Origin of the sequence: Burkholderia sp. Se-20373 (assembly GCF_017104705.1) — a bacterium.
Lineage (GTDB): Bacteria > Pseudomonadota > Gammaproteobacteria > Burkholderiales > Burkholderiaceae > Burkholderia.
Map to the genome: position 1 here is coordinate 1 of NZ_JAAGPH010000059.1, position 44,534 is coordinate 44,534.

45 protein-coding genes are annotated in these 44,534 nt (G+C 68.5%); 16 read left to right on the forward strand and 29 right to left on the reverse strand.

The features are described 5' to 3' along the window. The 6 genes from potA to G3N96_RS39265 form a co-directional block, all read right to left on the reverse strand. Positions 1–1,114: polyamine ABC transporter ATP-binding protein (potA, locus tag G3N96_RS20025; RefSeq protein ID WP_206138221.1), on the reverse strand; the 1,114-nt coding region annotated here is incomplete at its 3' end. A 188-nt stretch (positions 1,115–1,302) separates the two neighbouring features. Further along, complete coding sequence (locus G3N96_RS20030; protein ID WP_124473104.1) at positions 1,303–2,421, reverse strand: polyamine ABC transporter substrate-binding protein; 1,119 nt, start codon at positions 2,419–2,421, stop codon at positions 1,303–1,305. Positions 2,422–2,482: 61 nt separating this feature from the next. After that, complete coding sequence (locus G3N96_RS20035; protein ID WP_206138222.1) at positions 2,483–3,925, reverse strand: aspartate aminotransferase family protein; 1,443 nt, start codon at positions 3,923–3,925, stop codon at positions 2,483–2,485. Between the two features lie 37 nt (positions 3,926–3,962). After that, positions 3,963–5,300: a glutamine synthetase family protein gene (locus tag G3N96_RS20040; protein ID WP_089441191.1), complete on the reverse strand. Its 1,338-nt coding sequence runs from the start codon at positions 5,298–5,300 to the stop codon at positions 3,963–3,965. A gap of 29 nt (positions 5,301–5,329) precedes the next feature. Continuing rightward, positions 5,330–6,118: a gamma-glutamyl-gamma-aminobutyrate hydrolase family protein gene (locus tag G3N96_RS20045; protein ID WP_206138223.1), complete on the reverse strand. Its 789-nt coding sequence runs from the start codon at positions 6,116–6,118 to the stop codon at positions 5,330–5,332. Between the two features lie 283 nt (positions 6,119–6,401). Next, complete coding sequence (locus G3N96_RS39265) at positions 6,402–6,587, reverse strand: hypothetical protein (RefSeq protein WP_043184603.1); 186 nt, start codon at positions 6,585–6,587, stop codon at positions 6,402–6,404. Between the two features lie 455 nt (positions 6,588–7,042). Between G3N96_RS39265 and G3N96_RS20050 the strand changes: the two genes are divergently transcribed. Both G3N96_RS20050 and G3N96_RS20055 read left to right on the forward strand, forming a co-directional pair. Further along, positions 7,043–7,594: a cupin domain-containing protein gene (locus tag G3N96_RS20050; RefSeq protein ID WP_069249383.1), complete on the forward strand. Its 552-nt coding sequence runs from the start codon at positions 7,043–7,045 to the stop codon at positions 7,592–7,594. A gap of 95 nt (positions 7,595–7,689) precedes the next feature. Beyond that, positions 7,690–9,180, forward strand: a complete 1,491-nt coding sequence (locus G3N96_RS20055; protein WP_206138224.1) for an aldehyde dehydrogenase — start codon at positions 7,690–7,692, stop codon at positions 9,178–9,180. A 64-nt stretch (positions 9,181–9,244) separates the two neighbouring features. Here G3N96_RS20055 and G3N96_RS20060 read toward each other — a convergent pair whose 3' ends face one another. After that, positions 9,245–9,445: a heavy-metal-associated domain-containing protein gene (locus G3N96_RS20060; RefSeq protein WP_011353438.1), complete on the reverse strand. Its 201-nt coding sequence runs from the start codon at positions 9,443–9,445 to the stop codon at positions 9,245–9,247. Positions 9,446–9,794: 349 nt separating this feature from the next. On the opposite strand from G3N96_RS20060, the gene G3N96_RS20065 reads away from it, so the two are divergent. After that, positions 9,795–10,127, forward strand: coding sequence for a cupredoxin domain-containing protein (locus G3N96_RS20065; RefSeq protein WP_011353437.1), 333 nt, complete (start codon positions 9,795–9,797; stop codon positions 10,125–10,127). A gap of 12 nt (positions 10,128–10,139) precedes the next feature. Continuing rightward, complete coding sequence (locus G3N96_RS20070; protein WP_206138225.1) at positions 10,140–10,976, forward strand: FTR1 family protein; 837 nt, start codon at positions 10,140–10,142, stop codon at positions 10,974–10,976. A 117-nt stretch (positions 10,977–11,093) separates the two neighbouring features. Here G3N96_RS20070 and G3N96_RS20075 read toward each other — a convergent pair whose 3' ends face one another. The 7 genes from G3N96_RS20075 to G3N96_RS20105 form a co-directional block, all read right to left on the reverse strand. After that, complete coding sequence (locus G3N96_RS20075) at positions 11,094–11,312, reverse strand: hypothetical protein (RefSeq protein WP_011353435.1); 219 nt, start codon at positions 11,310–11,312, stop codon at positions 11,094–11,096. Continuing rightward, positions 11,312–11,788 carry a hypothetical protein gene (locus tag G3N96_RS20080; RefSeq protein ID WP_206138226.1) on the reverse strand — a complete coding sequence of 159 codons (477 nt, stop codon included), beginning with the start codon at positions 11,786–11,788 and terminating at the stop codon, positions 11,312–11,314. The genes G3N96_RS20075 and G3N96_RS20080 overlap by 1 nt, the downstream gene beginning before the upstream one ends. A 59-nt stretch (positions 11,789–11,847) precedes the next feature. After that, positions 11,848–13,665: a glutamine--fructose-6-phosphate transaminase (isomerizing) gene (gene glmS / locus G3N96_RS20085; protein WP_206138227.1), complete on the reverse strand. Its 1,818-nt coding sequence runs from the start codon at positions 13,663–13,665 to the stop codon at positions 11,848–11,850. A gap of 50 nt (positions 13,666–13,715) precedes the next feature. After that, positions 13,716–15,077, reverse strand: a complete 1,362-nt coding sequence (gene glmU, locus G3N96_RS20090; protein ID WP_089473671.1) for a bifunctional UDP-N-acetylglucosamine diphosphorylase/glucosamine-1-phosphate N-acetyltransferase GlmU — start codon at positions 15,075–15,077, stop codon at positions 13,716–13,718. 136 nt (positions 15,078–15,213) lie between these two features. Continuing rightward, a complete protein-coding gene (gene ttcA / locus G3N96_RS20095; protein WP_206138228.1) occupies positions 15,214–16,209 on the reverse strand; it encodes a tRNA 2-thiocytidine(32) synthetase TtcA in 996 nt (331 codons plus the stop codon). Further along, positions 16,206–16,610, reverse strand: a complete 405-nt coding sequence (locus G3N96_RS20100; protein ID WP_124585073.1) for a dihydroneopterin aldolase — start codon at positions 16,608–16,610, stop codon at positions 16,206–16,208. The genes ttcA and G3N96_RS20100 overlap by 4 nt, the downstream gene beginning before the upstream one ends. A gap of 79 nt (positions 16,611–16,689) precedes the next feature. Further along, on the reverse strand, positions 16,690–17,433 hold the full coding sequence (locus tag G3N96_RS20105) for an SDR family oxidoreductase (RefSeq protein ID WP_206138229.1): 744 nt from the start codon (positions 17,431–17,433) through the stop codon (positions 16,690–16,692). 13 nt (positions 17,434–17,446) lie between these two features. Here G3N96_RS20105 and G3N96_RS20110 point away from each other — a divergent pair, with 13 nt between their 5' ends. Next, positions 17,447–18,640 carry an SAM-dependent methyltransferase gene (locus G3N96_RS20110; RefSeq protein WP_206138230.1) on the forward strand — a complete coding sequence of 398 codons (1,194 nt, stop codon included), beginning with the start codon at positions 17,447–17,449 and terminating at the stop codon, positions 18,638–18,640. Between the two features lie 11 nt (positions 18,641–18,651). Then, a complete protein-coding gene (locus tag G3N96_RS20115; RefSeq protein WP_039355363.1) occupies positions 18,652–18,846 on the forward strand; it encodes a DUF2905 domain-containing protein in 195 nt (64 codons plus the stop codon). A 22-nt stretch (positions 18,847–18,868) separates the two neighbouring features. Here G3N96_RS20115 and G3N96_RS20120 read toward each other — a convergent pair whose 3' ends face one another. The 6 genes from G3N96_RS20120 to G3N96_RS20145 form a co-directional block, all read right to left on the reverse strand. Next, positions 18,869–19,090: a hypothetical protein gene (locus G3N96_RS20120; protein WP_011353424.1), complete on the reverse strand. Its 222-nt coding sequence runs from the start codon at positions 19,088–19,090 to the stop codon at positions 18,869–18,871. Positions 19,091–19,191: 101 nt separating this feature from the next. Next, positions 19,192–20,100 (reverse strand): carbohydrate kinase, encoded by a 909-nt coding sequence (locus G3N96_RS20125; RefSeq protein ID WP_206138231.1) that lies wholly within the window; start codon positions 20,098–20,100, stop codon positions 19,192–19,194. Next, on the reverse strand, positions 20,097–21,377 hold the full coding sequence (locus G3N96_RS20130; protein WP_206138232.1) for an AGE family epimerase/isomerase: 1,281 nt from the start codon (positions 21,375–21,377) through the stop codon (positions 20,097–20,099). Before G3N96_RS20130 ends, G3N96_RS20125 begins: the two co-directional genes overlap by 4 nt. Continuing rightward, positions 21,374–22,396 carry a LacI family DNA-binding transcriptional regulator gene (locus G3N96_RS20135; RefSeq protein ID WP_124585045.1) on the reverse strand — a complete coding sequence of 341 codons (1,023 nt, stop codon included), beginning with the start codon at positions 22,394–22,396 and terminating at the stop codon, positions 21,374–21,376. Before G3N96_RS20135 ends, G3N96_RS20130 begins: the two co-directional genes overlap by 4 nt. Positions 22,397–22,760: 364 nt before the next feature. Beyond that, a complete protein-coding gene (locus G3N96_RS20140) occupies positions 22,761–24,599 on the reverse strand; it encodes a phosphodiesterase (RefSeq protein ID WP_206138233.1) in 1,839 nt (612 codons plus the stop codon). Between the two features lie 283 nt (positions 24,600–24,882). Beyond that, positions 24,883–25,914 carry a bile acid:sodium symporter family protein gene (locus G3N96_RS20145; RefSeq protein ID WP_206138234.1) on the reverse strand — a complete coding sequence of 344 codons (1,032 nt, stop codon included), beginning with the start codon at positions 25,912–25,914 and terminating at the stop codon, positions 24,883–24,885. A 346-nt stretch (positions 25,915–26,260) separates the two neighbouring features. Here G3N96_RS20145 and G3N96_RS20150 point away from each other — a divergent pair, with 346 nt between their 5' ends. The 3 genes from G3N96_RS20150 (at position 26,261) to G3N96_RS20160 (ending at position 29,309) form a co-directional block, all read left to right on the forward strand. Next, entirely contained in the window at positions 26,261–26,743 is a 483-nt protein-coding gene (locus G3N96_RS20150; protein ID WP_206138235.1) for a peptide-binding protein, read from the forward strand. 345 nt (positions 26,744–27,088) lie between these two features. Then, the gene (locus G3N96_RS20155) at positions 27,089–28,165 is read left to right on the forward strand and encodes a porin (protein WP_124585037.1); all 1,077 of its coding nucleotides are present in this window, start codon (positions 27,089–27,091) and stop codon (positions 28,163–28,165) included. 181 nt (positions 28,166–28,346) lie between these two features. Next, on the forward strand, positions 28,347–29,309 hold the full coding sequence (locus tag G3N96_RS20160) for a LysR family transcriptional regulator (RefSeq protein ID WP_206138236.1): 963 nt from the start codon (positions 28,347–28,349) through the stop codon (positions 29,307–29,309). A 119-nt stretch (positions 29,310–29,428) separates the two neighbouring features. Here G3N96_RS20160 and G3N96_RS20165 read toward each other — a convergent pair whose 3' ends face one another. Next, on the reverse strand, positions 29,429–30,388 hold the full coding sequence (locus tag G3N96_RS20165) for a nitronate monooxygenase family protein (protein WP_124585032.1): 960 nt from the start codon (positions 30,386–30,388) through the stop codon (positions 29,429–29,431). Between the two features lie 266 nt (positions 30,389–30,654). On the opposite strand from G3N96_RS20165, the gene G3N96_RS20170 reads away from it, so the two are divergent. Beyond that, positions 30,655–31,551, forward strand: coding sequence for an alpha/beta hydrolase (locus G3N96_RS20170; protein ID WP_124585030.1), 897 nt, complete (start codon positions 30,655–30,657; stop codon positions 31,549–31,551). An 86-nt stretch (positions 31,552–31,637) separates the two neighbouring features. Here G3N96_RS20170 and G3N96_RS20175 read toward each other — a convergent pair whose 3' ends face one another. Then, on the reverse strand, positions 31,638–32,129 hold the full coding sequence (locus tag G3N96_RS20175) for an Lrp/AsnC family transcriptional regulator (protein WP_011353413.1): 492 nt from the start codon (positions 32,127–32,129) through the stop codon (positions 31,638–31,640). A 112-nt stretch (positions 32,130–32,241) separates the two neighbouring features. On the opposite strand from G3N96_RS20175, the gene G3N96_RS20180 reads away from it, so the two are divergent. Further along, the gene (locus G3N96_RS20180; RefSeq protein ID WP_089495760.1) at positions 32,242–33,144 is read left to right on the forward strand and encodes a DMT family transporter; all 903 of its coding nucleotides are present in this window, start codon (positions 32,242–32,244) and stop codon (positions 33,142–33,144) included. 266 nt (positions 33,145–33,410) lie between these two features. Here the strand turns inward: G3N96_RS20180 and G3N96_RS20185 are convergent, their stop codons facing one another. The 4 genes from G3N96_RS20185 to G3N96_RS20200 are packed head-to-tail and all read right to left on the reverse strand — an operon-like array spanning position 33,411 to position 36,056. Further along, positions 33,411–33,623 carry a DUF1289 domain-containing protein gene (locus G3N96_RS20185; RefSeq protein WP_124585028.1) on the reverse strand — a complete coding sequence of 71 codons (213 nt, stop codon included), beginning with the start codon at positions 33,621–33,623 and terminating at the stop codon, positions 33,411–33,413. Then, entirely contained in the window at positions 33,620–34,126 is a 507-nt protein-coding gene (locus G3N96_RS20190) for a YbaK/EbsC family protein (protein WP_039346541.1), read from the reverse strand. Before G3N96_RS20190 ends, G3N96_RS20185 begins: the two co-directional genes overlap by 4 nt. Positions 34,127–34,152: 26 nt before the next feature. Continuing rightward, positions 34,153–35,085 (reverse strand): hydroxymethylglutaryl-CoA lyase, encoded by a 933-nt coding sequence (locus G3N96_RS20195; protein ID WP_089426474.1) that lies wholly within the window; start codon positions 35,083–35,085, stop codon positions 34,153–34,155. 29 nt (positions 35,086–35,114) lie between these two features. Next, positions 35,115–36,056, reverse strand: coding sequence for a glyoxylate/hydroxypyruvate reductase A (locus tag G3N96_RS20200; RefSeq protein ID WP_206138237.1), 942 nt, complete (start codon positions 36,054–36,056; stop codon positions 35,115–35,117). 349 nt (positions 36,057–36,405) lie between these two features. On the opposite strand from G3N96_RS20200, the gene G3N96_RS20205 reads away from it, so the two are divergent. Further along, positions 36,406–37,029 carry an alpha/beta hydrolase gene (locus G3N96_RS20205; RefSeq protein ID WP_089441169.1) on the forward strand — a complete coding sequence of 208 codons (624 nt, stop codon included), beginning with the start codon at positions 36,406–36,408 and terminating at the stop codon, positions 37,027–37,029. Between the two features lie 251 nt (positions 37,030–37,280). On the opposite strand, the gene G3N96_RS20210 is transcribed toward G3N96_RS20205, so the two are convergent. Beyond that, entirely contained in the window at positions 37,281–37,568 is a 288-nt protein-coding gene (locus G3N96_RS20210) for a hypothetical protein (protein ID WP_206138238.1), read from the reverse strand. A gap of 554 nt (positions 37,569–38,122) precedes the next feature. Here G3N96_RS20210 and G3N96_RS20215 point away from each other — a divergent pair. From G3N96_RS20215 to G3N96_RS20225, 3 genes are read left to right on the forward strand one after another with little or no spacing between them, the layout of a single operon-like run. Next, positions 38,123–38,878 (forward strand): 2Fe-2S iron-sulfur cluster-binding protein, encoded by a 756-nt coding sequence (locus G3N96_RS20215; protein ID WP_206138239.1) that lies wholly within the window; start codon positions 38,123–38,125, stop codon positions 38,876–38,878. 17 nt (positions 38,879–38,895) lie between these two features. After that, on the forward strand, positions 38,896–39,897 hold the full coding sequence (locus G3N96_RS20220; RefSeq protein WP_206138240.1) for a xanthine dehydrogenase family protein subunit M: 1,002 nt from the start codon (positions 38,896–38,898) through the stop codon (positions 39,895–39,897). Continuing rightward, complete coding sequence (locus G3N96_RS20225) at positions 39,894–42,119, forward strand: xanthine dehydrogenase family protein molybdopterin-binding subunit (protein WP_206138241.1); 2,226 nt, start codon at positions 39,894–39,896, stop codon at positions 42,117–42,119. The genes G3N96_RS20220 and G3N96_RS20225 overlap by 4 nt, the downstream gene beginning before the upstream one ends. Positions 42,120–42,128: 9 nt before the next feature. Here the strand turns inward: G3N96_RS20225 and G3N96_RS20230 are convergent, their stop codons facing one another. After that, positions 42,129–43,049, reverse strand: a complete 921-nt coding sequence (locus G3N96_RS20230; RefSeq protein WP_124585018.1) for a LysR substrate-binding domain-containing protein — start codon at positions 43,047–43,049, stop codon at positions 42,129–42,131. 111 nt (positions 43,050–43,160) lie between these two features. Between G3N96_RS20230 and G3N96_RS20235 the strand changes: the two genes are divergently transcribed. After that, positions 43,161–43,799, forward strand: coding sequence for a glutathione S-transferase N-terminal domain-containing protein (locus G3N96_RS20235; RefSeq protein WP_206138242.1), 639 nt, complete (start codon positions 43,161–43,163; stop codon positions 43,797–43,799). Between the two features lie 55 nt (positions 43,800–43,854). Here G3N96_RS20235 and G3N96_RS20240 read toward each other — a convergent pair. Further along, the coding region (locus G3N96_RS20240) for an MFS transporter (protein ID WP_206138243.1) at positions 43,855–44,534 on the reverse strand (680 nt) is incomplete at its 5' end.

The following is a 44,534-nucleotide window of genomic DNA, read 5'->3' on the forward strand; positions in this document are numbered from 1 at the left end:
CGAACACGTCGTCGTTCCACGCCGGTGCGTTGTCGTTCATCAGGTGCGAGCTCGACAGGTTCGACACGACCGTCTTCCCGCTCGGCAGGCGCACGTGGTACAGCGAGTAGCTGCCCATGTACGCGATATCGGTCACCACGCCGCGCGCCCAGTTGTGTTTCGAGCCGGGTTTTTCGCGCGACACGTGAATGCGTTCGGGGCGCACCGAGATGCCCACCGGCATGCCGAGCGGGCCCGTGATGCCGTGGCTCACGTACATGCGCGCCTCGAGGTCATCGCTCTCGACGAAGATGTGGTCGGGTTCGTCCTCGACGACGCGCCCTTCGAACAGGTTGGTCGAGCCGATGAATTCGGCCGAGAAGCGGCTGTTCGGAAACTCGTACACCTCGCCCGGCGCGCCGATCTGCACGATCTTGCCTTCGCTCATCACTGCGAGGCGGCTGGCCATCGTCATCGCCTCTTCCTGGTCGTGCGTGACCATCACGCAGGTCACGTCGACCTTCTCGATGATGTTCACGAGTTCGAGCTGGGTCTTCTGGCGGATCTTCTTGTCGAGCGCGGACATCGGCTCGTCGAGCAGCAGCAGCTTCGGGCGCTTGACCAGCGAACGCGCGAGCGCGACGCGCTGCTGCTGGCCGCCGGAGAGCTGGTGAGGCTTGCGCTGCGCGTACTTGCTCATCTGCACGAGCGCGAGCGCATCGGCCACGCGCTCCTTGATCTCGTGCTTTGGCGTGCCTTCCTGCTTGAGGCCGAACGCGACGTTCGATTCGACCGTCATGTGCGGGAACAGCGCGTACGACTGGAACATCATGTTCACCGGGCGGCGGTACGGCGGCAGCGAAGCAAGATCCTCGCCGTCGACGAAGATCTTGCCGGAGGTGGCCGTCTCGAGCCCGGCGAGCATGCGCAGCAACGTCGACTTGCCGCAGCCCGAGCTGCCGAGCAGCGCGAACAGCTCGTTCTTCGCGATCGTCAGGTTCACGTTGTCGACGGCGGTGCTGTCGCCGAATTTCTTCACGACGTTTTCGATGCGGACGAAGGCGTCGTTTTGCGTACGGGCCGCGGGAGCCGGTTGGGTCTGTCGTGCAGCAGCGGAAGAGGGTATCGATTGCATGGGATTCACCATTCGTTCTTCACGGATTGCAGGCGTGAGCGTCCCCGCGCGAGGCGCAACACGCGACTCACGGGCGACGGCTCGTGCCGGATGGAACAGTGCGCGCGGCGCGCGCGGGCGGACGGAGGTCCGCGGATCTCAGGCGGGCAGGCGTGAAGCGCCGCCTGCGCCGCCGGCATTCAGGTCGATCAGTGGCCGGTCTTCAGTTGGGCCCACAGACGGTTCTCGAGGCGCAGGATGTCGGCCGGCATCGGCTTCATCAGCACCATCTTCTTCAGCACGTCTTCAGGCGGGTAGACGGTCGGATCCTGCGCGACGGCCGGCGTGACGAACTGGTGCGCGGCCTTGTTCGCGGTCGGGTAGAACACCGTGTTGGTGATCGCCGCGTTGACCTTCGGATCGGACACGTAGTTGATCCACTTCAGTGCGGCTTCCGGGTGCGGCGCATCCTTCGGGATCACCATCACGTCGAACCACAGCAGGCCGCCTTCCTTCGGGTTCGAGAACTTGATGTCGTACGAACGCTTCGCTTCCGACGAACGGCGGTGCGCGATGCCGACGTCGCCCGACCAGCCGAGCGCGACGCACACGTCGTTGTTCGCGAGGTCGTTGATGTAGCCGGACGAGTTGAACTGGGTGATGTACGGGCGGACTTTCTTCAGGACTTCGAACGCAGCCTGGTAGTCGCCGGGATTCTTGCTGTTCGGGTCCTTGCCCATGTATTGCAGCGTGGCGGCGAACACGTCGACGGCCTGGTCGAGGAACGACACGCCGCAGCCCTTGAGCTTTTCCATGTTGGCCGGGTCGAACACCAGCGCCCAGCTGTCGACCGGCGCCTTGTCGCCGAGGGCCTTCTTCACCGCTTGCGCGTTGTAGCCGATGCCGTCCGTGCCGTAGGCCCAGGGCACACCGTACTGGTTGCCCGGATCGGCATCCGAGATCATCTTCATCAGCAGCGGGTCGAGGTTCGCGAGGTTCGGCAGCTTCGACTTGTCGAGCTTCTGGTACACGCCGGCCTGGATCTGCTTGGCCATGTAGTTCGACGTCGGCACGACGATGTCGTAGCCCGAACTGCCGGCCAGCAGCTTCGCCTGAAGCGTGTCGTCGCTGTCATAGTTGTCGTACTTGACGTGGATGCCCGTCTGTTTCTGGAAGTTCGGGATCGTGTCGGGTGCGATGTAGTCGGACCAGTTGTAGACGTTCAGCTCGTCGGCCGCGTGTGCCGTCGGGCTGGCGACCGACGTGAACGCGGCCGCGGCGGCAAGGGCGGCAACGGAACAGGCTTGGCGAAGAAAGCAGGCACGCATGGTGGAATTCCCCTGGTTATGGCGGCGTGCGGCGCCCGCCGCACGCCTGTAGGCAAAACCGTTACGAAATACCCAGTTGCTGGGCGGTTGCATCGACTGCTTTTTTCGCCTTCGATACGAGTTCATCGATTTCCGGACGCGAGATCACGAGCGGCGGCGACAGCAGCATCCGGTCGCCGGTCGCGCGCATGATCAGGTTGCCGTTGAAGCAGAAGTCGCGGCAGATCGTGCCGACGTCGCCGCCGTTCGCGAAGCGGCGGCGTTCGGCCGGCGCTTCGGCGAGCTGCAGGCTTGCGACAAGACCGTGGCCATGCACTTCGCCGACGATCGGGTGACGCGCGAAGGTTTCGCGCATCAGCGCCTGGAAGTACGGGCCCGTGTCGTTCTTCACGCGCTCGACGATCCCTTCGTCGCGCAGCAGCTTCAGGTTCGCGACCGCGACGGCCGCCGCGACCGGGTGGCCCGAGTACGTGAGGCCGTGATTGAATTCGCCGTTGTCGATGATCGGCCGCGCCACGCGTTCGTGAATGCCGACCGCCCCCATCGGCACGTAGCCCGACGTGAGGCCCTTGGCCATCGTGATGAGATCGGGTTCGAAACCGAAGTGCTGGTGGGCGAACCATTCGCCGGTGCGGCCGAAGCCGCCGATCACTTCGTCGGCCACCAGCAGGATGTCGTACTTGCGGCAGATCCGCTGGATTTCCGGCCAGTACGTCGACGGCGGGAAGATCACGCCGCCCGCGCCCTGGAACGGCTCGCCGATGAAGGCCGCGACGTTCTCCGCGCCGAGTTCGAGGATCTTCGCTTCGAGCTGCTGCGCGCGCGCCAGGCCGAACGCTTCCGGCGTTTCGCCGGCCGCTGCTTCGCCGAAGAAATACGGCTGGTCGATGTGCACGATGTTTTCGACTTTCGACGGCATCTGCTCGTGCATGTAGCCCATCCCGCCGAGCGTGCCGCCGGCGATCGTCGAGCCGTGATAGCCGTTCTTGCGCGAGATCACGTACTTCTTCTGCGGTTGGCCCTGCACGCGCCAGTACTGGTGCACGAGGCGCAGCACGGTGTCGTTGCCTTCCGAGCCGCTGTTGCAGTAGAAGAAGTGGTTGAAGCCGGCCGGCGTGACTTCCGCGAGCATCGCGGAGAGTTCGATCACCGGCGGGTGCGTGGTCTTGAAGAACGTGTTGTAGAACGGCAGTTCCTGGATCTGGCGATAGGCTGCGTCGGCGAGTTCCTTGCGGCCGTAGCCGACGTTCACGCACCAGAGGCCGGCCATCCCGTCGATCACCTTGTTGCCGTCCGAGTCCCACAGGTAGACGCCGTCGGCCTTCACGATCACGCGGCTGCCGGCACGGTTCAGCGCGCCCATGTCCGAGAACGGGTGGATGTGGTGCGCGGCGTCGAGCGCGCGGTATTCGGCGGTCGTGCGCGCCTGCGCCGCGCGCGGTGCGGCGGCCGTGGCGCTCGGCGCGGCCGGCTGGACCCAGGCTGATTCGTTGCGATACGTCATGTTTCCTCCGTGATTCCGTATTCGGTCGGGTGCACGCTCAGACGTGCAGCAGCAGATGGCGGCGTTCCCACGAGCTGATCACGCGGAAGAACGCTTCGTATTCGGTTTCCTTCAGCGCGAAATACGCCTTCAGGAACTTGTGGCCGAGGATCTCGCCGAGCGGCTCGCAGGCGGCCATCAGCGTCAGCCCTTCCTCGAGGTTGCGCGGCAGCTGGTACGGCAGCTCGTAGCCGTCGCTGACGAGCGGCTCGGTCGGCTCCAGGCGCTGCGTCATGCCGAGATAGCCGGCCGCGAGCGTCGCGGCGAGCGCGAGGTACGGGTTGCAGTCGACGCCCGGAATGCGGTTCTCGATGCGGCGTGCCGACGGGCCCGAGTGCGGAATGCGGAAGCCGACCGTGCGGTTGTCGTAGCCCCACTGCACGTTGATCGGCGCGGCCATGAAGCGCGACAGGCGGCGATACGAGTTGATGTACGGCGCGAAGATCGGCATCAGCGCCGGCGTGTATTTCTGCAGCCCGGCGAGGTAGTTGTAGAACATCGACGTCGCGCCGCCGGTTTCCGGCGACGTGAACAGGTTCTGCCCGGTTTCCTCGTCGACGATGCTCTGGTGCACGTGCATCGCCGAGCCCGGTTCGTCTTCCATCGGCTTGGCCATGAAGGTCGCGTACATGTTGTGACGCAGCGCGGCCTCGCGCACCGTGCGCTTGAACAGGAACACCTGGTCGGCCAGCGACAGCGCGTCGCCGTGCATGAAGTTGATCTCCATCTGCGCGGCGCCGACTTCGTGGATCAGCGTGTCGATGTCGAGGTTCTGCGCTTCGCAGTACTCGTAGATGTCCTCGAACAGCGGGTCGAACTCGTTCACGGCCTCGATCGAATACGACTGGCGGCCCGTTTCGGGGCGGCCCGTGCGGCCGACCGGCGGGCGCAGCGGCAGGTCGGGGTCCTTGTTCATGTCGACCAGGTAGAACTCGAGTTCCGGCGCGACGACGGGCTTCCAGCCCTTCGCCTTGTACAGGTCGAGCACGCGTCGCAGCACGTAGCGCGGCGAGATCTCGACCGGCGAGCCGTCGAAGTGCACGCAGTCGTGGATCACCTGCGCGGTCGGGTCGACGGCCCACGGAATCAGGCGGATCGTCGACGTGTCGGGCACGCACACCATGTCGGGGTCGGTCACGCCGGTCAGTGAGCCGTCTTCCGGATATTCGCCGGTGACGGTCTGCACCATCACGGCTTGCGGCAGGCGCATCGATTCACCGGACGTGAACTTGTTGCGCGGCGTGATCTTGCCGCGCGCGATGCCGGCCATGTCGGGGATGATCGCTTCGACTTCAGTAATCCGGTGCTGTTTCAGAAAGTCTTCGATGTCTTGCATGTCTGTTCTCGTTGGTTGGGTCGGCGCGCTCAGGCGAGCGCGGCGGCAGCCATGGCGCGCGCGCGGGCAGCGCGGCGGGCGCGGCAGGCGTCGCCGAAGGCGCGGAAGATCGCGCTCGACAGCGGGTCCTGCGCATGGCGCCATTCCGGATGCCACTGCACGGCAAGGGCGAAGGCCGGTGCATCGGCGACGCTCACGGCTTCGATCAGCCCGTCCGGCGCGACGGCTTCGACGGCGAGGCCGGCGCCGAGCTGGGCGATGCCCTGCTTGTGCAGCGAGTTCACGTGCACTTCGTCGCGGCCGCCGGCGAGCGCGTGCAGCGTGCCGCCGGGCGTCAGGCGCACGACGTGCGCGGGGCCGTACTGCGTCTCCATCGGCGCGTCGTCGTCCTCGCGGTGATCGGCGAGGCCCGGCACTTCGTGCACGCGCTGGTGCAGCGTGCCGCCGCAGACGACGTTCAGCTCCTGGAAGCCGCGGCAGACGGCCAGCACGGGCACGCCCGCGGCGATCGCCGCGCGCAGCAGCGGCAGCGTGGTCGCGTCGCGGGCCGGGTCGTGCTTCGTGCCCGGCGCGCTCGGTTCGCCGCCGTACCGATGCGGCTCGACGTTCGAGTAGCTGCCGGTAAACAGCAGGCCGTCGACCGTGTCGAGTACGTCGTCGACCGACTGGCGCTCGCCGAGCGCGGGCAGCACCATCGCGAACGCTTGCGCGCCGTCGACGATCGCGGCGACGTATTTGTCGCCGACCGTATGCGACGGATGCGCGCCGATTTGCGTGTGGTCGGCGGTGATGCCGACGAGGGGTTTCCTTCTATCCATGACGTCAATCAGTTATCCGGAGGGTCGTTGCGTCTTGCTTGCCGGATGTGGCGAAACGCCGGCGTGCAACAGCCCCGCAGCCTTGCGCAACATGCAAGGCCGCTGGTGAATGGGCGCAACGGGATGGCGTGGCGATCCGCGCTGCGCGCGACGATCAGGCCGTCGTTCGTTTCATTGCGACACGCGACGCGGCAATGCATGCGCGAACGCGTTCCGTCACCGCACGGAAGATGCGGTTGGCGAATCAGCAGATGAAACGAACGACGTAAAGAAAGGAGAGGCGCTACGGCAGCAGCGACGCCACTTCGTCGGTGTCGACGGCGACGAATGCGCGTGCGGAAACGGCGTTGTGACGCCGAACGGAACGACGGGACAGGATGGTGTAGATCGACAGGTGAAGCAGGCGAGGACTATGCCAGCCGCAACTGCCGTCGTCGGAAGCGGACGCCGCGCTGCGCAAACTTCGCACATCGCCTCGATCCCACCTCACCAGAGGGCCACGGACTCTCACGATTACACTCGACTGGGTTGTTGAAAGTATTGAACACCTGACCGTTTCGACGCGCTGGGCGTTTAAAATAATCAAGGCGCCGGTTACGCGTTATTTACATTGATGGGCATCAATTTTTGCGTCGCAATAACGTTTTTTGCTGCCGATGAATGCTTGATGACGCTAACCTGAGAGCCAGCATATACGAGCCAAAAACGGCGTCAAATGTTTTTTAACGGTGTTGCATCAGGGCTTTCCCGAGCAGTGCGAACAAAAGATTCGTAAAAGGAATAATCGGCGCGGCGTTCATTATTTCGAACGCCTTTCAGGGTTTTCCCCGCTGATGCGCGGCATAAAGTGATTAGAATATTCAACGGCTGTCCACCGCGTCGTTTCACTTTGTCATCGCACTTATCGTGTCCGAAACCGAATCGATGTCCACCGAAGTCGCCGAGCGCCTGCGTTTCGTGCGCAACAAGCAGGGCCTGTCGCAGCGCGAACTCGCGAAGCGGGCCGGCGTGACCAACGGCACGATCTCGCTGATCGAACAGGGCCGCGTGAGCCCGTCGGTCGGCTCGTTGAAGAAGCTGCTCGAATGCATCCCGATGAGTCTCGCGGAGTTCTTCACGTTCGAGCTCGTGGAATCGCGCTCGGTCGTGTCGCGTCGCGACGAGATGCCGAACCTCGGCAACGACACGCTCGCGTTTCATCTGGTCGGCGCGAGCATGAAGGATCGCAACATGTGCATCCTGCGCGAGATCTACCAGCCGCAGGCCGACACGGGGCCCGAGATGCTCGTGCACGCGGGGCACGAGGGCGGGGTCGTCGTGTCGGGCCGGCTCGAGCTGACCGTCGACGGCGCGACGTGGCTGCTCGACCCCGGAGACGGCTACTACTTCGAAAGCCGTTTGCCGCACCGTTTTCGCAATCCCAGCGCGGACCTGATCTGCGAGGTCGTCTCGGCCAATTCGCCGGCGACCTTCTGAGCTCCCCCGCGCGTCACTGCATTCGCTGCCGGCCGGCTGCGCGTCATGCGCAGCGGCGTGCCGCATCGCGAATGCCAAAAAACTGAGGCATCCTGATGAACAAGTTGACTTTGGCTGACTGGCAGGACAAGGCGGCGTCGCTCCAGATCGAAGGGCGCGCATTCATCGACGGCGCGTCGCGCGACGCGCATGGCGGCAAGACGTTCGACTGCGTGAGCCCGATCGACGGCCGCGTGCTCGTGAAGGTCGCCGATTGCGGCGAAGCCGACGTGAACGCGGCTGTTGCCGCCGCGCGCCGCGCGTTCGACGCGGGCGTGTGGGCCGGGCTGAACCCGCGTGCGCGCAAGGCCGTGCTGCTGCGCTGGGCCGCGCTGATGCGCGAGCATCTCGACGAGCTGTCGCTGCTCGAAACGCTCGACGCCGGCAAGCCGATCGGCGACACGACGACGGTCGACGTGCCGGGTGCCGCGTACTGCGTCGAATGGTTTGCGGAGGCGATCGACAAGGTGGGCGGCGAAGTCGCGCCGGCCGATCATCATCTCGTCGGTCTCGTCACGCGCGAGCCGGTCGGCGTGGTGGCCGCCGTCGTGCCGTGGAACTTCCCGATCCTGATGGCCGCGTGGAAATTCGGTCCCGCGCTCGCGGCCGGCAACAGCGTCGTGCTGAAACCGTCGGAGAAATCGCCGCTGACCGCGATCCGTGTCGCGCAGCTCGCGTATGAGGCCGGCATTCCGGCCGGCGTGTTCAACGTCGTGCCGGGCGCGGGCGAGCCGGGCAAGCTGCTCGCGCTGCATCGCGACGTCGACTGCATCGCGTTCACGGGCTCGACGGCGGTCGGCAAGCTGATCATGCAGTACGCCGCGCAGTCGAACCTGAAGCGCGCGTGGCTCGAACTCGGCGGCAAGTCGCCGAACATCGTGCTGCCCGATTGTCCCGATCTCGACCGCGCGGCGCAGGCGGCTGCCGGCGCGATCTTCTACAACATGGGCGAGATGTGCACGGCAGGCTCACGCCTCCTCGTGCATCGCGACATCAAGGACGCATTCATCGAGAAGCTCGTCGCGGCCGCGCGCGCGTACGTGCCCGGCAATCCGCTCGATCCGTCGGTGTCGATGGGCGCGATCGTCGACGGCATCCAGCTCGAGCGCGTGCTCGGCTATATCGAGGCCGGGCGCAGCGAAGGCAGGCTCGTCACGGGCGGTGCGCGCGTGAAGGCGGAAACGGGCGGCTTCTACGTGGAGCCGACGGTGTTCGAGGTGAAGCCCGACGCGAAGATCGCGCGCGAGGAGATCTTCGGGCCCGTGCTGTCGGTGATCGTGTTCGACGACGTCGACGAAGCGGTGCGGATCGCGAACGACACCGAATACGGGCTGGCGGCGGCCGTGTGGACGTCGAACCTGACGACCGCGCACGACGTGTCGCGCCGGCTGCGTGCGGGCACCGTCTGGGTGAACTGCTACGACGAGGGCGGCGACATGAACTTCCCGTTCGGCGGCTACAAGCAGTCGGGCAACGGCCGCGACAAGTCGCTGCATGCGCTCGAGAAATACACCGAGCTGAAGTCGACGCTGATCCGGCTGCGCTGACGCGCAATCGGGCGCGGGCGCAGCGCCGGTCGGCGGTGTGCCCGCGGGTCGCGGCGCGCGTGCGTTATGCGGCGCGCAGCGCGGGGTGGAAGCCGGCGGCTTCGATGATCGACTGCACGCGCTCGGCGCCTTGCGCCGATTCGACCTTGACGATCTTCGCCGCGACGTCGATGTCGAGCTTCGCGGCGGGATCGGCGGCCGTCACCGCGCGCGTGATGGCGTTGGCGCAGCCGCCGCAGGTCATGTCCTGGACTTCGAATTCCATCGTGTTCTCCTGAGTTGACGATTGACAAGCATCGACAGCATGAAGCTTGCCACGGTGGGAAGGTCAAGCGTACGCGTGTTGCCGGAAATCCGTGTCGCGGCCTCGCTGCAGCGACAGGCTGTTGTAAACATGAGGTCTGATGAATTTCGATCGCGCCTTTGACGTCATTCGGAATTTATCCCGATTGACGGCGGCGCGTTCCGGGCGCGACGGGGCGGATGCCTTGCCGGGCCGCGCGCGACGGCGATCCGTGAAGCGTGATCACCATGCCGCCAGTAAGGGTACGCGAGTTGAAAATGCGAATCGATCTTAGTATCGGTTCCCTTCGATATTTCAATTCGTTACCCTCATGAACCGTTTTGCTTTCGGCTTCGCGCTGGCCCTGCTGGGCGCATCGGCCACGTCCGCATTCGCGGCCGACGATGTCGTCAACCTGACCCTGAAGGACCACAAGTTTTCGCCCGATGGCGTGACGATCCCGGCCGGCAAGAAGGTGAAGTTCGTCGTGAAGAATCTCGACGCGACGCCCGCCGAATTCGAGAGCGACGACTTCAAGGCGGAGAAGGTCGTGCCCGCCGGCAAGTCGGTGGAAATCCTGGTCGGGCCGCTGAAGGCCGGCACGTACGAATTCCACGACGAGTATCACGAAGCGCAATCGAAGACGCATCTGACCGTCAAGTAAGCCCCTATCGCCATGTTGTCTACTGCCCTGATCGTCTTTCGTGAAGTGCTCGAGGCCGCGCTGGTGGTGTCGATCGTGATGGCCGCCACCAAGGGCGTGCCGCGGCGCGGCTGGTGGGTCGGCGGCGGGCTGGTGGGCGGCGTGATCGGCGCGGGCCTGATCGCCGCGTTCGCCGACGTGATCTCCCAGTGGGCGTCCGGCATGGGACAGGAGGTCTTCAACGCGGGTGTGATGTTCGTCGCGACGCTGATGCTCGCGTGGCACAGCATCTGGATGAGCCGGCACGGCCGCGAGATGGCGATGCAGATGACCGAGGTCGGACGTGCCGTCGCGGCCGGCAGCAAGCCGCTGACGGGGCTGGCGATCGTGGTCGGCGTCGCGGTGCTGCGCGAAGGCTCCGAGGCGGTGCTGTTCCTGTACGGCATCGCGGCGGGCGATCCGGGGCAGACGCCGCAGATGATCGTCGGCGGGCTGCTGGGTGTGCTGGGCGGCGCCGGGCTCGGCTACGGGATGTATGCGGGCCTGCTGCAGATTCCGCTGAAGCGCCTGTTCTCCGTCACCAACTGGCTGATCGTGCTGCTCGCGGCGGGGATGGCCAGCCAGTGCGTCGGCTTCCTGCTCGCGGCGGGCCTCGTGCCTTCGTGGGGCGACGTGATCTGGGATACGTCGTGGCTGCTCAAGGAAACCAGCATCGTCGGCAAGGCGCTGCATACGCTGATCGGCTATACCGCGCGACCGGCGGGCATCCAGATCGTCGCGTACCTCGCGACACTGGCCACGATCGTCGGGCTGGCACGGCTCGTCGGCCGGCCGCAGACGGCCATGCGGCCGCCACGGCCTGCAGCCTGAATTGTTCGGGTTCGAATAGGAAAGGGGCGTCCATGACGCCCCTTTTTCATTTGCGGTGTGCGGCCGGCCGATGCGCGGCGTCGGCGGCAGCGTGCCGGTTGCGCACGCCGCGGCGGCTCAGCGGTGGCTGTCGATCCAGGCGCGAGCCCACTCGAGCCCCGCGTCGCGCGCGTCGTCCTCGGTGTCGAACACGCCGAGCACGCCGGACGCCTCGACCAGCTTGTTGTTCTGCGTGATCGTGCCGCTCGCCGCGAAGCGCTCGGGTTGCAGGATCTCGTCCTGCTGCAGGATCGCGTGGCCCCAGATCTGGTAGCCGTGGTAGGTTTGCGCTTCCATTATCGAGTCACCTCCGCGGAGCGGCCGTGCGTGCCGACCTGCAGCACGTTGCCGTCCGGCGTGTACTGACGCGGGATGTTGGAGTAATTCAGTGCGTGCGGCGCATCGGGCGCAGCCGGCTGCATCACCGTCAGGCGTCCCGCTGCGGGCTGCGCAACGGGGCGCGGAGCGGCCGGCGCCCCGGCCGCGGGCGGACGATGCGGATCGGCTTTCACGGCCTGCGCGACGCGGCGCTTGTGCGGCTTCGCCGCGGCTTTGGGGGTGGCGTTCGCGTGCTTCTCGGCGCTCTTGCCGGCGCGCGCGTCAGCGCCCGCGTGCGCGGCCGGGGTACGGGCATCCGGCGTACGGGCTTCCGGCGCATGGGCTGCCGGCTTCCGCGCCTCGGGCGGGTTCCAGACCTCGACGTAATGCTCGGCGGCCCAGCCCGTCGACGCGAACGTCAGCGCCAGCACACCGCATCCAATCAGTCTTACCATTGTCTCTCCGTCTGTCTCGGCGGCGCACACGTTGCTGGTGCGCCGACCGGTGCCCTGCCTTACTCCACCGTCACCGACTTCGCGAGGTTCCGCGGCTTGTCGACGTCGGTGCCGCGCGCGCACGCGGTGTGATACGCGAGCAATTGCAGCGGCACGACGTGCAGGATCGGCGACAGTTGCCCGTAGTGCTCCGGCATCCGGATCACGTGCAGGCCGTCGTCGTTGACGATCTGCGTGTCGGCATCGGCGAACACGTACAGCTCGCCGCCGCGCGCACGCACTTCCTGCATGTTCGACTTCAGCTTCTCGAGCAGCGTGTCGTTCGGCGCGACCGTGACGACCGGCATCGCTTCCGTGACGAGCGCGAGCGGCCCGTGCTTCAGTTCGCCGGCCGGATAGGCCTCGGCGTGGATGTACGAGATTTCCTTCAGCTTCAGCGCGCCTTCGAGCGCGATCGGGTAGTGCAGCCCGCGGCCGAGGAACAGCGCGTTTTCCTTGCGCGCGAATTCCTCCGACCACGCGATGATCTGCGGCTCCAGCGCGAGCACGCTGTTCAGCGCGGCCGGCAGGTGGCGCAGCTCCTTCAGGAATTGCGCTTCCTGCGCGGCATCAACGTGCCCGCGCAGCTTGCCGAGCGTGGCCGCCAGCACGAACAGCGCGACGAGCTGCGTCGTGAACGCCTTCGTCGACGCGACGCCGATCTCGGTGCCCGCGTGCGTCAGGAACTGCATTTCGGTGAGGCGCACCATCGCGCTCGTCGCGACGTTGCAGACGGCGAGCGTATGCGTATGGCCGAGCGACTGCGCATGCTTGAGCGCGGCGAGCGTGTCGGCCGTCTCGCCGGACTGCGAGATCACCAGCACGAGCTGGCGCGGGTTCGGCACCGATTCGCGGTAGCGGTATTCGCTCGCGATCTCGACCTGGGTCGGGATCTTCGCGATCGATTCGAGCCAGTACTTCGCGGTCAGGCCCGAGTAGTAGCTCGTGCCGCACGCGAGGATCAGCAGGCTGTCGATGTCCGCGAACGCGGCGGGCGCGGCATCGCCGAACAGCGTCGCGTCGAATGCGTCCGTTTGCGGCACGGTATCGCTGATCGCGCGCGGCTGCTCGAAGATTTCCTTCTGCATGAAGTGGCGATACGGCCCGAGTTCGACCGCGCCGCCGTAGGCGCTGACCACGCGGATCTCGCGCTGCACGGTGGCGCCGTTGCGGTCGACGATCTTCACGCCGTCGAGCGACAGCTCGCACACGTCGCCTTCCTCGAGGAACGTGAAGTGGTCGGTGCTGCCCGCGAGCGCGAGCGCGTCGGACGCGAGGAAGTTCTCGCCGTCGCCGTGGCCGACCACGAGCGGCGAACCCTGGCGCGCGCCGACGACGGTGTGCGGCTGGTCCTTGTGGATCACGGCGATCGCATACGCGCCGTGCAGCTGGCCCACCGCCTCGCGCACCGCGTCGAACAGGTTGCCGCGATACAGGCTGTGCACGAGGTGGGCGATCACTTCGGTGTCGGTCTGCGACACGAATTCGTAGCCCTTCGCCCGCAGCGCTTCGCGCAGCGATTCGAAGTTCTCGATGATGCCGTTGTGGACGAGCGCGAGCGCGTTCGACGAGAAGATCGGGTGTGCGTTGTGCGTGACGGGCGCGCCGTGCGTCGCCCAGCGGGTGTGCGCGACGCCGGTGGTGCCTTCGAGGTGCGACTCGCACACCTGCGCGTCGAGATCGGCGACGCGTGCGACGCTGCGCGCGCGCTTCGGTGCGTCCGGCTCGAGCACGGCGACGCCGCACGAGTCGTAGCCACGGTATTCGAGGCGCCGCAAACCTTCGATCAGCACCGGAACGATATTACGCTGCGCAACTGCGCCGACAATGCCGCACATGAAATCTACCTTCCATAGGGAAGCGGGCGCCGTCCGGCACCCGCGTGATGTTAACTTTTCTTCTTGACCGGGCGGACGTAGCCGCTCTTCGCGGTCTGGGTCTTCTCGTTCAACGCGAGCAGGCCGTCGGCCACGTCCTTCCAGATCGTCGTGCCGGCGGCGATCGTCACGCCGCGGCCGACGCGCACGGGCGCGACGAGCTGCGTATCGGAGCCGACGAACACGTCGTCCTCGATCACGGTGCGGAACTTGTTCGCGCCGTCGTAGTTGCAGGTGATCGTGCCCGCGCCGATGTTCACGCGCGCGCCGATGTCGGCGTCGCCGATGTACGTGAGGTGGTTCGCCTTCGAGCCGTGGCCGATCACCGCGTTCTTCACCTCGACGAAGTTGCCGACGTGCGCTTCGTCCGCGAGCTGCGCGCCGGGGCGCAGCCGCGCGTACGGGCCGATCACGGTGTGCGCGCCGAGCTCGGCGCCGTCGATGTGCGTGAACGCGTCGATGCGCGTACCCGCGCCGACCGATGCGTTGCGGATCACGCAGTTCGCGCCGATCGTCACGTTGTCGGCGAGCGTCACGTTGCCTTCGAACACGCAGTTCACGTCGATCGATACGTCGCGGCCGCAGCGCAGCGTGCCGCGCACGTCGACGCGCGCCGGATCGGCGAGCGTGACGCCCGCGACGAGCAGTGCATCGGCGATATTGCGCTGGTGGATGCGCTCGAGCTCGGCGAGCTGCGCCTTGCTGTTCACGCCGAGCGTTTCCCATTCCTCGTCGGGCTGCGCGGTGACGACCTCGAAACCGGCCTCGATCGCCAGTTCGACGACGTCGGTCAGGTAGTACTCGCCCTGCGCGTTCTCGTTCTTCAGCGCGCCGAGCCACATCGACAGCTGGGCCGTGGGCGTGACGATGATGCCGGTGTTGATCTCGGCGATCTTCAGCTGTTCGGGCGATGCGTCCTTCTGTTCGACGATGCGCGTGACGAAGCCGGCCGCGTCGCGCACGATGCGGCCGTAGCCGGTCGGATCGTCGAGCGTGACCGTCAGAATCCCGTAGCGGCCCTCGCGCGCGGCATCGACGAGGCGCTGCAAGGTCGACGCGCGCGTGAGCGGCACGTCGCCGTACAGCACGAGCGTCGGTTGCGCGGGATCGAGGAGCGGCAGCGCCTGGCGCACCGCGTGGCCGGTGCCGAGCTGCTCGGCCTGCACCGCGAACTGGACGTCGGGCGCGGCGACGGCGGCCTGGACCTGCTCGGCACCATGACCGACGACGACGACGAGCCGGGACGGCTGCAGCGTGCGCGCGGTGTCGATGACGTGGGAGAGGAGCGGCCTGCCGGCCAGGGGATGAAGCACTTTCGGCAGCGCGGAACGCATGCGCTTGCCGGTGCCTGCCGCCAAAATCACGATATTCATGGCGCCAGCTTGTCAGAAGAGTTCGAAGCCGTCCATTTTAGCATGCGGCCCCTGTCGTTCCGGGCCTGTCGCGGCGGGGCGACAGCGCCGGAAAGCGGCCTTGCGGCCCCCGTTCCGGCGGGTGTTCCGGCCCTGCTTACAGGTCGTCGAACTGGACGATCGAGATCGGCTGGGCGCCGCCCGGCGCCGCGCTGTCGTCGCCCGACGCGCACGGTTCCTCGTCGAACGCGATGTCGCCCTGCGGATCGGCAACGCCGGTCGCGCGCAGCGACTGGAACGGGTACAGCGTCGTGTCCATCAGGTGCGATGGCACGACCTTCGCGAGCGCGTTGAACATGTTCTCGACGCGGCCCGGGAAGCGCTTGTCCCACTCGCGGATCAGCGCCTTCATTTCCGCGCGCTTCAGGTTCGGCTGGCTGCCGCACAGGTTGCACGGGATGATCGGGAATTCGCGCAGCTCCGCGTATTTCTCCAGATCGGTTTCCTTCACGTACGCGAGCGGGCGGATCACGATGTTCTTGCCGTCGTCCGACTGAAGCTTCGGCGGCATCCCCTTCAGCTTGCCGCCGTAGAACATGTTGAGCAGCAGCGTCTGCACGATGTCGTCGCGGTGGTGGCCGAGCGCGATCTTGGTCGCGCCGAGCTCGCCGGCCACGCGGTACAGGATCCCGCGGCGCAGCCGCGAGCACAGCGAGCAGGTCGTCTTGCCCTCGGGCACGAGCCGCTTGACGATGCTGTAGGTGTCCTGGTTCTCGATGTGGAACGGCACGCCGACCTGCTTCAGGTATTCCGGCAGCACGTGCTCCGGGAAGCCCGGCTGCTTCTGGTCGAGGTTCACCGCGACGATGTCGAAATCGATCGGCGCGCGCTCGCGCAGGCGCAGCAGCACGTCGAGCATCGCGTAGCTGTCCTTGCCGCCCGACAGGCACACCATCACCTTGTCGCCTTGCTCGATCATGTTGAAGTCGCCGATCGCCTGGCCGACCTGGCGCACGATCCGCTTGAACAGCTTGTTGTTCTCGTACGCGTCCTTCTGTTCGCGGCGCGTCAGCGCCGGGCGGCCGGCCGGGGCGGCGGGCGCGTCGAGGGTGGCGGCATCGGTCGCCGTGTCATTCATGTGGGGGGCGTTCATGTGCGCTCCTCGTCCTTGATGCGAAAGACTTCGACGCCGACGGCGTCGCAGTCCGGATAAGCGTCCGGTTTCTCGGTACGGACGCGTACCGCGCGCACGGCATCGTGCGCCAGCAGGCGCGCGGCGATCGCGTCGCACAGCGTTTCCTGCAGGTGGATGTGGCCGCGCGCCAGGCATTGCGTGACGCTCTGCTTCATCAGGTCGTAGTCGACGATTTCATGCAGCCGGTCGTCGACGGGGGTGGACAGCGCGAGCGGCACGAACAGGTCGATGTTGATGACGACGCGCTGCTCGCCGCGCTTCTCGTGTTCGAAGGCACCGATGTTGATGTGCACTTCGTAGTCGCGCAGGTAGAGCCTGCGGCAGTCCGCGAGGCGGGGGTGCAGGAGAGCGGAAAACATGGTCGTCCCAGTCAAATTGGCGTGCGCGCACGCAAAGCGGCGCGGGCGGCGGCGCTCAGGCCGCGCGTTTCCGCGCAGTTCATTCATTCGGGCCGGCGGCGGGCGGCACGAGGTGCTCGCCGCCGTCGACGGTCAGCGTCGCGCCGGTGACGCCCGGCGCGCTCGCGAGATAGCAGGCGGCCGCCGCGATGTCGTCCGCGTGCGGCGCGTGGCCGCGCACGAGCGCCGCGACCCGCACCTTCGGCGCGAGCGCCAGTGCGAGCGCCGACGTCGCGCGATTCAGCGCGGCCTGCATCAGCGCGTGCGACATCTGCGCCGGTGCAGGGTGAAACAGGGCCTGATCCAGCACGTGGATCGCGCAGGCGCGCAGCGCTTCTTGCTCGCGCGCGGCGTCGGGCGTCGCATCGGCGAGCGCGCGGGCCCGCGCGAGGGGCGCCGTCACGTTGCGCGCGAGGGCGCGTGCGAGCGATGCGCCGTCCACCGTGTGCGCGTCGTCGGCGCCGGCGCTGGCACTCACGAACACAGCGCACGCGGGCCGGCCGAGCGCCGCGCCGCACGCGGCGACGAGTCCGGCGGCGTCGGCTTCCAGGGCCAGATCGGCGTCGAGCACGACCGCGCGGCGGCCGAGCGCCGCGACTTCGGCGACGAGTGCGTCGGCTGCCGCATGCGGCGCGCCGTGGCTGCGCTGCAGCGCGACGTCCCAGCCGCGGCGGGCGAATCCGGTGGCGAGCGCACGGCCGATCGACGCGGCGTCGGCCGCGCTGCCCAGGGCGCCCGTGACGAGCGCCACGCGCTGGGTCGACGTATCGGCTGAAACGGTCATTTACAATGCCGGGATGAACCCGAAAGCTCACGAACCCGCTAGTTTACCTGCTCCCGGCCCTGACGCGCTCGCGCAGTCCGAAACCCTCGCCGCGCAACTGCGCGACGAGATCGCGGCGGCCGGCGGCTGGCTGCCGTTCGACCGCTTCATGGAGCGCGCGTTGTATGCGCCCGGCCTCGGTTATTACAGCGGCGGCGCGCGCAAGTTCGGGCGCCGCGCCGACGACGGCAGCGACTTCGTCACCGCGCCCGAGCTGTCGCCGCTGTTCGCACAGACGCTCGCGCAGCCGGTCGCGGAAGCGCTTGCGGCGAGCGGCACGCGCAGCGTGATGGAATTCGGCGCCGGCACGGGCAAGCTCGCGGCCGGGCTGCTCGCTGCGCTCGACGCGCTGGGCGTCGAACTCGACGCCTACCTGATCGTCGATCTCTCGGGCGAGCTGCGCGAGCGGCAGCGCGACACGATCACGGCCGCCGCCCCGGCGCTCGCCGCGAAGGTGCGCTGGCTCGACGCGCTGCCCGAGCGGTTCGACGGCGTCGTGGTCGGCAACGAGGTGCTCGATGCGATGCCGGTGCGCCTGTTCGCGAAGGCGGGCGGCGCATGGCGGGAGCGCGGCGTCGCGCTCGACGCGCGGCAGGCGTTCGTGTTCGAGGACCGTCCGGCCGCACCGGCCGGCCTGCCGCCGGTGCTCGCGGGTCTTGACGACGCGGCGGACGGCTACGTGACCGAGACGCACGAGGCCGCGCTGGCGTTCACGCGCACCGTCTGCACGATGCTCGGGCGCGGCGCGGTGCTGCTGGTCGACTACGGCTTTCCCGCGCACGAGTACTACCACCCGCAGCGCGACCGCGGCACGCTGATGTGCCACTACCGTCACCATGCGCACGACGATCCGTTCCTGTACCCGGGGCTGCAGGACATCACCGCGCACGTCGAATTCACCGGCATCTACGACGCGGCCGTCGCGACCGGCGCCGATTTGCTCGGTTACACGTCGCAGGCGCGCTTCCTGCTGAACGCGGGCATCACCGACGCGTTGTCAGCGATCGATCCGTCGGACATCCACGCGTTCCTGCCGGCCGCGAACGCGGTGCAGAAGCTGATCTCCGAAGCCGAGATGGGCGAGCTGTTCAAGGTGATCGCGTTTTCGCGCGGCATCGACGGCACGCTCGACGCGTTCGCGCGCGGCGACCGCTCTCACGCACTCTGACGGGAGCCGCCATGCTGCGCTGGCTGATGACGTCGTTCGTCGCGGTGATGATCCTGACGCGCTGCTGGCCGTGGCTCGGCAAGCTCGGCATCGGGCGGATGCCGGGCGACGTCACGCTGACGCTCGGCGGGCGGCGCTACCCGTTCCCGTTCATGTCGACGCTGGTGCTGACGATGCTGCTGTCGATGGTGGCGCGGCTGCTCTGAGCCGCGCCTGAATGGTGGCGCGCTACAGCTCGATTTCGCCGAGGATCCGGTGCGCGAGCGCCTTCGCCTCGTCGAAGGCTTCCTCCTCGCTGGGGCTCGTCGAGTGGACGTCGTAGCGCGTGTTCTCGGTGTCGTCCCCGTCGTCCCGCGCGAGGATCACGTAACCCTGGAACTGCCCGTTGCCCGCATGCTGGGTATGCGCCTTGGCCGTGTAGATGCCCTTGGTGAACGTGTTGGTGTCCATGGTGCTCTCCCGCAAAAGGACACTTCATCGTAGCACTGCGGCGCAGCATGTACAGCGCGGCTTATGGGTGACCGAACGGGGTCCGGCCGCCATCCTTCCCGTCATCGTTCGATCAGTGCGACGACCTCGTCGAGCGTCGGCGCGTGCGCGCCCGTATGCCGGCAGGCCGCGGCGCCCGCCGCCAGCGCGAACACGAGGTGTTCGCGCCAGGTTCGCTGCGGCGCGGCCATCAGGCTGAACAGCATGCCGCCGATCGACGCGTCGCCCGCGCCGACGGTGTCGGCCACCTCGACGCGCGGCGGGCTTGCTTCATGCACGTCGCCGTCCGCGTAGAGCGTCGCCGCCTGCGCGCCACGCGTGACGAGCACGGCCGCGCGCGGATTCAGCGCGCGCACCGCGCCAACCGCGTCGGGGCCGTCGCCGCCGAACAGGTGCCGCAGGTCCTCGTCGGACACCTTGATCAGGTCGGCGAGCGCGGCCATCTTTTCCAGCGTCGGCCGGAATGCGGCCGTCATCAGGTTGCGGACGTTCGGGTCGAAGCTGATCTTCACGCCGCGCGCGTGCAGGTCGGCCGCGAGCGCGGCCAGCGTGCCCGCGAGCGGTTCGCGCACGAGGCTGATGCAGCCGAAGTGCGCCCATTTCACGTGGTCGGTCCAGCCGGCCGGCAGCCGCGCCGGATCGAACGCGAGGTCGGCACTCGCTTCGCCGATGAAGAAGTACGCGGGCGGGCGCGTCTCGTGGACGATCGAGAGCAGCGGCGGCCGCGCGACGCGCTGCAGGAAGCGCAGGTCGAGCCCGGCCGCTTCGCTCGTGCGCCACAGCACGTCGGAGAAGCAGTCTTCGCCGATCGAGCCCGCGAGCGCGCTCGGCACGCCGAGCCGCGCAACCGCGCGCGCGACGTTCCAGCCGGCGCCGCCCGGCACCGAGGTCCATTGCGCGTCGCCCGCGCGCACCATGTCGGTCAGGATGTCGCCTGCCGACACGAAAGCCGGAAACGTGCCGCCGCTCATTGCGTCGGCTCGCTGCGCTGCGCACGCGCGAGGGTCGCGAGCACGTCGTAGCACGCGCCCATCGTGTGATAGTCGGTCTTGCCGGCCGGGCTCTTCTCGTCGCTGTACTTGCGGTTGTCGCAGGTGAGGATGCGGTACCACGCGCCGTAGCGGTGATCGACGAAGTGGGCCCAGCTGTAGCGCCAGATCTCGTCGTACCAGTCCCAGAAGCGCTCGCTGCCGGTGCGCGCGCCGAGCATCGCGGCGGCCGCGAAGGTTTCCGCCTGCACCCAGAAATACTTGTTGTGGTCGCAGATCGTGAAGTCGGGGCCGAAGCCGTAGCACAGGCCGCCGTGGTCGGTGTCCCACGCGTGCGTGAGCGCCGCGTCGAACAGCTCGGCCGCGCGCGGCACGAGCCAGTCGAGCGGGCGGTGCCGCTCGAGGATCAGCAGCAGCTTCGCCCATTCGGTCTGGTGCCCGGGCTGGAAGCCCCACGGGCGGAAGATGTTCGAGCTGTCTTCCTTGTTGTAATCCCAGTCGACCGACCAGTCCGCATGGTAGTGCTCCCACACGAGCCCGCCCGACAGCGCGGCCTGGCGCTGCGTGATGTGGGACGCGAGCTTTTCCGCGCGATCGAGGTACGTGAGGTGGCCGGTCGCCTCGTACGCCGCGAGCAGCGCCTCCGTCATGTGCATGTTCGCGTTCTGGCCGCGATACGACGACACGATCCAGTTCGGCGTCGCGTCGTCCGCATAGAGGCCTGCGGCCGCATCCCAGAAACGGTGCTCGGCGAGCTCGAAGGTGGCCGCGATCAGCGGGCGGGCCTCGTCGAGGCCGGCCATCGTCGCGTGCGCGGCCGCGAGCAGCACGAACGCGAGCCCGTAGCAGTGGCGCGTGCCGTCGAGCGTCGCGCGCTTCGCGCCGTCGCGCCAGTCGAGCTCCCAGTCGTAGCCCTGCAGTGCGTCGTCCCAGTGCGCGTCGCGCAGGAAGCGCAGCCCGTGGCGCGCATATTCCAGGTGGCGCGGATCGCCGAAATGCCGGTACGCCATCGCGTAGTTGAAGACGAACCGGCAACTGCTGACGAGGTGGCGCGACGTGCGGTTGTAGATGCTGCCGTCGTCGCGGAAGTAGTGGTAGAAGCCGCCCGTCGGGTCGAACGCGTTCGTCGCGTAGAAACGCAGCGTGTCCTCGATGTGCGACAGCAGGAACGACGGATCGCGGAAACTCGCGACGAACGGCGCGGCTTGCGTGTGGGCGGCCGGCGCGGCCGTGCAGGGTTGGACCGGGGGCATGTTCATGATGATTCGGTGGCCGTGGCGGTATCGAGTGCCGGGGAGCCGGCGGGCTGGCTGCTGGCCCGCACGATCAGCTCGACGGGCAGGGAAATCTCGGTGCGCTCGGGCGCTTCCGCGAGCAGCAGCTCGACGCCGCGGCGGCCGAGCGCCTCCTTGTCGACCGCGAGCGTCGTGAGCGGCGGGCTCGCGTGCGCGGCGGCCGGGATGTTGTCGAAGCCGACGATCGCGATGTCGTCGGGAATGCGCAGCCCGCGCGCGGTGCAGACGCGCTGCGCGGCGAGCGCGGCCGCGTCGTTGTACGCGAACACGGCTTCCGGGCGCGGGCCCGGCGCGTCGAGCAGCTGCTCCATCGCCCGCGCGGCGCCGGTGTCGGGATCGAGCCCCGCATCGATCGTCACTTCGTACGCGGGATCGAACAGCCGCCCGGCCTCGAAGAACGCACGCCGGTAGCCGATTGCCCGCTGCGCGATGCTGTAGTGCGCGGGCGAGCCGCCGATGAATGCGATCCGCGTGCGGCCGCTGGCGAGCAGGTGGCGCATCGCCAGCGCCGCGCCCGTTGCGTTGTCGATGTTCACCGAGCGCAGCCCGGGCGCCCACAGGTCGATCAGCACGAGCGGGCGGCCGGTCGCGGCGAGCGCCTCGATCGTCTCCGGCTCGATGAAGCCGGCCACCGCGATCGCGTCGGGCGCGTGCGGGCGCATCTGGCGCAGCACGTCGTCGTTCGGCCCGACCGTGAGCAGCGTCGGCACGATGCCGCGCTCGCGGCACGCATCCTCGACGCCGTGCAGCACGTGCGAGAAGAACGGGCTGGCCGGAAAGCGGTTGTGCTGGCGATGCAGCAGGAAGGTGAGCCGGCGGATGCGCGGCCGCAGTTGCGCGGGATCGTAGCCGAGCCGCTGCGCGATCTCGACGATGCGCGCACGCGTCGCTTCGGAGAGGCCCGGCTGGTTTTTCAGCGCGCGGGAGACGGTGCCGATCGAGACCTCTGCCGCCCGCGCCACATCGCGAATGGTCGTACCCATCGTTCGGGGTCCGGTTTGTTTAGGGTGGAAGCGATTGTATAGTAAAACGTATTGCGGAATTCGGGCCGGATAGCCGGGGAATACCCGCAAATTCCCGGGTTTTAAGCGCTAATCTGCGAAAACACCGTTACTAAAAATACTAAACAAAACGCGAAAAAGGCAAGGTGAACGTGCGGGTGCGTGGCGAGCGGGAAACGGGCGGCAAGCGGGCTGGCTTCATACGTTCACGGGAGCGGTGCCCGATCACCTTCGCGTGCCACCGCGAAGTCAGTGGCGCAACTAACGGTCTGGCTGCATGGCGGGTGAGCGTGCGCCGTCACCGCACCGGGCGCCGCCGTGTCCGCGAACGGCGGTCGCCCGCCGTTCAGCGGATTGCCACGGCCGGCGGTTCGCCGCGATGGCGCAGCGCGGCGCGCCCCGCATCGAGGTCGACCACCGCGAGCCCATCCGGCTGCTGTTTCGCGCGCCGTTTCGCGAGCGCGGCGACCGACGCGATCTCGTCGCTGCCGTAGCGTTTCGCGCCGTGCGCGCCGGCCGCCACGCCGACCGCGCCGATCGCCATCGTCACGAAGCCGAAGAACGCCGGGTTGCCGTGGCGGTCCTCGCCGTGCAGCCCGCCCGCCTGCCGGTCGGCCTGCGTGTAGAAGAGCCGCGCGCCTTCGTTGAAGCGGGCGATCGCGTCGGCGGCGCGTTCGCGCCAGTCGGCGCGCTGGAACAGCACGAGGAAATCGTCGCCGCCGACGTGCCCGAGAAAGTCGCGCTGCGGGTCGCACACGCCGGCCAGCACCGTCGCCGCGAACTTCAGCACCTCGTCGCCCTGCCAGTAGCCGTACTGGTCGTTGAACGGCTTGAACTGGTTCAGGTCGACGTAGCACGCATGAAAGCCGGCGTCGCGCTGCAGCAGGCGGTCGATGTGCGCGCTGATCGGGATGTTGCCGGGCAGGAACGTCAGCGGATTCGCGTAGCGCGCGGCCTCGATGCGCATCTCGGTCACCGCGCGCACCAGGCTCTCGCCGGTGCCGAGCCCGACGTAGCGGCCGTGTTCGGTGATCACGAAGCCGTCCGCGAGATAGCGCTGGTCGTGGCTCGCGAGCAGCATCGCGAGCTGCTCGAAGGTCGTCGCGTTGTCGATCATCAGCGGCGCGTCGTTCGCGAACTGCAGGCACGGCTTCTTCCCGAACACCTCGCGGTGATACGGCAGCGCGAAGCGGTCGATGAAGCCGCGGCGATTCACGAGCGCGACGGGCCGCCCGCGTTCGACGAGCGCGACCGCATGCAGGTCGGGCATCCGGTTGAACAGGTCGAGCACGTCGTTGCTGGTCGCGTCGCGCGGCAGCGCCGGCGCCGGCACCAGCATCTTCCCGGCGATCGTGCCGGCCGGCCGCACCGAGCGCGTCGCGCCGGGAAACACCGCGATATGCGGCGCGCGGATCGCATCGCGTGCGGCCGGCGCGACGACCCGCGACGGCTGCGCGTTCGGCCGGCCGAGCAGGAAGCCCTGCACGCAGCAGATGCCCATGTCGCGCACGACGATCAGGTCGCTTTCGTTCTCGATGCCTTCCGCGATCAGTTGCGCGCCGCTCGCCTGCGCGAAGTGCTGCATTGCCTTCACGGCTTCGAACTTGAGCGGGTCGCGGGCGATGTCGTGGATGAAGAAGCGGTCGATCTTCACGACATCCGGATGCAGTCGCAGCCACAGGTTCATGCTCGCGTTCGCGGTGCCGTAGTCGTCGAGCGCGAACTGGATGCCGGCGTCGCGCAGCGACGCGACGGCCGGGCCGATCTGGGCGACATCGGGAATCGCATTCTGCTCGGTCAGCTCGATCACGATGCGCTCGGCGCCGATCCGCGCGCGGACGAGGAGCTGGCGTGCACGCTCGCGTTCGCTGGCGAGCTTCAGGATCGTCCCGGCGCTGAAGTTGAGGAACAGCTTGCCGTCGCAGCCGAGTGCCGCGAATGCGTCGAGACAGGTGCGTGCGGCGGCCTGTTCGAGCGCGATCGTTTCGCCTTCGCGCGCGGCCTGCGCGAACAGCGCGGCGGGCGGTTCGAGGTCGGTGCCGCGCGGGCCGCGTATCAGGCCCTCGTAGCCGACGACCGTCCCCGACCCGAGATCGACGATCGGCTGGAAGACGGCGGCGAGCGCGCGATCCGCGATCAGGCGCGGGATGCTGGCGGCAGCGGAGTCGGAGTGGGGCGCGGGCATGGGCGAGGGCAGCCGAATCGACAGGACGCCCGACTTAACGGCATCGCCCGCGGAGAATTGAATGAAGATTTCGTGACGCGATGGGCGCTGGTGGTGCATCGCGCCTGGGGCGCTTCCGTGCGCATTGCGAAAGGTGCGCCGTTGGCGGAAAGGCGGAAAGGCGGAAAGGCGGAAAGGCGGAAAGGCGGAAAGGCGGAAAGGCGGAAAGGCGGAAAGCGGAAAGCGGAAAGCGGAAAGCGAGAACGTTGGGACGGCACCACTCGAGGGCCGCCCCGCCTGCCCGTCAGCGCTTGCCCGGGCTCAGCGCGCCGGACGCCGATGCCGCGTCGCCCTCGTCGTGCTCGCCGGTCATGTCGCGCGCGCCCCAGCGCTGCGCGAGCGCCGCGCACGCCATCAGCTGGATCTGGTGGAACAGCATCAACGGCAGCACGATCGCGCCGACCGCGTTCGCCGAGAAGATCACCTTCGCCATCGGCACGCCGGCCGCGAGGCTCTTCTTCGACCCGCAGAAGATGATCGTGATCTGGTCGGCGCGGTTGAAGCCGAGCCGCTTGCTGACGAACGCGGTCAGCAACAGCGCGATCGCGAGCAGCACGAGGTTGACGACGAGCAGGCCGCCGAGCGCGCGCGGCGGGATCTGGTGCCACAGGCCTTCGTTGACGGCCTCGCTGAAGGCGACGTAGACGACGAGCAGGATCGAGCCCTGGTCGACGAAGCGCAGCACGCCGCGGTTGCGGTCGATCCAGCCGCCGATCACGGGCCGCAGCAACTGGCCGGCGAGGAACGGCACGAGCAGCTGCATCACGATGCTGCCGACGGTGCTCCACGGCGACGCGGCGGCCGCCGACTGCGACGTGATCATCAGCCCGACGAGCGCCGGCGTGACGAAGATCCCGAGCAGGCTCGACGCGGATGCCGCGCACACGGCGGCCGGCACGTTGCCCTTCGCGATCGACGTGAACGCGATCGACGACTGGACCGTCGACGGCAGCGTGCACAGGAACAGCACGCCCGCGTACAGCGTCGGCGTGACGAGCGGCTGCAGCACGGGTTTCAGCGCGAGGCCGAGCAGCGGGAACAGCGCGAACGTGCTGAGCAGCACGACCGCGTGCAGCCGCCAGTGGGTCGCGCCCGCGACGACGGCCTCGCGCGACAGCTTCGCGCCGTGCAGGAAGAACAGCAGGCCGACGGCGATGTTGGTCGCCCAGTTGAACGCATGGGCGGCCGGGCCGCGGCACGGCAGGAGGCTCGCGAGCACGACGGTGCCGACGAGCGCGAGCGTGAAGTTGTCGGGGAGAAAACGGGGACGGGCCATCGGGAACTCGATTCGGAAACGACCAGGGCGCGCGTCGCGCGCGCGGATGGCGCCATTGTCCCGGTCGGCGATTCACTACACAAATGCATTGTGGGAATCGATTGATGAGTCAATCGCATGCGGGAGCGCCCGCGGCACCGGTCCGGCCGTGCGCAAAAGGGCAGAAGAATGTTCTGTCGCGGTCGCGCCCGGAAGTGAAAAAACCTAGCAGTAACATGGTGTTACACCGATGCCGGCGACATAACACTTTTTGGCTCGACACGCTTTCGGCCCGCTCATAAATTACTGCTGAAAGCCTTGGGTCGGCCGAAAGGAGCCGGCGGCGGGCGTGGACAGGCACTGAACGATGACGGAACGGGTGAAACGGAAGATCGGACGATGGGTGGCAGGCGTGCTCGGCGCGCTGCTGTTGCCGCTCGCGCTCGCGCAACCGCCTCACGGCGGTCATGCGTTCGGCGGCCACGGCTTCGGTGGCGGCGACATGCGCGCGTACGGTCAGCCGGCTGGTAGTGGGCCCGTCTGGCGCCGCGTGGCGCCCCCGGCCGGGGCACGCGCCGGCGGCGTGAACGGCTACGGCTCCCGCTGGGGGCTGCGGCCGACGCCGTCGTATGGCCATTACGCCGCGCAAAGCCCGTATCGCCCGATCAGCGCCGACGTGCGCCAGGTGCCGCGCCCGCCGGGCGGCGGCAACGTGCCGCTGCGTGCCGGTTCGATCCGCGCCGATGTCGCGCGCTACAACGAGGAGCGCGGCGGACGTCCGATGCCGCCGCCCCGCTCGCAGGAAGAGCCTGCGCATTCGCCGTCTTTCTCCCCGTTCTACCGAAACTGAGCGCCCGCGCGCGCGTCCCTCCGCCGGCTGATGCGAATTCGCCACAGTCGCGCACAGATTTCCGCTGATTTTCCCGTCGCATTGCGCTATCTTTCGCGCCCGGCTCGCGCGTGCCCCGCTGCCGTCCCGCCGCGCGACCGCGTTCGTGCGGGGCCGCCGGCAGGTGCCCGGCCATGTATCCATTCCGCGAAGTTAATGCTGGCGCTATACCAGCAATAAGTGTGCGCAATTTTGGCCGGACGAATGATCCGTAAAGATGGCTGCGCCCCATACGACGCAAGCACTCGGCTCCAAAAAACAACGCTCGCGCCACTTATCGACCATTCGACAAAATCTGGAGATCCAATGAAAGCATTCGCTCGCCGTGCGTCGCGCACGTCCGTCAAGCTGATCGCCGCGGCCGCCTGCGTGGCGGCTACCGCACCCGTCCATGCACAGTCGAGCGTGTCGCTCTACGGTCAGGTCGACGAATGGGTCGGCGCAACCAAGTTCCCGGGCGGCAACCGTGCGTGGAACGTGAGCGGCGGCGGGATGTCGACGTCGTACTGGGGCCTGCACGGCGCCGAGGATCTCGGTAACGGCTACAAGGCGATCTTCACGCTGGAAAGTTTCTTCCGCGCGCAGAATGGCCAGTTCGGCCGCTTCCAGGGCGACACGTTCTTCGCACGCAACGCCTACGTCGGCATCGATTCGCCGTACGGCACGGTCACGGCCGGCCGCCTCACGACGCACCTGTTCCTGTCGACGATCCTGTTCAACCCGTTCTACGACTCGTACACCTTCTCGCCGATGGTGTACCACGTGTTCCTCGGCCTCGGCACGTTCCCGACCTACCCGAGCGACCAGGGTGCCGTCGGCGATTCGGGCTGGAACAATGCGCTGTCGTACACGTCGCCTTCGTTCGGTGGCCTGAATTTCGGCGCGATGTACGCACTCGGCAACCAGGCCGGCGACAACGGTTCGAAGAAGTGGAGCGCGCAGTTCAACTACGCGAACGGCCCGTTCGCGGCGACCGCGGTCTACCAGTACGTAAACTTCAACAACGGCCCGCGTGACCTGAGCGCGCTGGTGGCCGGCATGAAGAGCCAGGGCATCGCGCAAGTCGGCGCCACCTACGACCTGAAGTTCGTGAAGCTGTTCGGCCAGTACATGTATACGAAGAACGACCAGGTCGCGGGCAGCTGGCACGTGAACACCGCGCAGGGCGGCGTGTCGGTGCCGCTCGGCGTGGGCAACGCGATGGCGTCGTACGCGTACTCGCGCGATTCGGGCGGCCTCGACCAGACGCGCCAGACCTGGGCCGTCGGCTACGACTATCCGCTGTCCAAGCGCACGGACGTCTACGCCGCGTACATGAACGACCACATCAGCGGCCTGTCGACCGGCAACACGTTCGGCGCCGGCATCCGCGCGAAGTTCTGACGCGCACGCGCGGCCGGTGCGCCGGACGCGTGTGAAAAACGCGTCCGGACTGCATGTTTTCCCGCCAAAACGGCGCTTCGACCCCGCGGCGCCGTTTTGCCTTTCTTGACCTTTCTGTTTCCCCGCCTTTGTTACCCTATCTCGTAATTGGACCATTCCCCCGTCATTACGAGCTAGTTCGATGGATACCCTCGTCAGCATGAATGTGTTTCGCTACGTCGTCGAAGTGGGCAGCTTCGTCGGCGCGGCCGAGCGCATGCAGATGTCGGCTGCGATGGCGAGCAAGCACGTGATGCATCTCGAGCAGCAGCTCGGCGCACGGCTGCTGCATCGCACGACACGACGCGTCGCCCCTACCGAGGCGGGACGCGAATACTATGAGCGCCTCGTGCAGGCGCTGTCCGAACTCGACGAAGCCGGGCAGGCCGTCGGCGCCGCGAGCGTGGTGCCGCAAGGCCGGCTGCGCGTGACGTCGCTATCGGCGTTCGGGCTGCGGCACGTGATGCAGGCCGTCACCGATTATGCGGGCCGGTTTCCGGACGTGACCGTCGACATGACGCTGTCCGATCGCGTGGTCGACCTGATCGAGGAAGGCTACGACGTCGCGGTGCGCGCGGCGCCGAACGGATTGAAATCGTCGTCGCTGGTCGCGCGGCAGATCGCGACCGCGCACATCCTGCTGGTCGCGTCGCCCGAGTATCTCGAGAAGCACGGCACGCCCGCGACGATCGGCGATCTCGCGCACCACAACTACCTGCGGCGCGACTCGAATTCGACGATGCTCGACTCGCTGGTGATCGACGCGGCCGCCGCGTCGCGCGTGAACCTCAACGGCAACCTGATCGTGAACCATCTCGAAGGGCTGCGTGCGGCCGTGCTCGCGGGCGCCGGCATCGCGCTGCTCGGCACCGAGGTGGTCGGCGACGACATCGAGTCCGGCCGGCTCGTGCCGGTGCTGCTCGATGCGGTGCCGCCGCACGAGGCGCCGATCTACGCGGTCTACGCGAGCCGTCGTCACGTATCCGCGAAGGTGCGTTCGTTCGTCGACTTCCTGGCGGCGCGTTTCGAAGGGCAGTCGCTGTGCCCGTCGATCGAATCGCGCCTGCGCGTGCTGCCGATCACGCGGATGAAGCGCGTGGTCTGAACCGCCGTGTGTCCCGCCACAGCGGGGCGATGAAAAAAGCGCGAACCGCTGCGGTTCGCGCTTTTTGTTTTGTCCGACGGCATGCGCGCCGGTGGCGGCCGCGAGGGCCGCCGCATCCGTCAACGCGGAATGCCGAGCCGCGCCTTCGCGTCGTCGTATTCGCGCTTCAGGCGCTCGACGAGCGCGCCCACGCTCGGCAGGTCGTCCATCAGGCCGACGCCCTGGCCGGCGCCCCAGATGTCCTTCCACGCCTTCGTCTTGTCGCTGCCGAAATTCATCTTGGTCTTGTCGGATTCCGGCAGCGCCTCCGGATCGAGGCCGGCCTTCTCGATGCTCTCCCGAATGTAGTTGCCGTGTACGCCCGTGAACAGGTTCGTGTAGATGATGTCCGACGATTTCGCGTTCACGATCGCGTGCTTGTAGTCGTCGATCGCGTGAGCTTCCTGCGTCGCGATGAAGCGCGTGCCCATGTACGCGAAGTCGGCGCCCATCGCCTGCGCCGCGAGGATCGAGCCGCCGTTCGCGATCGCGCCGGACAGCACGATCGGGCCGTCGAAGATCTTGCGGACTTCGCCGACGAGCGCGAACGGCGACGTCGTGCCCGCATGGCCGCCTGCGCCGGCCGCGACGAGGATCAGCCCGTCGACACCGGCTTCGAGCGCCTTCTGCGCGTGGCGCAGGTTGATCACGTCGTGCAGCACGATGCCGCCGTAGCTGTGCACCGCGTCGACGATCTCGCGCGCCGGTGCGCGCAGGCTCGTGATGAAGATCGGCACCTTGTGCTCGACGCACACGCGCACGTCGTGCTCGAGCCGCGCATTCGACTGGTGGACGATCTGGTTGACCGCGATCGGGCCGATCACCGCGCCGGGATGCTTCGCCTGGTGGTCGGCGAGCTCGGACTGGATCTGCGTGAGCCATTCGTCGAGCAGTTCGGCCGGACGGGCGTTGAGCGCGGGGAACGAACCGACGATGCCCGCCTTGCATTGCGCGAGCACGAGTTCGGGGTAGCTGACGATGAACATCGGCGACGCGATGACGGGCAGCGTCAGGTTCTGCAGGACGGTGGGCAATGCCATGTGATGTCTCCAGTCTCCAGGGGCGCCCGCGCGGTCGCGCCGACGCCATGCTTTGCGGTCGAACGGTGATTCGAGTGTAGCCGTGAAACGATGTCGTCCTTATTAATACGAACGATCGTGCGATTCTACGCGAGCTTAACAAAATGCGCGGCGTGCCGGCAATCGAGTGAGTGTTCTCTTTCTACGGATTATGGTTGTTGCCCCGCTGTGTAGAGGCGCAAGCGCTCCTAAAATAGTGGCCATAACAAACCAACGAGAAATAAACCATGTCGTTTGAGGCATTTGCACCGTTTCGCGTGACGGTGCAGGACACCGACATCTTCGGTGTCAAAGGAGGCGCGGGTCCGCCGCTCCTGTTGCTGCACGGACATCCGCAAACCCACATGATCTGGCATCGCGTTGCCGCGACGCTCGCGAATCATTTCACGGTGATCGCCACCGACCTGCGCGGCTACGGCGCGTCGGGCAAGCCGCCGAGCGACGCGCAGCACGTGCCGTATTCGAAACGGGCGATGGCGGCCGACCAGGTCGCCGTGATGCGGCATTTCGGCTTCGACCACTTCCATGTATGTGCGCACGATCGCGGCGCGCGGGTCGCGCACCGGCTCGCGCTCGATCATCCGGACGCCGTCGAGCGGATGATGCTGCTCGATATCGCACCGACGCTCGCGATGTACGAGAAAACCGATCGCGCGTTCGCGACCGCGTATTTCCACTGGTTCTTCCTGATCCAGCCGGAGCCGCTGCCCGAGACGCTGGTCGGCGCGCATACCGATGCGTACATCGAGCGCGTGATGGGCAACCGGTCCGCCGGACTGGCGCCGTTCGCGCCCGAGGCGCTCGCCGCGTACCGCGCCGCGCTCGCGCAGCCGGGCGCCGTGCATGCGATGTGCGAGGACTACCGCGCATCCGCGACGATCGATCTCGAGCACGACCGTGCGGATCTCGAACGCGGCAACAAGGTCGCGTGTCCGCTGCGCGTGCTGTGGGGCGAGCACGGCATCGTCGGCCGCTGCTTCGATCCGCTCGACGAATGGCGCCGTGTTGCGCGCGACGTCAGCGGCCGTGCGCTCGAGTGCGGGCACTACATTCCGGAAGAGGCGCCCGTCGCGCTGATCGAAGAACTGCTGGCGTTCTTCGAGGCGCGCGACGCGGCTGCCTGACGGCACGCGTGGGCACGCGTGGGCACGCGCGGGCACGCGCGGGCACGCGTGAGCACGTAGGCGGCGCGCACCGCGTACCGGCTCGTTCAGCGGTGCGCGCCGTCGTCCTCGACGAGCGGCGGCAGCCGGCGCGGCACCGGTGTCGACTTCACGATCGCGGTGCTCGTCTCGGCGCGCTCGGTCACTTTCGACAGGATGTCGTCGAGGTGCGCGATCGTGCGCAGGTAGAGCCGGCAGATGAAGCAGTCGTCGCCGGTCACCTTGTCGCACTCCACGAACTCGGGAATCCGCCGCAGCATCTCTTCGACGAGATGCAGCTGGCCGGGCAGCGGCTTCACGCGGACGATCGCCTGCAGCGTATAGCCGAGCGCGCGCGGGTCGAGCTCGACGGTGAACGCGGCGATCACGCCCTGCGCCTCGAGCCGCCGCACGCGGTCGGCGGTCGCGGGCGCCGACAGCCCGATCTGCCGGGCGAGTTCGCTGGTGGCGATGCGCGCGTCGTCGGCCAGCGCCGCGAGGATCGCGCGGTCGGTCGCGTCGAGCGACGCGACGGCGGGCGGGGAAAGGCGTTTCGGCATGATCGCTTTGCTTTCGAAGGTGAATCGGTCGATTCACTTCAGTTTAGCCGTGGCTGCCGTGAAAGCAAGTTTCTAGAATCGAAGTCATCCACTCTTCTGAACGGAGTTCACGATGGCTTCGAATGAAATTCGCCGCGGCGCCGCCGAGATGGTCGTCGCGATGATGATGTCCGGCACGATCGGCTGGCTCGTGATGTCGTCGCAGCAGCCGCTGACGAACGTCGTGTTCTTCCGCTGCCTGTTCGGCGCCGCGACGCTCGCGATCGTGTGCGCGGCGTTCGGCTTCCTGCGCCGCGCGCTGTTCTCGCCGCGGATGCTCGCGCTGGCGACGCTCGGCAGCGTCGCGATCGTCGCGAACTGGCTGCTGCTGTTCGCCGCCTATTCGCGCGCGTCGATCTCGATGGCGACAGCCGTCTACAACACGCAGCCGTTCATGCTCGTCGCACTCGGCGCGATCGTGTTCCGCGAGCGGATCACCGCGTCGACGCTCGCGTGGCTCGCGCTCGCCTTCGTCGGGCTCGTCGCCGTGGTGCGCGTCGAGCCGGCCGTGCTCGCGGTGCCGGGCGAATATCTGGAAGGTGTCGCGCTGTCGCTCGGCGCGGCGTTCCTGTATGCGATCTCGTCGATCGTCACGAAGCACCTGAAGGGCACGCCGCCGCATCTGCTCGCGTTGCTGCAGGCCGGCCTCGGGGTCCTGCTGCTCGCGCCGTTCGCGCACTTCGGCACGTTGCCGGCGACCGCCGGGCAGTGGCTCGACCTCGTCGTGCTCGGCGTCGTGAACACAGGTCTGATGTATGTGCTGCTGTACGGCGCGATCCAGAAGCTGCCGACCGCGATGACCGGCGCGCTGTCGTTCGTCTATCCGGTCGTCGCGATCGTCGTCGATCGCGTCGCGTTCGGGCAGACGCTCGCGTGGACGCAGGTGGTCGGCGCGCTGCTGATCCTGCTCGCGGCGGCCGGCGTGAATCTCGGCTGGCGCATCGTGCCGGCCCGTCGTGCGGCCGTCGGCCACTGAAACGGTCGTGCGATTCGGCGAGCCGCCGCGGAGCCGCGCAGCAGCGCGTCGAATGCGTATTTCAGGCGCGCGTATTGCGCGGAGAGGGCGCGTGCGTGACGAGCAAAAGCCGTGCGCGCGCACGCGTCCGAGACGCTGTAAGAAGTTGTAGGGAAACACCCGATGCGATGCGGCCGCGTCGCTCGTATGATGCGGGCTGTGACGTTGATCACGTTCACAGGATTCCGATCTCATGCCGTTCGCCTGTCAGGCTGAACGGCTTTTTTTTATGCGCCGCTTCTCGCCAGCAGACGCCGCCGCGCATCGAGCCGCGCGAGCAACGCGCGCCTCGCGTCGTCGTCCGACGCACGCCATCCCTTGATCTCGTCGCGCGTGCGCAGGCAACCCGCGCACCAGTCGGTGCGCGGATCGATCCGGCATACGTCGGTGCACGGCGACGCGACCGTGCCGACCGGCGCCGTCACCGGCACGTCGCTCATGCGGGCTCCCGCAACGCGACGTCCGCGACCGGCGCGCCCGTCAGCGACACGAGTTCGTTCGGCGACAGGTTGAACACCGCGTGCGGATGGCCGGCGGCCGCCCACAGGCTGTCGAGCTCGAGCAGGTCGGCGTCGATCAGCGTGACGGGTTCGACGAGATGGCCGATCGGGCAGACGCCGCCGATCGCATAGCCGGTGTTGTCGCGCACGAACTTCGCGTCCGCGCGGCCGACGGCGCCGACTTGCGCGGCGACCTTCTTCTCGTCGACGCGATTCACGCCGCTCGCGACCACGAGCACCGGCGCGCCGTCCGACTGGCGGCGAAACAGGATCGACTTCGCGATCTGCGCGACCGAGCAGCCGAGCCCGGCCGCGGCCTCGGCCGACGTCTTGCCGGTTTCGGCGAGCATCACGATGCCTTTCGCATGGCCGCGCTCGCGCAGCAGCAGCGCGACGCGTCGCGCGGAGTCGGGGAGGGAATCGAATGAAGCAGGTGTCGTCATGTTGAGGAATCCATCGAATACCGGGGTCATACGCAGTTCGCGGCGTCGGCCGCGCTCTGCGCCTTGGCGAGCAGGGCGCGACCGGCGCGCGACACGTTCGCGCGGCCGATCGCGTTCGAGATGAAGTCGCCGGCGGCGACGACCTGCGCGAGGTCGATGCCGGTGTCGATGCCGAGGCCCTGCATCAGGTACAGCACGTCCTCGGTCGCGACGTTGCCGGTCGCGCCCTTCGCGTACGGGCAGCCGCCGAGGCCCGCGACCGACGCGTGGAAGATCTCGATCCCTTCGAACAGCGCCGCGTAGATGTTCGCGAGCGCCTGGCCGTAGGTGTCGTGGAAGTGGCCCGACAGGCGTTCGCGCGGGAACACGCGCGTGACGGCCGCGAGCACTTCGCGCGTGCGCTTCGGCGTGCCGACGCCGATCGTGTCGGCAATGTCGATCTCGTCGCAGCCGAGCGCCGCGAAGCGCTCGACGACGTCGACGACCGATGCGACCGGCACGTCGCCCTGGTACGGGCAGCCGAGCGTGCACGACACGCTGCCGCGCAGCCGCAGGCCCGCATCCTTCGCCGCCTTCGCGACGGGCTCGAAGCGCGCGATGCTCTCGGCGATGCTGCAGTTGATGTTCCGCTGCGAGAACGCCTCGCTCGCCGCGCCGAAGATCACGACTTCGTCCGCGCGCGCGGCGACCGCATTCTCGAAGCCCTTCAGGTTCGGCGTGAGCACCGAGTACACGGTACCCGCGCGGCGCTCGATGCCGGCCATCACGTCGGCGCCGTCGGCCATCTGCGGCACCCATTTCGGCGACACGAACGACGCGGCCTCGACGTTGCGAAAGCCGGCGTGCGACAGGCGGTCGACGAGCGCGATCTTCACGTCGGTCGGCACGAAGGTCTTCTCGTTCTGCAGCCCGTCGCGCGGGCCGACTTCGACGATCTTGACGGCGGTGGGGAACGTCATGGTTGTCTCCTGCTGGTGTGCTTGTAGGTTCAGTAGCCGCGTGCGTAATCGACGATGCCGCCGACGCGCTCGCCGCGCTCCAGTGCACGGATCTTGCCGGCGATCTGGGCGATGGCTTCGTCGCGCAGCGTCTCGGCCGAGCTGTGCGGCGTGATCGTGATGCGCGGCGCGTGCCAGAACGGATGGTCTTCCGGCAGCGGCTCGCGGTGGAATACGTCGAGCGTCGCGGCGGCGAGCTGGCCGCTCGCGAGCGCGTCGAGCAGGTCGGCTTCGACGAGATGCGCGCCGCGTGCGACGTTGACGACATACGCGCCGGGCGCAAGCCGTGCGAACGTGCGCGACGCCAGGATGCCGTCGGTGTCGGGCGTGCTCGGCAGCAGGTTGACGAGCACCTTCGCGCCGTCGATGCACGCATCGAATGCGCCGTCGCCGGCGAAGGTCGTCACGCCGTCGAGCTGCTTCGCGCTGCGGCTGTAGCCGCGCACGGGCAGGCCGAGCGCGGCGAGCGCGCGCGCGACTTGCGCGCCGAGCACGCCGAGGCCGAGCACGGCAACAGTGAAGCTGGCGCGCGCATGCGGTTCGAGCGGTTGCCAGCGGCGCTCGCGCTGCAGCACTTCGTATTCGTCGAAGCGGCGCAGGTAGCGCAGCACCGCGTGCGTCACGTATTCGACCATCTGCTGCGCCATGCCCGAATCCTCGAGCCGCACGAGCGGCACGTGCCGCGGCAGCGTGCCCGGATGCGCGTGCTCGAGCGCGAGCAGCGCGTCGACGCCGGCGCCGAGGTTGAAGATCGCGCGCAGGCCGTCGCGCGGGGCGAAGAATTCGCGCGGCGCGCGCCAGACGAGCGCGTAGTCGGCGGCGGCCGTGTCGCCCGGCTGCCACGCGCGCAGTTCGGCTTCCGGCAGCGCATGCGCGATCTGGTCGCGCCACGCGCCTGTTTCCTGGTACGGGGAATGGAACAGGATCTTCATTGGATGACGGCGCGCGCGCCGGCGAGGCGCGTCACGGAACGGCGAGCGGGGCCGGGCGCAGCGCGCCGGCGGGCGTAGCGGACATCGGGCGTCTCCTGACGACCGGGCGCCCGGCGCGTCGGCGCCCGGCCCCGGTTCCGTGTGAAGCTGACGGGAAGCCCACATTCTACGGTGTCGCGGCGCATCGCGCGCCGGTGCGCGGGGCGGGCGGACGCCCCCGGTGGCCGGCTCCCGGATGGCCGGCCCCCGGATGGCCGGCCCACTTAAAAGCAAAGCACAAAATATTGGTTCGGCCGCCGCGGACGCCGCGCCACAATCGAATCCCGTCTTCAAGCAAGCGAGGGCAATCATGCGCGCATGCAGCAAATCGGCGTGGCCGCCGCGGCTCGTCACCGTTCCGGGCCTGCACGGCAGCGAAGGCGCTCACTGGCAGACCTGGCTCGAACGGCAGTTCCCGCGCTCGCTGCGCGTCGAGCAGGACGACTGGGATGCGCCCGATCTCGCGCGCTGGGCGCAATCGGTGCGCGCATTGCTCGACCGCGAACGCGGCCCGTTCGTGCTGGCCGCGCACAGCTTCGGTTGCCTCGCGGCCGCGCATGCGCTTGCTCAGTGGCCGCATACGGGCGATGTCGCGGGCGTGCTGCTCGTCGCGCCCGCCAGTCCGAAGAAATTCACGTTTGCCGGGCCGTTCGACGCGCGCCGGCTCGCCGTACCGTCGATCGTGATCGGCAGCGAGACCGATCCATGGATGCCGCTCGGCGACGCGCGCACGCTCGCGCAGCACCTGGGCAGCGCGTTCGTGAACCTCGGCGACGCGGGGCACATCAACACCGCGGCCGGCTTCGGGCCGTGGCCGCGCGCGAAGTACTTCATCGACACGCTCGTCCACTGCGCGGCACCGCTGCGCTTTCGCGACGCGGACGACGGCTTCGAAACCGCGCTCGTCGACCGCGCGCTCGCGCACGCGGTCTGACGCGCCGGGCGGGCGGCGCATGCCGCGCAGAGGCTGTCGCGGCATCGCGTGCCGTTGCGCTTGCGGCGCGCGCACGTGCCTGACGCCGGCCGGATCAGAATCGCTCGGCCGGGCTTGGCGTGGCCCGCGAGGTGGCGCGATGCCATGCCGTTTGCGCCACCGCCGACCGTGACGTCATGTCAGCGACGCCTCCCAACGAAGTCCCACCGCTCTTCCCGAGCGGGTCCGACTCCTCTCGCATGGTGACGGGATCAGCCCGGTGACGACGCGGCCGCGCTGGAGGCGGCTGCATTCGCGGCGGGCTTCGCATCGTCGTCGTCATCGGGCGGGTAGTGCACGACGGGCGGCGCGAGCGGCGCGGCATCGGACGCGGCGGTATTCGCGCTCGCGTCGCTGTTGAACGCGCTGGCGGCGCCGTTCGAGGCGCCGCCGGCCTGCTGCGCGGCGTCGGTCGCGTTGGCGTCGTGCGGCACGTCGTCGCTGCAGGCGGCGACGAACACGGCGGCACACAGAACGACGGCGACGAAAGCGCGACGCATGACTTCTCTCCTGGCAGGCTGATCGGGAAACGTTTTCGAGTATGCCGCCGCGATGCGACGTTTCGGTGAATCGTTTGCAATTCTGGCCTGATCGCGAAGCGTTTTCGTCAGGCTGACCGAATGCTGTCGCGGCGATCCACCGGCACGCATGGCGGAATTTTCCAGCAGAGGCGGATGCTGCGCGCATTTACACGGCGCGCGATGCCGCGACCCGGCCACGGCGACGCGGGCACCCTGCGCGGCATCGCAAATACGACCGGCAATGTGCGACCGATGCGCGGCCGGGCACGCCCAAAAACCGGGCGTTATTGCCACTTCGTCAGCGAACGGCCAGCCGCGCGCCAGCGTGGCGTCATGGCGGCGCTATCAGCGCCGCCCCGGCCCGTCTGCCGCCCGGTGCGCGCCGCGCACGGTAGCCCGCGCTGCACCTGCATGCGGCCCTCCGCAGTGTCGCGGCACCCGAATTGCTCCTTGCCGATGCGTGCGCCGACCGCGCTGCCATCCGGGCACGCGGCGCACATCCGCGTCCATCAACCATGGAGCTCGCAGAAGTCATGTCCAGCGATCGATCCGACTCCCCGTCTGCCGAACCGTCGCGCGACGCCCCGTCGCCGCTCGGGCCCGGCCATTCAGCGGCGCTGCCGCCGTTGCCGCACGAAATGCCGTCCAGCGCCGCGCGGCGCCGCTTCCTGCAATCCGCGGCGGCAGCCGCGACCGTCAGCACCGCATCGTACGTTCATCCGCAACCGCCGCACGCGGCATCCACGCGGGCCGCACCCCGCCGCGATACGGTGCCGGCGCGGCCCGTGCGTCTCGACATCAACGGGCGTGCGTACACGCTGCAGCTCGAGCCGCGCGTCACGCTGCTCGACGCATTGCGCGAATACGTGGGGCTCACGGGTACGAAGAAGGGCTGCGATCGCGGGCAGTGCGGCGCGTGCACCGTGCTCGTCGACGGCCGGCGCATCAACGCATGCCTGACGCTCGCGGTGATGCACGAAGGCGCGCGGATCACGACCGTCGAAGGGCTGGCGCGCGGCGGCGTGCTGAGCCCGGTGCAGCGCGCGTTCGTCGAATGCGATGCGTTCCAGTGCGGCTACTGCACGTCCGGCCAGCTCTGCTCGGCGACCGCGCTGCTCGACGAGTTCGCGGCGGGGGCCGGGAGCGCCGCCACCGACGACGTGCGGCGCCGTCCCGCGCAACTGTCGGACGACGAGATCCGCGAGCGCATGAGCGGCAACCTGTGCCGCTGCGGCGCGTACCCGAACATCGTCGCCGCCGTGCGCGCCGCGCATGCGGCCCACGGCTAGGCGCGGAGGGCACCGCAATGGAATCGATCTCCTACGAACGCGCGACCGACGTCGCCGGCGCCGTGCGCGCGGCGCAGCGGCCCGGCGCGGCCTTCATCGGCGGCGGCACGAACCTGCTGGACCTGATGAAGGGCGGCGTCGCGCGGCCTGTCACGCTCATCGGCATCACGCGCATCGCGGGCCTCGATACGGTCGATGCGCTGCCCGGCGGCGGCCTGCGCATCGGCGCGCTCGTGCGCAACAGCGATGCGGCCGATCATCCGCGCGTGCGCGCCGACTATCCGCTGCTGTCGCAGGCGCTGCTCGCCGGCGCGTCCGCGCAATTGCGCAACATGGCGACCGTCGGCGGCAACCTGATGCAGCGCACGCGCTGCCCGTATTTCTACGATCCCGCGTTCGCGCAATGCAACAAGCGCGAGCCGGGCAGCGGCTGCGCGGCGATCGGCGGCCACAACCGGATGCACGCGATCCTCGGCGCCAGCCCGCAGTGCGTCGCGGTGAACCCGTCGGACATGAGCGTCGCGCTCGCCGCGCTCGACGCCGTCGTGCAGGTGAGCGGCCCACGCGGCGCACGGCAGATTCCGATCGCGTCGTTTCACCGCTTGCCAGGCGATCGTCCCGATCTCGACACGACGCTCGAACCGGGCGAACTGATCACCGCGGTGGACTTGCCGCCGCCGCGCTTTGCCGGCCATGCGCACTATCTGAAGGTGCGCGATCGTGCGAGTTACGCGTTCGCGCTGGTGTCGGTCGCGGCCGCGCTGCGGATGGACGGCCCGCACGTCGCCGACGCGCGGATCGCGCTTGGCGGCGTCGCGCACAAGCCGTTGCGTGCGATGGAGGCGGAAGCGCATCTCGCGGGCCGCACGCTGACCGACGCGACGCTGCGCGAGGCGGCCGCGCTGGCGTTGCGCGATGCGCGGCCGCTCGACGGTAATGGTTTCAAGGTCGCGCTCGCGCAGCGGGCGATCGTCCGTGCGGTCGAAACGGCAGCCGCCAAGACGGGAGGTGCCGCATGAACACGATGACGGGACAGCCGCTCGACCGCGTCGACGGTGTACTGAAGGTGACGGGCGGCGCGCACTACGCGGCCGAATTCTCCGATGCGCGGCTCGCGCACGCGGTGCTCGTGACGAGCACGATCGCATCCGGCCGCATCGAATCGATCGATGCGGCGCGCGCCCGTGCGATGCCGGGCGTGCTGAGCGTGATCACGCATGAGAACGCGATGCGGCTGCCCAACGGCGGCCGGCCGCCATTGTCGCCGCCGGCCGGGCGCCGGCTCACGTTGCTGCAGGACGACACGGTGCGCTACAGCAACGAACCCGTCGCGGTCGTCGTCGCCGAAACGCTGGAGCAGGCGACCGACGCCGCACATGCCGTGCAGGTGCGCTATCGCGCGACCGATGCCGTGGTGGATGTCGCGCAGGCAAAGCGCGGTGCGCGCGTGCCGCCGAAGCAGCAGGGCCGCCCGATGGATACGCAGCGCGGCGACCTCGATGCGGGCCTGCGCGAAGGCGCGGTGCGCGTCGACGCGACCTATACGACGCCGATGCAGCACCACAACCCGATCGAGCCGCACGCGACGATGGCGCGCTGGGACGGCCCGACGCTCACGCTGCACGATGCGACGCAGGGCGTGTCGGGCGCGAGCACGGCGGTGGCCGCCGTGTTCGGCGTCCCACCGGAACACGTGCGCGTGATTTCGCCGTTTCTCGGCGGCGGCTTCGGCTGCAAGGGCTCATCGTGGTCGCACGTGTCGTTGTGCGCAATGGCCGCGAAGCAGGTCGGGCGCCCGGTTCGCCTCGCGCTGACGCGGCCGCAGATGTTCGGCCCGGTCGGCGGGCGACCGTTCACCGAACAGCGCATCGTGCTGGCCGCGCGCCAGGACGGCACGCTGACGGCGATGCGCCACGACACGATCGCCACCACGTCGACGTTCGAGGACTGGATGGAGATGTGCGGGATGCCGTCGCGGATCATGTACGCGGTGCCGAACCACGCGACCACGCACCGGATCGTGTCGCTGAACGTCGGCACGCCGACGTTCATGCGTGCGCCGGGCGAGGCGTCGGGCTCGTTCGCGCTCGAATCGGCGATGGACGAGCTCGCGTGGCAACTCGGCATGGACCCGGTCGCGCTGCGGCTCGCGAATTACGCGGAGGTCGATCCGCAGGACGGCAAACCGTGGTCGAGCAACAAGCTGCGCGAATGCTACGAGGTCGGCGCGCGGCGCTTCGGCTGGTCGCGCCGCACCGGCGCGCCGCGCACGATGCGCGACGGCGACACGCTGATCGGCCTCGGGATGGCGGCCGCCACGTATCCGGCGAACCGCAGCGAAGCGTCCGCGCGGGCGCGCATCTTGCCTGACGGCACGGCCGAAGTCGCGTCGGGCACGCAGGACATCGGCACCGGAACCTACACGGTGATGACGCAGGTCGCGGCCGATGCGCTCGGTTTCCCGCCGCAGAACGTGCGCTTCGCACTCGGCGATTCCAGCCTGCCGCGTGCACCGGTATCGGGCGGCTCGCAGTCGGCGGCGAGCGTGGCGCCGGCCGTGCGCGAGGCCGCGCTGCAGGCGCGCGCGAAGCTGGTCGCGCTGGCGGTCGCCGACCCCGGGTCGCCGCTGCACGGCGCCGCGGCCGACGACGTGACGGTCGACAACGGCTGGGTCGTGCATCGCGGCGAGCCGTCGCGGCGCGATCCGGCCGCGGCGGTGATCGCGCGTGCGGGCGGCCGGCCGATCGACGCGCAGGCGACGACCAAGCCGGGCGACGAGAAGTCACGCTATGCGTCCCATTCGTTCGGCGCGGTGTTTGCCGAAGTGCAGGTCGATGCCGCGCTCGGCACGATTCGCGTACCGCGCATCGTCGGCGTCTACAGCGTCGGCAGCCTCCTCAACGCGAAAACGGCGCGCAGCCAGTTGATCGGCGGGATGGTGTGGGGGCTCGGCACCGCGCTCGAGGAAGGCTCGCATCTCGACGTGCGGCACGGCCGCTTCACGAACGCGAATCTCGCTGAATATCACGTCCCCGTGAACGCGGACATCGGCGAGCTCGACGTGAGTTTCGTCGACGAAAGCGACACGCATTTCAATCCGCTCGGCATTCGCGGCATCGGCGAGATCGGCATCACCGGCGTACCGGCCGCGATCGGCAATGCGGTCTATCACGCGACCGGCGTGCGGGTGCGCGATCTGCCGATCACGCTCGACAAGGTGGCGATGCCGATGCGCGCGTGAGCGTCGGCGTCAGCGCCGCGGCGTCCGCCGCCGCACTTCGCTGCGCAGCCAGTCGAGCCACGCGCGGATCGCCGCTTCGTGCGGATGGCCCGGGCGCCACACGACGTAGTGTGCGTACACGTCGGCAATGCGCACCGTCGACACGCGCACGAGCGTGCCGTTAGCGAGTTCGGGCTCGATCAGCGAGCGGCGCGCGAGGGCGACGCCACGCCCCTTCAGCGTCGCGTCGATCAGCGCGTCCGGATCGGTGAAGCGCGGCGCGCGTGCGGATTCGGTGAGGTCGAGCCGCGCGGCCTGGAGCCACGGTTCCCACGGTTGCGCGGGATGACGCAGCAGCGTCGCGCGCACGAGATCGGCCGGCGCGCGCGGTGCGATGCCGTCGCGATTGCGATACGCGGGGCTCGCGACCGGAAAGATCGTCTCGTTCATCAGCTTCTCGGCGACGACGCCCGGCCACGTGCCGGGCCCGTAGCGCAGCGCGACGTCGATGCGGTCGCGCTTGCGCAGCGGTGCGAGCGCCACGTCCGGGTGCAACACGATCGCGATGTGCGGATGCGCGGCCGCGAAGCGCGGCAGGCGCGGCGCGAGCCAGCGCGCCGCGACGCTCGGCAGCACGCTGACGTTCAGCGTGACGTCGCAGGTGCGCGGGCGACTGCGCACCGCGAGCGCCGGCTCGAACGCACGCTCGAGCACGCTGAGGCCCTGGCGTACCTGCAGTGCGAGCGCGTGCGCGGCGTGCGTCGGCGTCGCGCCATTGCGCTCGCGCGTGAAGAGCGGATAGCCGAGCTGCGCCTCGAGCGCGCGGATGTGCTGGCTGACGGCGCCTTGCGTGAGCGCGAGTTCGTCGGCCGCGCGCGTGAAGCTCTGCAGCCGCACGGCGGTCTCGAACGCGCGCAGCGTCTGCAGCGGAGGAAGATGGATGCGTCGCATGCGGGTATTAGTAATACTAATGTCCGAGCACGACAATTCATCGTTTGCGGCGGGCAGGCACGCGTTCCTACACTCGGTTCCGTCTTCCACAGCCTCGTCGGGCCTCCCACCATGAACGCATATCGTCTCTATCTTTCGCCGGGCGCCTGCTCGCTTGCCGCCCACATCGCACTGGAAGAAACCGGCGCGCCGTTCGACGTCGAGATCGTCTCCGTGCAGAAGCAGCAGAACCTCGAGGCGCGCTATCTCGCGATCAACGCAAAGGCGCGCGTGCCGGTGCTCGCGATCCCGGGCGAGCCGCACGTGCTGACCGAAACGCCGGCGATCCTCACGTATCTCGCGCGCCGTTATCCCGATGCGCAATTGCTGCCGCCCGGCGATCCGCTGCGCGAGGCACGGTGCCACGAGTGGCTCGCCTGGCTGGTCGGCTGGGTGCATGGCGTCGGCTACGGCGCGCTATGGCGGCCGGGCCGCTTCATCGGCGATCCGGCCCTGCATGGCGAGGTCAGCGCGCACGGGCGGCGCACCATCGAAGCCGCGAACGAAGCGATCGAAGCCGCGCTCGCCGACGGCCGCACGTGGGCCGAGCCGGGTGCGCATTCGATCGTCGATCCGTTCCTGTTCGTGCTGTATCGCTGGGGTGTCGCGATCGGGCTCGACATGACGCGGCATGCGGCTTGGACTACCCACGCGCAGCGCGAGGCCGAGCGGCCGGCGTCGCGGCGTGCGCTGGCGCTCGAGGCGGCCTGACGGATGGGCGGGCGTCGTGGCGTGCGCGGCGACGCCGGCCTGAGACGTGCGGCTGCTATTTCGCGGCGAACAGCGGATAGGTCGCGCCGGCGACCAGCGCGGCCGCGAGCCACACGACACTCCACGAACTGACCGCGAGCAGCGGTGGAATCGCGAGTGGCGTCGCGAACAACCCGAGGTAGACGATCGTATTGGCCATCCCGAGTGCGGTGCCCGCCTGATTCGCGCCCGCGAGCGTCGCGAGCTCCGTGTACGCGACGCCGTGCCACGCGGACACGCAGATGCCGGCGAACACGAGAATCGCGACGATCGCGGCGAGCGGCACGTGCGCATGGCCAGCCGTTGCGGCTGCGAGCAGCGCGAACGAGCCGGCCGCGACGAATACCGATCCGCGCAGATACGCGCGCCGGTTGCCGTGCCGGTCGGTATGACGGCCGCTCCACACGCGCATCACCATCGCGCCCAGCTGCAGCGTGACCATCGCCGCGCTGATGCCGGCGAGGCCGAGCCGGCCGAAGTCGTGCAGGAACACCGTCGCGAACGTGAGCACCGCGAACTGCGGCGCGCACAGCAGGCCGATGCCGAGCACGATGCGCCACACGGGGCCGCTCGCGAGCGGGTTGCGCCCCTGCCGCGCGGACGGCTGCTGCTCGACGGGGCGATGCGTGGCCGGGTGCGTCACGGCCGGTTCGGCCGGCGGCTCGTGCAGCCAGCGCCAGGTGAGCGCGGCCGATC

Excerpts from the sequence above, each read along its gene's own strand:
- G3N96_RS20030 (WP_124473104.1), bottom strand. The coding sequence starts at position 2,421 with ATGCGTGCCTGCTTTCTTCGCCAAGCCTGTTCCGTTGCCGCCCTTGCC.
- G3N96_RS20035 (WP_206138222.1), bottom strand. The coding sequence starts at position 3,925 with ATGACGTATCGCAACGAATCAGCCTGGGTCCAGCCGGCCGCGCCGAGC.
- G3N96_RS20040 (WP_089441191.1), bottom strand. The coding sequence starts at position 5,300 with ATGCAAGACATCGAAGACTTTCTGAAACAGCACCGGATTACTGAAGTC.
- G3N96_RS20045 (WP_206138223.1), bottom strand. The coding sequence starts at position 6,118 with ATGGATAGAAGGAAACCCCTCGTCGGCATCACCGCCGACCACACGCAA.
- G3N96_RS20050 (WP_069249383.1), top strand. The coding sequence starts at position 7,043 with ATGTCCACCGAAGTCGCCGAGCGCCTGCGTTTCGTGCGCAACAAGCAG.
- G3N96_RS20055 (WP_206138224.1), top strand. The coding sequence starts at position 7,690 with ATGAACAAGTTGACTTTGGCTGACTGGCAGGACAAGGCGGCGTCGCTC.
- G3N96_RS20060 (WP_011353438.1), bottom strand. The coding sequence starts at position 9,445 with ATGGAATTCGAAGTCCAGGACATGACCTGCGGCGGCTGCGCCAACGCC.
- G3N96_RS20065 (WP_011353437.1), top strand. The coding sequence starts at position 9,795 with ATGAACCGTTTTGCTTTCGGCTTCGCGCTGGCCCTGCTGGGCGCATCG.
- G3N96_RS20070 (WP_206138225.1), top strand. The coding sequence starts at position 10,140 with ATGTTGTCTACTGCCCTGATCGTCTTTCGTGAAGTGCTCGAGGCCGCG.
- G3N96_RS20075 (WP_011353435.1), bottom strand. The coding sequence starts at position 11,312 with ATGGAAGCGCAAACCTACCACGGCTACCAGATCTGGGGCCACGCGATC.
- G3N96_RS20080 (WP_206138226.1), bottom strand. The coding sequence starts at position 11,788 with ATGGTAAGACTGATTGGATGCGGTGTGCTGGCGCTGACGTTCGCGTCG.
- glmS (WP_206138227.1), bottom strand. The coding sequence starts at position 13,665 with ATGTGCGGCATTGTCGGCGCAGTTGCGCAGCGTAATATCGTTCCGGTG.
- glmU (WP_089473671.1), bottom strand. The coding sequence starts at position 15,077 with ATGAATATCGTGATTTTGGCGGCAGGCACCGGCAAGCGCATGCGTTCC.
- ttcA (WP_206138228.1), bottom strand. The coding sequence starts at position 16,209 with ATGAACGCCCCCCACATGAATGACACGGCGACCGATGCCGCCACCCTC.
- G3N96_RS20100 (WP_124585073.1), bottom strand. The coding sequence starts at position 16,610 with ATGTTTTCCGCTCTCCTGCACCCCCGCCTCGCGGACTGCCGCAGGCTC.
- G3N96_RS20105 (WP_206138229.1), bottom strand. The coding sequence starts at position 17,433 with ATGACCGTTTCAGCCGATACGTCGACCCAGCGCGTGGCGCTCGTCACG.
- G3N96_RS20110 (WP_206138230.1), top strand. The coding sequence starts at position 17,447 with ATGAACCCGAAAGCTCACGAACCCGCTAGTTTACCTGCTCCCGGCCCT.
- G3N96_RS20115 (WP_039355363.1), top strand. The coding sequence starts at position 18,652 with ATGCTGCGCTGGCTGATGACGTCGTTCGTCGCGGTGATGATCCTGACG.
- G3N96_RS20120 (WP_011353424.1), bottom strand. The coding sequence starts at position 19,090 with ATGGACACCAACACGTTCACCAAGGGCATCTACACGGCCAAGGCGCAT.
- G3N96_RS20125 (WP_206138231.1), bottom strand. The coding sequence starts at position 20,100 with ATGAGCGGCGGCACGTTTCCGGCTTTCGTGTCGGCAGGCGACATCCTG.
- G3N96_RS20130 (WP_206138232.1), bottom strand. The coding sequence starts at position 21,377 with ATGAACATGCCCCCGGTCCAACCCTGCACGGCCGCGCCGGCCGCCCAC.
- G3N96_RS20135 (WP_124585045.1), bottom strand. The coding sequence starts at position 22,396 with ATGGGTACGACCATTCGCGATGTGGCGCGGGCGGCAGAGGTCTCGATC.
- G3N96_RS20140 (WP_206138233.1), bottom strand. The coding sequence starts at position 24,599 with ATGCCCGCGCCCCACTCCGACTCCGCTGCCGCCAGCATCCCGCGCCTG.
- G3N96_RS20145 (WP_206138234.1), bottom strand. The coding sequence starts at position 25,914 with ATGGCCCGTCCCCGTTTTCTCCCCGACAACTTCACGCTCGCGCTCGTC.
- G3N96_RS20150 (WP_206138235.1), top strand. The coding sequence starts at position 26,261 with ATGACGGAACGGGTGAAACGGAAGATCGGACGATGGGTGGCAGGCGTG.
- G3N96_RS20155 (WP_124585037.1), top strand. The coding sequence starts at position 27,089 with ATGAAAGCATTCGCTCGCCGTGCGTCGCGCACGTCCGTCAAGCTGATC.
- G3N96_RS20160 (WP_206138236.1), top strand. The coding sequence starts at position 28,347 with ATGGATACCCTCGTCAGCATGAATGTGTTTCGCTACGTCGTCGAAGTG.
- G3N96_RS20165 (WP_124585032.1), bottom strand. The coding sequence starts at position 30,388 with ATGGCATTGCCCACCGTCCTGCAGAACCTGACGCTGCCCGTCATCGCG.
- G3N96_RS20170 (WP_124585030.1), top strand. The coding sequence starts at position 30,655 with ATGTCGTTTGAGGCATTTGCACCGTTTCGCGTGACGGTGCAGGACACC.
- G3N96_RS20175 (WP_011353413.1), bottom strand. The coding sequence starts at position 32,129 with ATGCCGAAACGCCTTTCCCCGCCCGCCGTCGCGTCGCTCGACGCGACC.
- G3N96_RS20180 (WP_089495760.1), top strand. The coding sequence starts at position 32,242 with ATGGCTTCGAATGAAATTCGCCGCGGCGCCGCCGAGATGGTCGTCGCG.
- G3N96_RS20185 (WP_124585028.1), bottom strand. The coding sequence starts at position 33,623 with ATGAGCGACGTGCCGGTGACGGCGCCGGTCGGCACGGTCGCGTCGCCG.
- G3N96_RS20190 (WP_039346541.1), bottom strand. The coding sequence starts at position 34,126 with ATGACGACACCTGCTTCATTCGATTCCCTCCCCGACTCCGCGCGACGC.
- G3N96_RS20195 (WP_089426474.1), bottom strand. The coding sequence starts at position 35,085 with ATGACGTTCCCCACCGCCGTCAAGATCGTCGAAGTCGGCCCGCGCGAC.
- G3N96_RS20200 (WP_206138237.1), bottom strand. The coding sequence starts at position 36,056 with ATGAAGATCCTGTTCCATTCCCCGTACCAGGAAACAGGCGCGTGGCGC.
- G3N96_RS20205 (WP_089441169.1), top strand. The coding sequence starts at position 36,406 with ATGCGCGCATGCAGCAAATCGGCGTGGCCGCCGCGGCTCGTCACCGTT.
- G3N96_RS20210 (WP_206138238.1), bottom strand. The coding sequence starts at position 37,568 with ATGCGTCGCGCTTTCGTCGCCGTCGTTCTGTGTGCCGCCGTGTTCGTC.
- G3N96_RS20215 (WP_206138239.1), top strand. The coding sequence starts at position 38,123 with ATGTCCAGCGATCGATCCGACTCCCCGTCTGCCGAACCGTCGCGCGAC.
- G3N96_RS20220 (WP_206138240.1), top strand. The coding sequence starts at position 38,896 with ATGGAATCGATCTCCTACGAACGCGCGACCGACGTCGCCGGCGCCGTG.
- G3N96_RS20225 (WP_206138241.1), top strand. The coding sequence starts at position 39,894 with ATGAACACGATGACGGGACAGCCGCTCGACCGCGTCGACGGTGTACTG.
- G3N96_RS20230 (WP_124585018.1), bottom strand. The coding sequence starts at position 43,049 with ATGCGACGCATCCATCTTCCTCCGCTGCAGACGCTGCGCGCGTTCGAG.
- G3N96_RS20235 (WP_206138242.1), top strand. The coding sequence starts at position 43,161 with ATGAACGCATATCGTCTCTATCTTTCGCCGGGCGCCTGCTCGCTTGCC.